The sequence below is a fragment of the Paenibacillus hemerocallicola genome, assembly GCF_006265175.1.
GTDB classification, from domain to species: Bacteria; Bacillota; Bacilli; order Paenibacillales; family NBRC-103111; genus Paenibacillus_AB; species Paenibacillus_AB hemerocallicola.
The window spans coordinates 57672-108931 of sequence record NZ_VDCQ01000027.1 but is presented as its reverse complement, the minus strand read 5'-3'; the positions used below and the strand labels follow the sequence as shown (position 1 = coordinate 108931).

The window sequence follows — 51260 nt, the reverse complement described above, 5'->3', positions numbered from 1 at the left end:
AGTGCCCATTTCAACCTTATCTCTTGCCCGGAACCGCGTTTCACACGGAGTTCAGCCGTTTGTGCGCAAGATAAGGTAAAATTGAGCACCGGCTGCGCCGTTTGTTTGCCACGATCAGGCCGTGCGTCCATCGGTCGCCCGGCATCCGCTTTCCCGGCCTCCATCACTCCATCATTCCATCATTCCATCATTCCGTCACTCCATCATTCCATCACTCCATCACTCCGTCACTCCATCACTTCGTCATCTCCAAAAACTGCGTTACGTCTTCGATAGCCAGATCGACGGCGCTTTGCCAAAAGTCCGGCTTCGTCAAATCGACGCCGAGATGCTTCCGGGCGAGCTCCTCTACCGTCATGCTGCCGGTATCGCGCAGCAGTGCGATATATTTGTCCTCGAAGCCGGAGCCTTCCCGCTGCGCCACCGCATAAATGCCCGAGCTGAACAAATAGCCGAACGTGTACGGGAAATTATAAAACGGGACGCCGGTTATGTAGAAATGCAGCTTAGATGCCCAGAAATGAGGATGGTATTCCCCGAGGGCATCCTTGTATGCACGCTTCTGGGCGTTCGTCATCAGCTCGTTCAGCTCGTCGGCGCCGACAAGTCCCTTTTTGCGTCGCTCGTAAAATTCCGTCTCGAACAAAAACCGCGCGTGGATGTTCATGAAAAACGCCACGGACCGCTGGATTTTATCCTCGACAAGCGTAAGCCGCTCCTCATCGGACGATGCCTGCTTGACCGCCGCGTCGGCTACGATCATCTCCGCGAACGTCGACGCCGTCTCGGCGACGTTCATCGCATACTCCTGCGCCAATGCCGGCATGTCGTTCATCACATGCTGGTGGTAAGCGTGACCAAGCTCATGCGCCAGCGTAGCTACGTTGGAAGCGGTATTCGCGTAGGTCATGAATATGCGGGTCTGCCCCTTGATCGGAAAAGACGTGCAAAATCCTCCAGGCCGTTTGCCCGGACGGTCTTCCGCCTCGATCCAGCGGTTCTCGAACGCCATCTCGGCGAAATCGGCCATCTTCGGGCTAAACTTGCGGAACTGCTCCACGATCATGCCCGCGGCTTCGTCGAACGTTACTTCCTTGACCGCTTGCCCGACCGGTGCGTCTACGTCGTGCCACGACAGCGCATCGAGTCCGAACATGTCCGCTTTGCGCTGCAAGTAGGCGACGAACGGCGCCTTGTTCCGATCGATGACGTCCCACATGACCTGCAGCGTTTTCTCCGACATCCGGTTTATATCGAGCGGCTCCTTGAGGATCGAATCCCAGCCTCTGTGCTTATGGGTCTGGATGCGGAAGCCGGCAAGCCGGTTCAGCGCATCGGCCGCATAATCGGCCGAATCGCCCCAAGCTTTCTCCCATTCCGCGAACAGCCGCATACGCACATCGCGGTTCGGGCTGTGCAGCTTGTTGGCCGCTTGCCCCGCGGACAATTGGACGGTTTCGCCATTGTCCTCGAAGGCGATGCTGAATTTGCCGACTGCCGTATTGTAGGCTTCGCCCCAACCGTGGTAGCCGTCCACGGCCAAATCGCCGATCAGCGATTCCTGCTCCGGCGACAGCTTCTCCTTGGCCAACTGGCGACGTTCGTCGAGCGGGAAGGCGATGGAACGGAACGACTCCGATTCGAGCAGCGCGGACCAGACCGAATCCGGAATTTGCCGGAGCAACTGGTCGAACCGGGTCAGGACCGAAGCGAACGCGGCGCCGACCGAAGCGATTTGACCGTTCAGCTGAACCGCTTTTTTGTCGTGCTGATTTTCCGCGGCGAGACAGCCTGCGAACGAATCGGCTTCCCTCAGCATCAATGTAATGCTCTGCATCAGTCCGACCAGTCCGGACAGCGCGTCGGCTCCCGGAGCTTCTCCCCGATCGGCTGCCGTCTGCACCGCTTGGCGAAGCCGCTCGACCTCCGTTTCGGTCCGTTCGAGAAATAACGCGAACTCGGCCGACGAGCTGCCCCCCGGAAAAAAGACATCCAAATCCCAAACTAGGCTGAATGGCTGTGGCATGGCGTTCTCACCCTCCTGTATATGGATATGACAACATTAAACCATATTTTCGGCCAAGAAAGAAACAGACGTTATTCGTGAAGCGGGCGTTCTGATGTATAATGGGTTAAGTGCCGCATAAGGCGCATAACGTAAACCTGGAGGAACGAATCTATGAGACCGTTGCAAATATCGCCCGAAACCGCCATCAAGCTCGCCGAAGCGCTGAACGTGCCGATCGAGCGGCTCATGCATATGCCCCAACATATTTTGATCCAAAAGCTGGCGGAGCTGGCGCAGACCGAGACAACCGGAAATGCGGACAAATCTGCCGAGCGGAAAGAATAAGACCGCCATGATTCCTTTCGAAAATACGCTGCCGTACGAAACGATCGGGAAAGACGTATATTTGACCGAATGTCCCTATTGCGGCGAAAGAAACGTGCTGCTGCCGCTTCGCACGACCGATCTGACTCCGATTCGCGAAGGACGCAAGCGGTTGATCGTCTTTCCTTGCTGCAAGGAGAAAATGACGGCGGTCGATGCGGACCGCGACTACTTGCTTGGCGATCGCCCGATCCGGCGTCGCTAACCCACGCTGCCCGTGGATGGTCCTGACGGAAAAAGAGGATTCCCGGCAGTCGATATCGAATACTACACTTTTCGACGGAACCGCATGCAGCCCTTTCAGGAGCGATAAGCAATGAACGAATACCTCATACCGGTAACAACCTCCTGCACCCTGGTTACTTTAAGCTATATCGCATTGAAGCTGCAGAGCCGCGTTACGGGCGGCGCAAACGAAATGGTGCTCGTCCCTTTATTCACCGGACTCGCCTCCATTCTGATGATGCTGCTGCCGATTCCGACCGATTCGATCCCGCAGGATCTTCGGTACATCCCGATCATTATGGCGGGGCTGAGGCTCGGCTTGCCCGTCGCTCTGTTGTCGGCCGTTCCCCCGGCCGCCTTCGAGCTGTTATGGCTAAACCAGCCCTATATGCTGTACGAGCTGCTGCACGGACTGCTCTTCCCTGCCTTGATCAGCTCGCTGGTGCACCACAAGGAATATCGCTCGGGCTTCGAGCCGATCCGGGTGACCGACGGGCTCGTCATCGCATTCCTGTTGTTCTCCGTAAAGGCTGCTGCCGGCTATTTCATCATGCCCGCGCCTTGGTCCGCCTACTTGCAGATGAACGTATATATGTTTGCGATTACATCGCTCTGCCTGCTCGTGCTCATCGCCATGCACAACGACGAGAACAAAAGCTGGCTGCGCAAGCGCCAGCTGGAGCTGGAGGCGAACCAGGACCGGCTCACCGGCCTGCCGAACATCCGCAGCTTTCTGGACATCGCCGACAGTACGTTAAAGAAGCGCCGTATCAGCATCCTTATGATCGATATCGACAATTTCAAAAACTTCAACGATACGCTCGGCCATTTGCAAGGCGACCATCTGCTGCGCGAAGCGGGACGGCTGCTGCGGACCACGATCGGCGAGAAGGACTACATCGCCCGGTACGGCGGAGAAGAATTCATCGTCATGTGCGATTCGGTCGACCGGAACCTGCTTGCTTTTCTGGCGCACAAGCTGTGCAATACGGTTGCCGCCCATCCCTTCGCCGGGCGCGAAATCCAGCCGGGCAAGGCAGTCTCCGTCTCGATCGGCATCACGATCGCCCTTTTGCCGGGAGACGACCTGTACCGCCTGATGGCGGAAGCCGACCAAGCGTTGTACGACTCCAAGCGCAGCGGCAAAAACCGTTACTCGTTTTACGAACATGCCGACAATACGCTCGCTCTCTCCTAGCCCCTTTCGGAAAAACCGATGGGGTGTTTGCGCTAAATGGCAAAAAGCCCCACCATGTGGAGCCTTCACTTCGAGATCGCAATCCGGGCAGCCTGTACGCGAGCCCGATCCGCGCCCGCCATTTCCCCGTGCTTCGTCACTCGCCTGCAGCCTGTATTCGGAAGATCCCGCCGGACGGCTTCCTGAACCGAATCGGCTTCAGGAACCGCCTTCCTTCATTTCGTCGGGCAGCTCCATTCTCGCCGCCAGCATATCCTCCCGGGTCTGCACCCACTGCTCGCGGCATGCGCGGATCATCGCCGAATCCATAATTTTCTTGTCGTTGATCACCCGTCCGAACCAGAGCACCGCCTTCTGGTAGTTGCCCAGTCTGCGATGGATCTCGCCGATCAAATACATGAGCCGGGCATTGTTCACGTCCGCCCCTTCGGTTTCGAATACTTTCACGTAAGCATCCATGGCGAACTGGAGAAAGCGGTCTTCCTGCTCCTTATTTTCCTTATACCGGTACAGCCAGGCTATATGATGAAGGAGCCCCGCGATGACGCGGTCCTTCTCTTCCTTGATCTGCGCGCATAGCAGCGCCAGCTTGTAAGTCTGCATCGCTTCATTCCAATCCCGTTCTCCCGTCAAATCGAGTCCGTTCCAGTTTTTGCCCAGCTTGTCGAAATACAAATGCTTGTGCTTGGGCGTCAGCCGATCGGAAAAGTTTTCCGAGAACGAAAACCCGCAGAACGGACAAACCCTGACGACGTAGTAGTCCGGATTTACCGTTTTGTAGTGAATGCAAAAATCGCTGTCCGTCTTGGCCGTCTTCTTGAAGCTTGTCCTGACCCGCGACGTTTGAAACGATTGCTCGCAGCACATGCACGTTACTTTGATCAAATAGAGGGGTTCCAGTTCCGCCACTAAAATGTCTTCCTTTCCGCAACAGGCCTATATGCGCCGGCTATTCGTCCGTATTGACGAAATGATGGGCAGGTCCCTTCAAGCGCTCCAGCACGGCATACTGCAGCTGCTGATCGAGGCCGACTTCCGCAAGCGCCCTCTTCATGCAGGAAAGCCACGCTTCGGCCCGTTCCGGAGTAATCGGAAAAGGCAAATGCCTTGCGCGCATCATCGGATGACCGTACCGATCCGAATAGAGCGGGGGACCCCCGAAAAATTGGGTAAGGAACAACGTCTGCTTCTCCATGACCGGATCGATGTCCTCCGGAAAAAGCGGACCGATGCTCGGATCGGCCTGCACTTTCGGATAAAAGGCTTGAACAAGCCTGGAGACCGTATCCGCACCGCCTATAGCTTCATATAGGGAATTAGAACCATTTTTCTGCCCATCCATATCCGTCACCTGTCCTAGTTATGTCACCCACATTATACACCACAACAACAAAATGGTGCCAACTTTTTTCAAGGAGGCACCATACGTATGCTTGTTAACCGGAAAAAAGACCGGATTCGTCAATTTTCGATATCTTCCTCGGAGGAACCCATGAGCGTTTCCCGGATGACAAAAACGAAGGCGCATACAATTAGCCCTGTGACTACACTCATCATTTAGCATCACTCCGTCTTCACTTTTTTTCAGTTTACCATATTCGGCGAAAAATATCAGCCTTTTCAAAAGAAAAATGTATCCGGTTTCAATGCCGGACGAACCTGCATGTCCGCGGACGCCCGAACATACTATGTAAGAATACTAGCATGATCGGGGTGTTTGTATGCTCGCTGCCCGCGCTTGGAAAACGGCACTGACGGCCGCGGGGCTGATCGCCGTCGCCGCCTTGATGATCGCCTTTCCCGCTCCGTCGCTAACCGCGGCGCTGCGCGGCTTATCCATTTGGTGGGACATTTTGTTTCCCGCTCTCGTCCCGTTTTTCGTAATCGCGGAATTGATGCTCGGCTTCGGCATCGTTCATTTTTTCGGTACGATGCTCGATCCGATGATGCGCCCTTTGTTCCGAGTGCCCGGCATCGGCGGATTCGTCATGGCGATGGGCTTCGCCTCGGGCTATCCGGTCGGCGCCCGGCTGACCGCCCAATTATGGGAGCAGCGGCTCGTAAGCCGGGACGAAGGGGAACGGCTGGTCGCCTTTACGACGACGTCCGACCCGATTTTTCTGATCGGCGCCGTATCCGTAGGTTTTTTTCACGACGTCGGATTGGCGGTCGTCTTGGCGGCGGCCCATTACGGGACCAGCGTAGTGATCGGGCTGATGATGAGGTTTCACGGGAGTCGGCCTCGATTGGAAGCCGCTCCGAAAACGTCAGGACGCTCCCTGCTGTGGCGGGCGATGCAGGCCATGCATCAGGCTAGGCTGCGCGACAGCCGGACGTTCGGCGAGATGCTTCGCGACTCTCTCCAAACCTCGTTGAAGCTCATAATGGTCGTCGGCGGCCTTGTCGTATTTTTTTGCGTCGTGCTGGAGGTGCTGACGCTGTCCCATGTCATGAACGGCTTGTACGCGGCCATTAATGCCGTATTGCACGGAGTGGGCGTTCCGCCCGCACTGTCGCAGGCCGTCGTGAACGGGCTGTTCGAGGTGACGCTCGGAGCCAAATCGGCTGCCGGGGCGGGGGCCGACCTGACGCTTGTAAGCAAGGTGGCTATCGCCGCCTTCATCTTGTCGTGGAGCGGGCTGTCCGTCCACGCCCAAATCGTAAGCCTGCTCAACCGTACCGACATCCGGTACGCTCCGCTCGGCATCGCGCGGCTTGTGCACGGCATTATGGCCGCCGCCGCCGTGTTCGTCCTATGGGAGCCCCTTTCCCCCGCGGCTTCGGCATTCTCGAATGCCGTACCGGCCATCTCGGCGGAGAACGGCCTGCACTCCGCACTGCCGATACTTTACTCGTTCTCCGGCTTGCTGTTTATCGGATCGATCGCGCTCATCTGCGCTTTGTATGCGGTCTATTCGTGCCTCCGCCCTTTGATGCGGCGCAGACATCTGTAACGCCACAGGCGCGAAACGCCTATTCCGCCATTGTTTTGCGCCCGAATATTGATTATGATGGTGAATAGAGAAAATGTCTGTCCAACGCCTGCTTCGAGGGGGATACCGTGTGAAGTACAACGTAGTGAACCGGGGCGACGATACGTCCGTCCGGCTAAAGGATCGCTTTCACGAGCTGGCTGCGCAATGCGGGCTGACGCTTGATCCGGAATGTCCCGACATCGTCGTATCGATCGGCGGCGACGGCACGATGCTGCACGCGTTTCATCTATATGCCGACCGGCTCGATCAGACCTCGTTCGTCGGCATCCATACCGGCCACCTCGGCTTTTACGCCGATTGGAAGCCCAAAGAACTGGACATGCTTATCGGCCATATGGCGGCCGACTCCGCCGAGCCGATTCGCGTCGTGAAATATCCGATTATCGAAATCCAAATCGTAACCGATCAAGGCACCGAAACGTATTTGGCGCTTAACGAGTGTACGCTTAAGGGTGTAGAGGGGACGCTTGTCGCAGAGCTTCGCATCAATGACGAACGGTTCGAAATGTTCCGCGGCGACGGCATTTGTATCTCCACGCCGACCGGCAGTACCGGCTACAACCGGAGTCTGAACGGCGCGATTTTGCATCCGTCGCTCGATGCGGTGCAAATTGCCGAGATGGCTTCGCTCAACAACCGGGTATACCGCTCGCTGGGCTCCTCGATCGTGCTGCCGAAGCACCACCACTGCGACATTTACCCGAAAAAGGGGCAAAAAATATTGCTTACGCTCGATCACCTGAACATGCAGCTGTCGGATTTGATCTCGATCCGCTGTATGGTGGCGGACCGCAAAGTTTCTTTCGTGCGGTATCGCCCGTTTCCGTTCTGGAACCGGGTACGCGAAGCGTTCATCGGGGATATCGTGGAATAAGCGCGAAGCTTCGTTTGCAAGCCGGCAACAAGACGGACTTCCGTGCGCGAATGCGCAACGGAGTCCGTCTTTGTTTTTCCCGCCTCCGCCAAGCAGCGGCACGGCACCACTTGCTTCCTCCCCTTCCCCTCCCTGCACGATTCCGGCCTTACTAGGCATGACCAAGCCCGCATCTGCTCCGATGTACATAATCCATATTGACACTATATTGCGATTTCCCTATTGTTGTTATTAAGCGGTTACATACAGCCCGTTTACCGGAAACATACGCAAGCCGCTTTTATTTGTGCATTGGTTTATACATCGGAGCGCGTGAAGGGGAGCCACGAATCAGCTCGCATGGAGAGCGGTTGGAGGTGTGTGAGAACGCTTACTTGGACATTTCGGCGGCCGGCACGCCAGTCTGGATGCAGGAGGACGATGGACTATGAAGGGCAGACCGACGCAGCGGCAATTCCATGAACGTCTGGAGGAAGTCGTACAAACGCTGCGTGACGAAATTCTCGACGGACGCTACCGTGTCGGCAGCTTCCTGCCTTCCGAATCCGTCTTGGCGGAAAGATTTCAGATCAGCAACAAGTCGCTTAGAATCGGATTGGTCACCTTGGTCAAAGAAGGTCTTATAGAGAAAATTCCAAGCGTGGGCAATCGCGTTGTTACGAGGCGTACCCGTGTTACTTTGACTTTGATGTGCCCGCCTTCCATGCTTCGGGACATCAATCTGCGGAAGCTTCTCGACGAATTCCACGCCCTGCATCCTTGGATCCGCGTCGATACGATCTTCGGGAGCGCAATCAACGAATGCGAGAAGAGCAACCCCGCCGACGTCATGGTGTTGAACCAGCTTCAATTTCAGGAATTGGTCGAGACGAAGCAGAGCGATAAGCTGGAGCCGCTTCGGGAAACCGGATCGCCTTACCCTTTCCTGACCGAGGCCTTTACGTTCAAAGGGCTTTTATACGCCCAGCCTATCATTTTTTCGCCTATCGTGCTTTGCTACAACAAGGATCATTTTCGCGAACGGAACGTTCCCGAGCCGGACGGAAGCTGGACATGGGAGCATTTGATTCGGGCGGCGACCGCCTTGTCCGGCGGAGGCGATCGATTCGGGCTGTGCTTCCACCTTCCTTCGGAAAACCGCTGGCCCGTGTTTTTACTGCAAAGCGGAGAGAAGTTCGAATGGGAGGAAGGCAATCTGAAGTCGATCCGGGACACCCGTCTGCTGGAGAGCATCAAGCTGTGCAAACGGATCATCCATAATCGGGACATCTTCCCCCTTTATTTATCCGAGAACAGCGATGACGTGCAAAACTTGTTCGCCGAAGGAAAAGTATCGATGATTATGAACAACTATATGAGCATGAACGAGTTGGCGCACACCGGCATTCATTATGACGTTTCTGCGCTTCCCTTTATCGGAGAACCTCGAACGCTGTCCGTCATATGCGGTATCGCCATCCATAAGCAATCCTTGAAGAAGGAAGCGGCGACCGTTTTGGCCGACTATTTCGCCTCGGTGCACGGTCAGGAGTTCATACGCAAGACGACGACCAGCATTCCCGCGTGCAAGCGGGTGGCCGAAGCCCCTTATGAAATGCCGGGAATCAATAGTCCGAGCCGGTACGGCATGTTCCGGGATATATTGTTTTCGCTGCGCAAGCATAGCGACCTGAATTTGTCGGTAGTCGCATTCGGTCAGCTGATCAAGCATCTCAAGGCGTACTGGTCCGATCTCATTCAAGAGGAGCAGCTGTGCGACAGGCTGCAACAATCTTTGTCCGGCAATACGCCGGCGTTCACCTTGCAAGACGAGGCGGCTGCCATTCAGAAGTAATCCCATCTTTGGAAACGATGCTTCCGCTGACTGAGCCTGCTGAAGAGGCTTTGCCGGAACCGTTTCGCCCAAATAATGTAAATATTTTACTTTAAATGATTATAATTACAATAAAGCATTCTGTTTGACCGGCTTCATGCCGCAAAATGCCACAACTAACCGGGAGGAATACCGATGGCTACTAGGACACGAAATATGCGGAAACGAAACCGCCCCACGATTGGCATCAAATCCAAATGGACGATGCTGTCTGTCGTCGCTCTGGCAGCGGTCGCCCTGTCCGCCTGCGGCGGCAAAGAAGCTCCGTCCCAGTCGGCCGAAGCGCCGGCGGCAGCGGCGCCACCGCAACCGGTCACATTGACCATCGCCGGGCCGGCCGTTGTATGGACCGATGCTGAATTCACCAAATATGTCGACGAGCCTATCCGCAAAAAGTACCCGCATATTACGTTGAAACGGATCGACACGACGGCCAAAGGACAGACGATCCAAGATTTGGTCGCCGCCAATCAAACTCCCGACATCTATGCCGTCCAGCAAGGAAATATGGGGCCTCTTCTCGATTTGCAGCTTGTATACGACGCCACCGAGTTGATCAAAAAGCATAAGATCGATTTGGCCCGAATTCAACCGGAGCTGCTGGAAGCGCCCAAGCCCCAATTCGGTCTCGCTTATTTGCCGGGTCTTCCCGTCTATCAGTCGACTTGGGTGATGGCATACAACAAGAGCGTCTTCAACCGGTTCGGCGTTCCGTTCCCGAAGGACGGCATGACCTGGAATGAGACGGCGGAGATCGCCAAGAAGCTGACGAGGAGCGATCAAGGCATTCAGTATTACGGCTTGAGCTTGGCCCGCACATACACCGATGCTTACAAGCAGGTCAGCGTTCCTTTCGCCGATTTCGCGACGAACCAGCCGATGTTCCAAGCTCAAGGCTGGAAAGATTTGCTGCAATTTTGGAGCGATTTTCACCGCTCCGTCGGCTCGCCGCCAAGCAGTACGGATTGGAACAAAGCGTGGACGCAGGAGAAGCGGATCGGGATGAGAACGATCCAAACCGCCGTCTTCCAAGAGCTGCTCGCCGACAAAGATCTGGAATTCGACGTCGTCACGTTCCCGCAGAACGCCAAGGTACCGGGAATGGGTGCGGAAATGAACGCCCACTGGTGGACGATTACGAAGCAAAGCCCGAACAAGGACGCGGCGATCCAGGCGCTTTCCGTCCTCTTGTCGGATGAGGTGCAAACCGCCATGACCCGGGGCATGCGGCTTACCGTGCTGAAGGATGCGAGTATCCAGAGCCAGACGGGCGCCGACATTACGGGTACCCAAGGGAAAAACGTGACCGCCTTCACGAAGCTGAAAAACCCGACGCCGATCCGGTTCGGCAACTTGACGACTCCATTCCTCGCCAATATGAACAAAGCGTTCAACTCCGTCATGTTCGAGAGCAAGGATATCAATACGGCATTGCGAGAAGCCGATGAGCAAATGGGCAAAGACATTCAGGCGGATTTAAAAAAATAACCCGCGCTAAGCGGACGAAGGGAACGGTGCTGCAAACCGTTCCCTTCGTTATTTACGCCGATCCGTACGGCTCCCTCGGCTCAAACAACCGATCAGCCGGTTTCGGTCGCAGTCGCGCACGGCGATCTAGGAAGCCGTCGGAAACCGCATCATGACGTCGGCCCCGCCCGCGGATCGGTTGCGTGCCGATATGTTGCCCCCGCACCGTTCCACGATCGCCCGGGAAATCGCCAGCCCGAGTCCGGTCTCCCCGTCCTTCCCTTTCACGAAACGGTGAAACAGATGAGGCAGCAAATTGTCGGGAATACCTTCCCCGTCATCGGCGATGGAAATTTCGATCTGGTTTTTGTCGATGCCGGCGCGGATGCGGATTTGCTTGCGCGCATAACGCGCCGCATTCGATACTACATTCAGCAATGCCTGCAGCAGCTTGTCCCGGTCCGCCTGCACGACCAATTCGCGATCGCAGTCGTCGTCATAGCTCGTATGGACCGTCAACCCGTTCTTGACGAGCAGCGGATTGATGCGTTCGACGGTCTCGGTGACGATCTCGGCTATGCTGACAGGCGCAAGCCGGAAAATATCTTCCTCCCCGTCCAGCTTCGCCAGCAGCGTCATTTCGGTAACGATATTTTTCAGCCGCCCGCTCTCGCTAATAATGATGTCCAGCCCTTTGTGCACCCCTTCACCTTCGAACACCCCGTCGCGTATCCCTTCCGCATATCCGGCGATCGACATTAACGGCGTCTTCAGCTCGTGCGAGGCGTTCTGGATAAACTGCTTCTGGATGCGGTTGTATTTCTCCAGCTCCTCGGCCATCTCGTATACGGTATGCGCGACGTCGCCGATCTCCCCGCCGGCCTTGACCAGCTTCACCTCGGAAAACCGCCGGTTCTCCACCTTGCGCAGTTCTCCCCGCAATTTCATCAACGGCTTGATCAGCCTTCTCGTAATGATCAGGCTCAGCAGGAAAACGAGCACGCCGCCGATGCACAGTACGATCAGCAGCCGGCCGAGCAGCGTTTGCTCGATCGCCTTGATTTTGCTCATAGGCATAAAGAGAGTCAGCGTACCGTCGTTGATTTCATTGCTTGCGACAAGAAAGCTGTCGTTCTTGCCTTCCTGCACGATCGTGACATTGGAGGCGACAGCCGCTTTCGTTTGCTCGAGCCTGATGGGAACCGACTGGACCGATGCGGCCGAAAGCGTACTGAAGATCACATTGGCCTGGCTGTCGGTAACGACGGCTTCCACGCCCGCTACCGCTACGGGGGAAACAGTGAGCGTAGGGACGGCGAGCGGCGCCGCAGCCGTAGCCGCGGCTGCGGCTTCCTCCGGTGTAAAGATAGTTCCCTGCTGCGCCATAGTAACCGCCGGTAACGCCTGAATTTGCATCGAGATGCTCGTACTCATCTGCTGCATATCCTTCTTTTGGACTTGAATGAAATGGTCCAGCAGCACATAGTGAAAAATAACGGCGGTAACCGACAGCACGAGCACGAGCAGCACGCCGAACGCCACATTAATTTGAACGAACAGCTTCATCCGAAGACTCCCCTCCCTCTTCCGTGCGCAGTCTGTATCCGTGCCCCCATACGGCTTCCACCGGCAAATGCTCGATTTTTTTGCGCAGCCGCTTCAACAAATGGTCGACGGCGCGATCGCTGCCGAAATAGTCGTCTCCCCATACGAGCGTAAGCAGCTCGTCTCGCGTGAAAGCCCGGTTCGGACGCTCGGCGAAAGCTTTCAGCAGCGCGAATTCCTTGGACGTCATATCCACCTCTTCCCCGCACCAGAATACGCGCCGCTCCTCGAGCAACAGCTGCAGTTGCCCGTTCACGACCTGCAGGACGGGCGACGCATCCGGCCTGCTCTCGTCCAACACTTTCAGTCTGTACCACCGGTGAAGCTGCCGCTTGATCCGGGCGACCAGCTCGCGCGGGCTGAACGGCTTGACCAAATAATCGTCGCTGCCGAGCTCGATGCCCAATATTTTGTCCACCTCGTTATCTCTTGCCGAAATCATAATGATCGGAACCTCCGCCTCGTAGCGGATCCGCTTGCAAAATTCGTAGCCGTCCATCCCGGGAAGCATAATGTCGAGCACCCACATGTCCGGCGGCGTCGTTTTCCATAGCTCCCACGCTTCCTCCGCGGTCGCAAGCCCGACCGTGCGAAAGTTTTCTTTATGCAAATAAGCCTGTACAAGCTCGCGTATATGCTGATCGTCGTCCACGACGGCAATGCAATAGTCGTTCGTCATTATCGGACCTCCGCATTCAAGTTCCCCTCTATTGTAACAGAGCGGCCGGGAAAGAGGGGCCGTGCCATCGTTTTTCCACATTCCATTACATGGATTGCCACAGATCGCCTATACACTGGGAATTGTAAAACAAATCAAACCGAACCCAAAAGGAGTGCTGTACAATGAAACGTTATCTGCTGATCCGAAAAATCGCCCTTTCCACTCTGCTGCTATCCGCCATCGCGAGTCCTTCCGCTTTTGCCGACGCGACGCCCGAGCTTCCGACAAATCCGATCAAAGCCGTGCCGTTCCTCACCATATCGGCCGCTTCCGTCATGGACCCGCTGAAGCTGGCCGAGACATACGCACCTGAAACGGTTGACGATTGGAAGCAAACGCTGGCGGAGTATGAAGAAGCGATCGCATCGCGGGTGAAAGTAACTGCCGGCAACATCGCCACACTCGTAAAAACCGTGCAGGTCGACCAAGTTGCGCCGATTCAAATCCAGCCTGGGGCGGAGCCGGTCGTGTTCGGCACCGTTACGACATTTAGCGGGGGAGAGTCGATCTCCGTGAATGCCGTCGAGAAGGCGGAATCGGCAGTGCTGACGGAGGCAGACATTGCGGCGCCGGTCAAGCTGGAAGCCGTGCCGGGGGCCGTACTGACCGCGGTCGGTACGAACGAGAACGTCTCCTTCACCATCGCCGTCTCGCCTAATGCGGAGGGGCAGCCGATCAACGACTTCATGCAGGGGTGGTCGGATCTGAGCAAAGCGGTAGAGTCCAAGGACGGCAATGCGATCAAACAAGCGCTGGCCCATCAGCTGACGCTGTACAAGCAGAAAATTGTTTTAATTAAAAACGACGATCAAACGATTGCGCAAGCATCGGTCCAGGCGATACCCGCGACGCCGGCCGAACAAAGCAACGACTGATCCGGGAAAGCCGCGAGGAGCATATAGAGGAGAAAAAACCGCCGGAGAACGAGCTCCGGCGGTTTCTATGGATTAATCTATACAATCGGTTCTCGACCTCATTCAGCACGTTGGAACGAATCTTGCTTCCGCGCTTTTCGACAAATCGTTCCCAGTGCTTATTCTCATCGAAGAATATCCGTTTCAGAACATTAGGCTCCATGTCCACAGCTTATCAGAAAACGAAAAAAGGATGAAGTGAATATTCCGGCGTATATTGGGTCATCGTTCCGGTGAGTGGGAGCCATGTTTCCGATATTTTTGAGCCGCCTATCCGATAGAGAGAGCCACCGTCATCTTGAGCGGCTCTTTGGCTATAATCTTGAGCTATCGTCTCCGTTAGCTCAAGGCGGTGCAGCGCGGTGTTGCAGCCCAAAAACCGAAGCGATGGAACGATCACTGCCATGCTTGCACTTTTGTATACTTTAATATTCTCCTTTAATGACAAAAAACGAACCCCGAATAGTTCCAGCGAGTTTAGACTTTTGTCTGGCAAACTTAAACTTCTTTTCTGCTAACTCCTTGGGCACCTCCATCCCCTCGGAAAGCTTGAACCCAACGGCCCTTTTCTTAGGGTCATCAATCGTATACAAGACATTGATCGCTAGTCCATCCTCATAAAAGACGAAGGCCCAATTGATATTTTCCACTTGCAAACGCGACGTTTGTAAAGGTTTAGCCGAAAACTCAAGACCACGTTCATCATTCAAAATTCGGTTCACGTAATCCAGGGTCTCCTGGCTCTCACTGGCTGGCGCTACCGTAAATTCATGTTTGTATTTATTCATGAAGTAACGCGCTTCATTAGCACGTAAACCTGCAAGCGCTTCTGCAACGGGTGAAGACTCTAGACCGATCGTAGACACATTTTTGAAATCAACGATATAGGACATTTCCATTCTCCTCGTATCCATTTATTTTCTGTTAACCGGAATCCACATTTAATCCAAACTAAGCCATTCGAATGGTGTTGATTCGAGTCAATTAAGATTCTAAGACAATCGGTGCGGCTCGTCCACTTCCAGCACTTCGCAATCGACGATGCCGTCCCTCTCTTCGACCGGTTCCCTTCGGAACCGAAAACGGTGGCCGACAATCGATTGAAATCGTTGTCCATGACCCATTTTGCCAGCTTATCGGAGTTGGCCAAGGCGTCTCACATCTGCTTGATCGAGCTTTTGAACTGAAAATCGAGCGACGGATCTTGCTTCATTCCTGTTCCTCTCTAAGAAGTTGATCCAGACGAACCATATTTTGTTTCCAAAATTTCTCGTAGTACGACAACCAGTCCTGGAGTTCCTTCAGCGGTGCGGGATTGAGACGGTTTCGCGTCTCACGGCCGACTTTACGCTCGGTCACGAGGCCGGCTTCCTTCAAAATCATCAAATGCCCGGAAACAGCGGTGCGACCCATCGCAAAATGCGGAGTCAACCGATGGAGCGGCAATTCATCTGCATCCGCCAGCAGTCGAATGATTTCGCGCCGGGTCGGATCGGCCACGGCATAATAGACATCACGTGTCTGTGCAATTGCGCTCATCATCACCGACTCCCTCGCATGAAATTAAAAAGATTAGTGCTTTGATTATAGGACAGTAAATAGTGTCTAGTCAATAGACCCACCTTCTTTCCACAGAAAATCAATGGATTCATGTGAGGATGAAAACCAACTGTTGGCAAGACAGTAAATGGCGTCCTATAGTTGTATACGACAGTAAATGGTGTCTAATTAGACTTTGAGGAGGAAACAAATGAGCAAGATTGTCGATGCGGTAACAACCTCACAAGAAACCCGGTATATATTTACATCAAAATGATCGGAATGATGTTCATGTAAAGCGAATCGAGCACCGTAGCCTCCATGGAATAAAGTACTCGATTGGCTGTTGATTAGTCCATTCAAACTATACCGGAGATGTAGCTCATTTTTTCCGGAGGGGCGGCTCACTACTTACCGGAATGACGGCTCTATCGGACCGAAATATTCTTGAAGTCCCTCTCCACCCAAAAGTTATAAATTCTTATTATGTAGAAAAAACCGCCGGAGAACGCGCTCCCGCGGTTTCTATGAATTAATCTATACAATCAGTTCTCGATTACGATACCGTTCAATTTGAGATTGACAGGATTGGCAATCGTATCTCCCACCGGGCATGTCCGCTCCAAAAATTCGATGAACGCTTCCACTTGCTCCCGAGGGGCATCGGTTTTAATATGAAACGTATACCGGATATCGGAATATCCTTTGCGGACATCCGATTTGTTAAAGAAGCCGTCCAAATCGAGGTCGCCTTCCAGCTCCACCCAGAAATCGTCGAGACGAACGTTAAATTTTCTCGCGTACACTCTGGCCACGATCGATTGGCAAGCGCCCAGGGCGCCGAGAACCGCTTCGACCGGATTCATGCCGGTATCCGTCCCGCCCAAGCTTTTCGGTTCGTCGATCGTCAGCTCGAAGTTTCTGGAGCGCACTTTCACGACGACCCCTTCTTGCAAATGCGCGGTTGCTTTAAAAGTTTCAACAGCCATTTCAAACACCTCTTGTTGTTTATAATATTTTTCAATAAATCGATATAGTCGGTATAATACCACACTTTTCCTATAATGTTAATATGAATTATTCGAACTTGTCCAATATCCGAGCAAGCAATAAGGCGTCCCGCCATCACGGAACGCCTCCTCCTATTACCCTGCTACGTATACAGCAGCGTAATGGCCAGCAAATTGTAGAGCACCAGCGGCAAAATGACGTCATTGTACGCATACGCCGAAGCAAGCGGATTGAAGAAGCCCCGGGTCTGGTCGTGAACGGTGACCCTGATGTACAGATGATCATCGTCCACGTGGACGATGACGCCTTCGTGCACATGCCCGGCCATCGTATGGACCCGAACCGGACGGTTGAGGCAATGGCGGGCCACGTCGTGAACGCGATCCCGCGCGCTTTTCACCGACTGCACCATAGCGGGGTCCGCCTGGTACAACGGCTGCAGCTGCTGTTGAATAGGTTCGTTCATCATGAAACATTCCCTCCGTTTCATTGCTTACGCTCCTATCCTATGCATATGCCTAACCGAGTGTGCGAACCGCTTCCCTATTCGCGTTGAAACACTTTGAGCGATTGTCTCAATTCCTTCGCCAGCTGCTCCAGCTCTTCTCCCGTCCGTACCAGCTCCCCGCCGGATTCATGCTGATCGCGGACGAGGCCGGCCACGTTTTCCGTCGTCGCCGTCGATTCCTCCGAAACAGCGCTTACTTGCATCATCATGCCGGACAGCTCGGACTGGGCTTCCATGGAAAATTGCAGCGAGTTCCATACTTGCTGGACGCTCTCCATAAAGGGTCCCATCGAAGATTCCACATGCCGGAAAATGTCTTGGGACGACCGCGATATGTCGCTTTGCCGTTGGAAAATGGGGAGCGAATCGGCGACAAGTCGGCTTGTCTCGGTCATTTCCTTCTGGATGTTTTCGATAACCGCTTCCACGGAAGCGATCGAATCTTTGGATTGGTTCGCCAGGCTGCGAATTTCACCGGCTACGACCATAAAGCCTTTGCCCGCTTCTCCCGCGGAAGCGGCTACGATGGAAGCGTTCAACGATAGAATGTTGATTTGCTTGGAGATGTTCCCTACGATATCGAGAACGACGGAAATCGATTCCGTGCCCGCTTGAAGACGCTCCATCCGTTGGCTAAGCGACGATACGACTCCTTCCGCCTCCTGATTATGCTTCGTCAGCTCCTCGATGGCGGTCGCCCCGCTTCGGCCCGAATCCTCCACCTGCACCGCGATATCCTTCATCGAGCGGTTAAGCTCCAACACGCCCTCCAGCCGGTTGGTCATCTCCCCGGTAAGCAGGGTGCTCTTCTCGGCATCCCGCGACAGGCTGTCGGCCCCGGAGGAAACCTCGTTCATCGCGACGGCGATTTCCCCGGAGGCGGCCCGGGATCGTTGAACGAGACCGTTGATCTTGTCCGTCGCCTGCATGAGCCGGTCCGCCGTCTGCCCGGTCTGGGATACGATGCTGCCGATGCGTTCCATCATGCTGTCGAAGCTTCCGCCTACCGATCCGATTTCGTCGTGGCGCTTCATCTCCAGCCGTACGTTCAGATCGCCGTTCTCCGCCTGTCGCATCTTGCTGACCGCCAGCATCAGCGGCCGCCCGATCGTCCGATATCCCCACAAGCCGAGCAGCAGCGCAAGAACGACTCCTCCGAGAATGAGCACGGCGAGCCCGTTGCGGATCGTCTTCGCGTCTTCCAGCAGCTTGTCCTCCGGAATCGCGCCGACGAGCGTCCAATCGATATTGGAAAGCGTCTTCGAGGAGACGAGATAGTTCGACTTGTCGTCATCCGTGACGATAGAGGTCTGCTCGACCGGCTTGACAAGCGCAGTTCCGCCGAATGCGGCGCCTTCGCGGTTCGAGAACAGGCTGTCGCCGGCGCTTCCGAGCAGGTGAATGTCTCCCATACCGCCGAAGTTGATCGGTCTCAGCAAATCCTCGAAAAATTTCAGCTTGAACTCCACGATCAGCACATCGGCCCATTTCTGGTCCTCCGGGCTCCAGAACGACTTGGCGATGGCGAATATGGGCGTCTCGGTGTCGTTCATCATAAAGGAACCGCGCTGCGGCGGAAGATAGACGTTTCTCCCTTTTCCTTTGACCGCCTCTTCCGCCCACGGCAAGCTGTACAGGTTGGCGGTTTTCGCCTTTCCGTTAATGCTCGTCAGCTGATTTTCCCCGTTGAACCGGACGAGTCCGATGGAGTAGATCATGTCGGCATTTGTCAACGAATAGGCGGATATGTAGTTGTTGATCGAGCCGTCGAGCGTATTTTTCGGCAAGTTCAGTTCGTTGAACCTGGGAAGGATGGCCGATTTCCCTTGGGAAGCCCGGGCGATATCCTCGGTAATTTTAATCCGGTCCTTGGACTCCGTCGTCTTGCCCGCTTGCTCGGTCTTCAAGGCGATTTCGTCGTCGAACGCTTTGATTTGCGCCATCAGCCGCTTGTATTCGCTCGCTTCCGGCTCTTGCATCGGCTCATAATTCCGCCTGTCCTTCGTCGTAAATTGATTTTTGTCCGCATAGACGGCCAACTGGTTGTACGTGCCCTCCATCACCTTGTACCAGCGGTCCGTATTGCTCGCGGCATCCTGGACGACCTGCTGCATGTTGTCGCCTACTTTTTCCTTCAGCGCATCGGAAGAAATTCGATACGCAATCACTCCCGCCGTGGCGCACGTCAGAACGATGCTGGCGAGAAATGCGGCAAAAAGCTTGAACCCGATAGACCGGTGCCACCCCCAGTTCAGGCGAAATTTCCGGGTCGCAGCTTGCTTCTTCCCAATCATTCCATATCCCCCTTCTTGGTCAATTCGGTAAAATAGGCATATCGGTTCCCGATTGCGTGCCTCGCAATCGAGTAAACCCTTTCAAGGAATTATTTTACTGGAAATTCTATGAATTTGGTATGATCTTTTCGACAAAAAAAGACGAAGTTCTCCTAAAGTAGGGAACTTCGTCCAGTTCTATTCGAACCATTCAGTTGTTCAATATAATTTGCTGCCCGGCTTTCAGCCCTTTGCGGATTTCGACTTCGGTAGCCGTTTCCAGCCCTTTCTCCACGTCGACTTCCTTGCGGCTCGCTCCATCCTTCAGATGGACGAAGCTGCGGCCCTGATAGGAGCGCAGTCCTACGCGGGGAATGATCAGCACGTTTTCCTTGAGATCGGTCACGATCGTCAAGTCGCCTTGTGCGCCCAACGCCGCATCGGGAGGGACGGTATCGAGCGAGATGAGCAGCGATCTCGTATTCCGGTCGTTCTGCTGCTGGTTGTCGGTGAACGGCGCGGTTCGCGGCGTTTGGATCACTTTGCCTTTGTACGTCGTTCCATTGAAGGAAACTTCGGCCTCCACGTCCCGTTCGACCGTCGTCAAGTCTGCGCCGATTGAAACCGTATACAGAAACAGCAGATTTTGCGGATCGGATAGTCCGACAACATCTTTATATGCGGCGATCGTATCTCCAGGCTTGATGAAGTCCAGAAACGTAACGACGCCGCTCCGGTCGGCGACCAGCTTCGTCTTCTCCAGACTCGCTTCCAAGCCTTCCAGCTTCAGCTGCTCTACCTCGCGGTTCAGGCCGGAGAGCCGGAGCTTCTCCGGATCGCCGGCGCGCTTCGACTCCGCGAGAGCATCCTCGGCCTTAGCCAGCACGAGCTTCTGCTGGGAAATTTTCATGTTCAAATCGCGCGGATCGAGCTGCAGCAGCACATCGCCCTTGTTCACCTTGTCGCCCGCCTTGACGTACATCGCGTGGAGCTGACCTCCGACGGTATACTGGTAAAACTTGGTGGAGGAAGGAACGAATACGCCCGTGCCGCGAATTTGCTTGGCGATCGTACCGCTCTTGACTTCGTACACGTCTTCCTCCCGTTTGACCGGCTTGAGCAAAGTCGGCTTCTCCTGGGGCGCCGCATTGGCGTACGTGCAGCCGGTTTGGACCGCGGCCAGCGCGCCTAGCAGCAGCAAGCCGACCCACCGTCTTTTTGCTACATTCAACAACCTTGTCGCCTCCCGACCGATCGTTCGTATTCGATAACGAATGCTTTACATGAAGCTGTTACTTCGTCGGCTGCTGACGCTCCTGGCGTGCGGGCCGTTCGTGGCGCTCATGACGTTCCGGTCGTGGATGCGGTTGCTGCTGGGGCGTGCCCGGGCTCGTCTGCTTCGGACCCGCCGCGTTCGGCTGCTGCTGAGACTCGGACGGAGCTTGCTGCGCTCCCGGCTCCGTCTGCGGCTTGGCGCCGTTCACCTTGCGCAGAATGAAATAAGCGCAGCCGAAATTGCAATATTCGTTCAAATAATCGTGAATGCCGGAAACGCACGTATCCTTGTTGCCGTTTTTGTTGCTTTCCTTGAAAAAGCCTTTCAACCGCAGCTGACTGTAGCCCCAATCGCCCACGATGTAGTCGTAACGCTCGAGCACTTCGCTGAAACGGTCCCGGAAAGCTTCGAAATTGTATCCGTTTTTGTTCTCCTGCACGAGCTCATACGTTTTGCCGCCGATATGAATCAAAGGAATTCCCTCCTTGCGCCCGGTTTGCGGAAATGTCGATCAGGAATGCGCATGCGCCGACTTCACTTGTTCGTGAGCATGGTAGGAGCTACGCACGAGAGGTCCGGATTCGACATGGCGGAAGCCCCGCTTCATGCCTTCTTCCTTCAACAGGGCGAACTGCTCCGGCGTATAATACTCCACCACCCGCAGATGCTGCTTGGTCGGCTGCAAATATTGGCCGATTGTCATAATGTCGCAATCGACGGCGCGCAAATCGTCCATTGTCCGCAAAATTTCGTCCCATGTCTCGCCCACGCCCAGCATAATGCTGGACTTCGTCGGGATGGACGGATTCATCCGTTTGGAACGGGCAAGAAGCTCCAAGGAGCGATCGTATTTCGCTTTCGAGCGAACCCGGTCGGACAAACGTTCGACCGTCTCCATATTGTGGTTCAAAATGTCCGGCTTCGCGTCCATCACGATGCGAAGGGAATCCTCGTTCCCGAGAAAATCCGGGATGAGCACCTCGACCGAGCAGAACGGCAGCCGTCTGCGGATCGCATGGATCGTCTCGGCAAATATCGTCGCGCCTCCGTCCGCCAAATCGTCTCTCGCCACCGAGGTGACGACGCAATGGCGCAGCCCCATCTGCTCCGCGGCTTCCGCTACCCGTTCCGGCTCTTGCAGGTCGAGCTCGGTCGGCAGACCGGACTTGACCGCGCAGAAACGGCACGCCCGCGTGCAAATATCGCCCAATATCATGAACGTAGCCGTACGGTTGGCCCAGCACTCGTGAATGTTCGGGCATTTCGCCTCTTCGCAGACGGTATGTAGCGTCCGGGAACGCATCGTATCCTTCAATTCCTTGACATTATCGTAATCGTCGCCGGCCGGCAGCTTGATTTTGAGCCACTCCGGCTTGCGAAGCACAGGTTTGGTCGACATGTAGTTTCCCGCTTTCTGATGGAATTCCTTCTATTATATCACGAAAGAGGCAACAATCCATGCCTGACCGCTGCTTATGCTCTCATTGTAGCGAAGGCGGGGGCGGAAAAGAAGGTTCGAACTTGTTGGAAAAGGTGTCGATTTGTTCGGTTGCGAGCGGTATGCTCCGGGAAAGCCGACGCGGCAAACGGGCTCGGCGCGAATCGGCCGTTGACTTGTATACTTGTATACACGTATACTCAGGGTATATTCGGAAAAGCGGTGAATGAGGAATGCGCTTCACATCTGCGGTTTCCAGCGGAAAATCGCTGGGCGAGCAAGCCTACGAAACGATCCGGGATGCGATTATTACGTTGCGGCTCGAGCCCGGGCAAACGATTTACGAGAACGAGTTGGCCGACTCCCTGCATATTAGCCGCACCCCGATTCGCGACGCTTTGCAACTGCTCGTCTCCGAGCGGCTGGTCGACATTCTCCCCCAGCGCAACAAGCAGGTAGCCTACATTTCCGAGCTCAAGGTAAAGGAGAGCAGCTTCGTGCGTCTGAGCTTGGAGAGCAGCGCCTTCCGGCTTGCGGCGGGAGATTGGCGGGAAACCGAGCGCTACGCCAAAGCGGAGAAGCAGATCGGCAGACTGCTGCGGGAGCAGGGCGAAGCGGCCGAGCAGCAGGATGTCGTCGAATTTCTTCGGCTGGACGAGGAATTTCACAGGTGCATCCTTCAATTGGCGGGCAACGAAACGCTGCTCGAGGTCGTGTACCATATGCGGGGCCATCTGAACCGGTTCAGATATTTGGCGATGAAGGAGCTGGTCTTGACCGAGAGTCTGGTCCATGAACACGAGGAGCTGTTCGAACGGTTAAAAAAACGGGACGAGAACGGCGTCGTCAAGCTGCTCGAGCATCATTTGGGCAAGCTGGACTCGGAGTTCCCCCGGCTGCGCGAGCAGTTTCCGGGCTATTTCAAGGATTGACCTTGTGACGCGGCCGTTTTTTTCATCCGATCTTCATTTGCGGCGCTGTTTCGGGAGTCACGCCGGTATGTTACACTAATAGATGCGGGTAAACATCAGGACTTTCGTCCGTAGAAACGAACCGCTTGCAGGCGATTGATGGCCCAAGCGGCGTCCGGGAGGGGACTTCATGGAAACCGGAATGACGCTTCAACAAAAGGATGAGCGGCTTGGCTCCATCCTTCGAGATATGGGCCGCGTCCTGATCGCGTTCTCCGGAGGCGTGGACAGCACGTTCGTGCTGAAGCGCGCTTACCAGGAGCTTGGCGATCAGGTATTGGCCGTAACGGCCGCTTCGGAGACGTTTCCGACGCGCGAGTTTAATGCCGCGGTGCAAATCGCCGAGGAAATGGGCGTACAGCTGCACAAGACGGAAGTGAAGGAATTCGAGAATGCATCGTTCGTGGCCAACAATCCGGACCGGTGCTACCATTGCAAGACCGGCCTATACTCGCACCTGCAGTCGATGGCCAAGGAGCTCGGCTATCCGTTTATCGTAGACGGCTCGAACGTGGACGATCTCGGCGATTACCGTCCCGGCCTCCAGGCCAAGACGGAGCAGGGCGTCCGCAGTCCGCTGCAGGAAGCGGGCTTCCTCAAAGCGGAAATCCGCGAGCTGTCCAAGGAGCTCGGCCTGAAGACGTGGAACAAGCCTTCGTTCGCCTGCTTGTCCTCGCGGATTCCGTACGGCACGAAAATCGAGAAATACAAGATCGACCAGCTCGACGAAGCGGAAGACTATTTGTACGCGCTCGGATTTTGGCAAGTCCGCGTCCGTCATCACGACAAAATCGCGCGCATCGAAGTGATGCCCGACGAATTGGCGAAGGTGATCGAATTGAACGAGCAAATCCATCAAAAATTCACATCGCTCGGCTTTACGTACGTCACGCTCGATCTGGCCGGCTACCGGACCGGCAGCATGAATGCCGTGCTGAAGAAGGAGCTGCCCGTCGTCGTGAAGGAAGAAGCGGCAACATGATGCATTTGGAGCACGTACTGAAGCTTTTGCAGGCCGGCGATCTCGACGTCGAGGAAGCGAAGCGGCAAATCGAGGAAATCGCGCAGGCCGAGACGAACGGCAAAGTCGACGACCTCGGCTTCGCCCAGCTCGACGTCGAACGGGAGAAGCGGACCGGCTTTCCGGAGGTCATTTACGGCGAGGGCAAGACGTCCGAGCAGATCGTCGCCATCTTCAAGCGGCTGACCGAGCATTCCGACCGGGTGCTGGCCACCCGGGTGGATACGGACAAAGCCGAGGCGGTGCTCGCCGCCGTCGCGGGCGCGACGTACCATGCTTCCGCGCGCGCTCTCACCTGGTTCAAGAAGCCGATTCTGAAAGTGCATGAAGGGTACGTCGCGGTCGTATGCGCAGGCACATCCGATATGCCCGTCGCCGAAGAAGCGGCGATCACGATCGAATGCATGGGCAGCCATGTGGAGAAAGTATACGACGTCGGGGTGGCCGGCATACACCGGCTGTTCCGGAGGCTGCCCGTTATCCGCGGCGCCAACGTCATCGTCGTAGTCGCCGGGATGGAAGGCGCGCTGGCAAGCGTCGTCGGCGGATTGGTGTCCAAGCCCGTCATAGCGGTACCGACCAGCATCGGCTACGGAGCCAGCTTCCACGGCGTGTCGGCGCTGCTGACGATGCTGAACTCGTGCGCGACGGGCGTCACGGTCGTCAATATCGATAACGGCTTCGGAGCGGGCTACAGCGCCGGAATCATTAACAAAAATATGTCGAAAAGGTCGTGAATGTTGCGTGCGAGTCGTATATTTCGATTGCTTCTCCGGCATTAGCGGCGATATGACGCTGGCCGCGCTCGTAGACGCCGGCGCCGATCGGGCGTATGTCGAGAGCGAGCTGCAAAAAATTCGCATCGAGCCGTTCGAGCTGCAGTGGAAGCGTGTAAACAAAAAAGGGATTTCCGCGCTCAAGATGGACGTAGCGCTCGATCCGAACAAACGGCCTACCCTTCACAGGCATTACTCGGATATCGTCAAAATGATCCGGGCGGCCGGCTTTAACGAGCGGGTCACCGCGTACAGCCTCGCCATATTCGAAAAAATCGGAATCGCCGAGGGCAAGATCCATGGCATTCCGCTCGAGAAGGTGCATTTCCACGAGGTAGGCGCGATCGATTCGATCGTCGACGTGATCGGCGTCGCGCTGGCGCTCGATTCGCTGCAGGCCGAGACGATTTACTGCTCTCCCGTCCCGCTCGGCTCCGGAACGGTCAGATGCGACCATGGCTTGTATCCGGTACCCGCACCGGCTACGCTCGAAATGATGCGCGGACTTCCGATCGCCCCGACCGACTATGCGATGGAGATGACGACTCCGACCGGTGCGGGGATCGTAGCCGCCGTCGTGAACGATTTCTCCAAAGGGCTTCCGCCGATGGTCGTCGAGACGATCGGCTACGGCGCCGGAACGCGCGACTTGCCGAACCAGCCGAACGTGCTGCGCGTCGTCGTCGGTACGGCCGACGCCTATATCCCGAAATGGACGGCCACTCAGCATATACATGCTGAACAAGCCCATGTCCATGAGCACCATCACCATCATCATCATGATCACGAGCATGACCATCATCATGACCACGACCATCATGAGCATGGACATCACCACGATCATGAGCATGATCATCACCATCACGACCATAAGCATGTTCATGACGATCATAAGCATGGGCATCAGCACGACAAGCACGATCACAAGCACGATCACAAGCACGCGAATGAGCATGAACATCTTCACCGTCACGATCATGACGACGATAACCGGGGCGGAGCGAATACGCACAAGCATTAAGACCGGCCGATCACGCCAAACAGGCTTTCCCTGCAGCAGAGCAACCTGCGCGGGAAAAGCCTGTTTCGGTTATGCCGGCGGTCTACCGCCTCACTGCTTCAGCGTTTTCACGAGCCGGTTCGCCTCGCCGTTCGGCGTGTCGATCGACTCGTACAGCTTGACTACCAGCGGATATTGGTAGTTATCCGTATAGATGTTGGAGAACGAAATCGTCTGCTCCCCGCTAATAAGCTTATTCGTTCCGGTAAACGGAACCGATTGCGATCCGATAACGCGGCCCAATGTGTCGGTCAGCTCGATTTTCAGCTTCGAGAAGCCGGCGTCGGCCACTACGTTATCGACCTGCTCCACGTCCAGGTCCAGCTTCATCCGGTACGAGTAGCCCGTCGCCGCGTTGTACATGCCGTTCACGGTCCAATAATCGATCTTTAGGTTGAACGGGTAAAAGGACAACGCGGAACCTTCGGCTTCCTCCCCTACCTCGGCACGGATCGAAGCGATCGTGCTGCTGTAAGGCGCCGCCGACTGGCTGTCCAGCAGACGGACCGCGAGCCGCTCGCCATTCTCCGTCGCCGGCACCATAAACGAATAGCTGACGACGTAGCTCAGATTCGGCATCATAACGGCCGGCGTTTGCGCCTGGCGGCTGCCCGCGTAAGCGGCTCCGTCCGTACCGACGATTTCCGCTCCGAAGGCGGGAAGCGCGGAAGTCGAACTGCCTTTATTATAAAGCTTGAACTTGGCTACGACGCTTTTGAAGCCCGCTCCTTCGTTATCGTGCATATGAAGCTCGACGAGCGACACTTCCGTATCGGCGGCGATCAGACGGTTGAGCGGGTCGAAGGCGATCGGTGTCCCCGTCGCATAGGACTCGTTCGTATTTACCGGCTCGGTTCGGACGGACGGGACGGCTATTTTTTGCGCACCCGCCTCGAACGTCACCGCAGGCTGTCCGGCCGCGGCGAACGTTCCGTTCGTCATCAGCAGCAGGCTGTCCAGAACGGTTCCCGACTCGGCAGGGATACTAAAACGAACGTACTTCTTCTCCCCGGCTGCCAGCGTTACCGGTTCTTTCTCTATACGCTGGCCGGCGTACGTTTTATCGGCCGCTTTGCCGTCCAATCGGAACTCTTCGACCGTTTCGCCGATGCCGCCTTTATTTTCCGCAAGCAATGTAACGACGTAAGCACGCGCCTCCGAACCGTTGTCTTCCGTATAACCGACCGGGGTGTAGACGATCGGGGAATCCGAGCCGGGGACCGTGAATGGCGCTCCCCATGCGATCGGCTCCGCGGGCTGCTCGAAATCGGATTTCGCCGAATTCCACACGCGCGTCATCGGGATTGTCAGCATAGTCGTCTCCAGCTTCGGATAGACGTATTCGTCCACTTCTACGAATTTCAGTCCGGTCAGCCCGAGCTCGTCCTGCCGGTCCACGGTGACGAGATAAGTCAGGTCGGCGCTCTCCTTCCCCATCAAGGAGCGCGCGTTCGTCGAGCTTGCCGTCAGCGCGTATTCGATGCCGTCGGCCGAAGTCGCCCGCAGCTCGAAGTCGGGTACCCGGGAACGGGCGGCGCCGTCGTTGCGCAAGCGGATCACCGCCGCTATTTTTGTCCCGTCGGCCCCTTTGTTGACGGCGATCGTTTTCAGCTCGGCACCGATCGAATTCGAGAGCGCATAGACGGTGCCAGGCGTGCCGGACACGGCAGAGCTCCAGGGGGCGTCTGCATAAACCGGCAGCGAAGCGGCCAGGAGCGAGGCGGACAGGACAACGGTCGCGAACGTCGTGTTCCAACGTTTTGCACTTTTCATAGGTGAGCCTCCTTCAAGTTCGGTGTAAGCTTCATTGTTTCACTTCCACTTTTTGGCCGTCCTTCAGCTGATGCTGACCGGAGACGACCAGCTGCTCGTCCGCACTCGCTCCTTCCAGCACTTCCTGGTAGGAGCCGTGCAACCGGCCGAGCTTCACCTTGCGCTTCTCCGCTTGGTCGCCCTTCAGCAGAAACAGAAACGTATCCCCGCCTTCCCTCACGATGCTCATCGTCGGCACGGCAACGACGGTCTCCTCCTCGGGTGTCGTCAGCTGCACTTGGACCCGAGAACCGGGCTTCCACGCGCCGTCCGGGTTGTCGGCTGTAAGCTCCAGCGCGAACGTTTTCGTCTGGGCATTGATCAGCTCGGACAAATATGTTATGTCGGCCTTCTGCTTGCCGGACGGATTGTCTGCGGAATAGAAGACGAGCTCCTGCTTGCCCCGGGCCAGTTTGGCCGCGCCTTCCGTCAGATCGGCTTTGATTTTCACCTTGTCGAGGCTTTGTACGACTCCGATCTTGGTCCCTCGCGACACGGTCATGCCCGCTTCCGCGATCATGTCCGTCAAAATGCCTGCCGTAGGAGCTTTGATCTCGTAATCGCCCAGCGTTTCCTCGGCATCCCGCAGCGTCAGCTGCGCAGCCTCGACCTGTGCCTGAAGCGCGGCCAGCGAGTTCGTCTTATCCAGCGCAGCCAGCTTCTGCCGAGCGGCGTCAAGCTCCCTTCGCGCATTGTCCAGCTGGTTGGCCATCTGCTCGACCTGCCGCTTGGCGACGGCTCCGGCGTCGTAATCGTTTCGCAATTTGTTGTAATCCTTCTCCAGCTCCTGCAGCTGCTGCTCGCCTTTCACGATCGAGTTCTGCATATCGGTTCGATTCGTTTTCAAATCCTCGGACGATTTGGCGAGCGATTGCTGCGCGCTGCCGAGCGAAGAGACCGCCCGTTCCTTCTGCAGGATCGCGTCTTTGGCATCGAGCCGCAAGATCGTCTCGCCCGCCTCGACCCGCTGGCCGTTCTTCTTCAGCACCTCCAGCACCTTTCCTTCGGCCATTATCGATACGTCCAGCTGCGTCGCTGCCGTCACATTCGCTACCTGCTCGCGGGGCTCGCCCATGCTTTGCTTGCCGATTTTCTCGATGCTGACCCGGCTTGACGCCGAGGCGGCTGCCGGGGCGGCTGTCGGGTCGGCTCCGCCGGGCGCAGAGCATCCCGCCGCCAATACCGCGGCCAGCATTAGCACGCCTGCGGCCCGCAAGCCGCCGCGGCTGCCGCCGTTTCGTACGAGATCCCATGATTTCATCGCTGATCCCCCTATATTCCCATATTTGTACCGGATTCGACCGCCGGTTTACGCTGATAGCGACCGGCCAATCTGGATTTGAACGCTTCGATCAGCTCGTAGACGACCGGAACGACGACAAGCGTCAACAGCGTGGACGTCGTCAAACCGCCGATTACGACGACAGCCAATCCTTTGGAAATGAGCGTCCCGTGCGAAAACCCGAGTGCCAGCGGCAGCATCGCGACAATAGTGGCCCCCGCCGTCATAATAATCGGTCTCAATCTGACCAAACCGGCCTCGATCAGGGCATGGCGCACCGTATACCCTTCCTTGCGGAGCTGCTGCGCCCGGTCGATCAGCACGATCGCATTCGTCACGACGATTCCGATCAACATCATGAATCCGATCAGCGACGTAATATTGAGCGATTCCCCGGACACGACCAGACCGAGCAATCCGCCTATAACGGCCAGCGGCAACGAGAACAAAATCGCGAACGGCGCGCTCGCATTGCCGAACGCCAGCACCATAATCAAGTAAACGATCATGACCGCCACGGCCATCGCGACGAACAGCTGCGTAAAGCTTTCCTCAATATCCGCGCTTACGCCCTTCACCTCGCGGGAGACCCCTTCCGGCAGCTCGACGCCGGCCAAGGCGAGCGACACTCTGCTGCTTACCGTCCCTTTGTCCGCGGAGTCGATGCCTGCCGTAATTTTGACAACTTGCGAACGGTCTTCGCGCGACAGAGCGGCCGGCGCCTGCACCTCCTGGAGCTTTGCGATTTCGTTCAAATATATGATCGATCCGTTCGATGCCTGAAGAGGCATTTTGCCGAGCTGCTCCAACGAGTTTTTGTCCGATTTGGCCAATTGCACCGTCGTCGTGTACAAAACGTTGTCGAATTTGAGATCGCCGAGCTCTTCTTTTTGAATCCATGCCCTTGCCGATTCCCTTACGGTAGCCGCGCTAAGCCCAAACGACCTTGCCTTCGCCTGATCCACCGTAATTTTCACTTCGGTCTTCGAGTCGCTCAGACTGTCCTTTACGTCGGTCAGCTCCGGAAACTCCTTCAGCTTCTCCTTCACGACAGCCGCCGACCGTACGAGCGCCTCCTGATCGTCTCCCTTGAGCGAATAAGAGAAATCGGTGGAGCTGAACCCGCCGCCTCCCCCCGCAAGCGAACCCGGAGTCACTTCCGAACCCGAGGGCAATCCGGCTAAAATCATATCGCCGAACTGCTTCTTCACCTGATCCGGTTCGGCATTCGCGTTCACTTCCGTATAAATTTGCGCGATATAGGCTACCTGTTCGTCATCGTTGTTGTAACCGACCAACGATTCGACGAAGGTGAATAGCGGCTCTCCCGAGGCGTCCTTTGCCTCGCGAAGCATCGATTCGATTTGGCTCGTCTGCTGATCCGTGCTCTCGAGCGACGTCTCGTACGGAAGCTTGATCGTATAGCTCATCTGCCGCTCCGCGCTGCTGTCCGGGATAAAGGCGACCTTCAGCATCGGAACGGTTACCGCGACGGTCACGACGAACAGCAGCCCCGAGACGAGCAGCGTCTTGATGCGGTGGGAAAGGGACCAGGTAAGCGCCCGTTCGTAAAGCGTCGTCAGCTTGCTTTTTGCGTTCTCGTCGTGATGGCCGATTTTCCCGCTGCGCAGCACGAGCAGCTTCGCCATCATCGGGATAACGGTCAGCGCCACGAGCAGCGACGCCAGCAGGGCGCAAGCGACCGTTACCGCGAACGGACGGAAGAAGCCTCCGACGATGCCGCTTACCATGCCGATCGGAGCGAATACGCCGACGGTCGCCAAAGTGGACGAGGTGATGGCCATCGCCACTTGGCGCGTCGCGTTCAGGATGACCGATTCGTTGCGCTCCTGCGCCTTCTGCAGGTTCGTGAACGTATTCTCGATGACGACGATGCTGTCGTCGACGATGCGCCCGATCGCGATGAACATGCCGCCGAGCGACATGATGTTGAGCGTAATGCCGAAATAGGACATCAGGAGAAGCGTAATAAGCACGGACAACGGGATGGATACGAGCACGATCAGCGTCATCCGCACGTTGCGCAAAAACAGCAAAATCATCAAGGAGGCGAGCACCGCTCCGATAATGCCTTCCTTCAACAGCCCGCTGATCGATTCCCGCACGTCGTCGGCGCTGTCGTATACTTTCTTGAAGGTGACGTTGGGCAGCTGCTGCTCCCATTTGGCGATCAGCTCGTTTGCGGCGTCGGAGAAATCGACCGCGTTGGCGTCGCTCGTTTTGTACAAATGAATGCCGACGGCCGGCTTGCCGTCGATGCGGGCGATGAACTCCGATTCGGAAACGGCTTTGATTTGAGCCAGTTCCTTCAACAGCAGCGTCTGTCCCTTGGGCGACGCGATTTCCAGGTTTTCCAGGCTGTACAGGCTGTCCAAATCGCCCGTTACGCGAGCCATCTTCGCGTTGCCGTCGAACTCAACCGAGCCGATCGCTCCGTTCGACAGGGCGGACTTGATCGCGCCAGATACTTGCGACGGGGTAAGTCCATAGGAGGATAGCGTGTCGGCCGAGAGCTGAATGTCCACCGACGTTTCTCTTTCTCCGACGGAATCGATATGATCGACGCCTTTGATCGATTCGAAGCCCGGCCCGATCTCGTCTTTATATAGTTTGTCGAGCTCGGTCTGACTCATGCCGTCGCCGGCGTACACCGCCAAGTACATGGCCGGGATCGAAGCGAAGCCGAACGTGGCCGCTTTCGGACGCGCTGCGGTTCCCGGCAGCCTTACATCCTGCAGCAGGCTGTCGATTTCCTGCTTCTTCTCGTCCACATCGACGCTTTGCTCGAACTGGGCGATAATCATCGACATGTTGTCGCTGGACGTGGACGATAAAAGGTCCAGCCCTTCCACGTTGGCGAGCTTGTCCTCGATCGGCTTCGTCACCTCGTCCATGACGTCCTTCGGCGGCGCCGGATACGATGTCGTGATCATGACGATGGGAAACGATACGTCCGGCATGTTCTCCACCTTCAGCGTAGTGGCCGCGTAGATGCCGCCGCTGAACAGCAGCGCGATGGCGATAATGACGGCCGATACGTTTTTCATGGAAAAGCCGATAATGCCCTTCATCCGGTACCCCTCCTTTGTTCGTTTCGTTGTCATTCAGCATACCGACGCCGTATGAACGGAGCATGAACCAAGATGAACGGAGCATGAATAAAATTTGGACATTTTGTGACAAAAACGAAACCTCCATACCCGCTCAGCGGTTTTGGAGGTTATGCTCCTTCCTATTCGTAAATGCGGTCCGAGCAAGGCAAATAGCCGCCTCCGGGCTCTCGGCGACTGCAGAAGCAGTTCGCCCTGGCTCGCGAAGACAGCCTAAGCCTATCTGCCGCCCGTTTCCTTCTTCTGAGGGGGCACGCTCGGCAGCTCCACTGTAAATATCGTTCCACGTCCCGGCTCGCTGGCCACGCGAATGGTCCCTCCGTGCAGGGTGACGATTTTTTTTACGATCGCGAGTCCGAGACCGCTACCGCTTTGCCGTTTCTGGTGCGAACGGTCCGCTTTGAAGAACCGTTCGAACACCCGCCCGCTATCCTCGGCGGATATCCCGATCCCGCTATCGGCGATGTCGACCTCGATCCGGTCTGTTCCGTGCCGGATCGCTACTGTAATTTTTCCGCCCTCCGGCGTAAATTTGATCGCATTGCCGAGCAGATTGATCCACACTTGACTCAGCTGGTCTTCGTCGGCGCATAGCTTGGCTCGGGGAAGATCCAGATCGAGCTCGATCTTCTTGGACGACCATAACGGCTCGCAGGCGACGGCGACCATGCGGATTTGTTCGTCCAAATCGAAGGTGCGCGGCTCAAACGGATGGTGCTCCGAGTCGAGCGAGGCCAGCTTCAGCAAATCCTCGCTCAGCCGGGAAAGTCTCTCGCTTTCCGTCTGGATAATATCGAGGTAGCGGTTGCGCTCCTCCTCGGGGATCGAGTTGCGCTTCAGCGCCTTGGAGAAGCCGGATATCGACGTTAGCGGCGATTGGATCTCGTGAGATACGTTGGATACGAAATCTTGCCGCATTTGCTCCATCCGCTTGATGTCTCGCGTCATTTCATCGAAGCTTTGGACAAGCTCGCCGAGCTCGTCCTTCCGCTTCTTCCACTCGAAGGCGAAATCGTAATCGCCTTTGGCGATTCTTACGGTCGCTTCTTTCATCGCTCTCAGCGGCTTTACCAAATACCGCGCGGCAATGATGATGAACAGGCTGCCTATGAGAAGGACGATTCCGAGCGAGAACAGCACAATCCATCGCAGCACCTTTTCTTCGAACGCCTGGGACGGCTGGATGAATAGAGCGTAGCTGACGGAGTCGATGCTTAAAGGAAGACCGACAACCATTTTATTGCGGTTGTCCACATTGCTGCGGTAACGTTCCCCGCCCATTACGCCGCCTACTTCCCCGCTCGACACCTCCAGGGAAAAATCGTTTCTCTGCAATCCGAACGTTCCGGCCAAGCCTTCCCGGTTATACAGCTTGATTTCGTAATCATCGATCGATTCGACCTTTCGGATAAGCGCTTCTCCGAGATCGAGACCGTTTTCTTCAACAATCCGGCCGACTTGCTCGCCCTTTTTCTCCAAGGTAGAGAAGCTGGCCTCCACGATCTGTTCCTTGAGCAGAGCAAACGTCCCCATCGTGATGAAAAACGAGCTGACCAATCCGAGCAATACGGCGGCGATAAACGTAAGCACGACGCGGACGTACAGCGTCTTGATCATTCCTTTGCCTCGAGCTTGTACCCGAGCCCCCGGATCGTGATGATCGCAAAGCCGGACTGCTCCTCGGGAAACCGCTCCCGCAGCCGCTTAATATGGACGTCCACCGTCCGTTCGTCCCCGTCGAAATCGCCGCCCCATATTTGATCGATCAGCTGGTTTCTCGTAAAAATGTGGCCGGGCTGGCTCGCCAGCTTGAACAGCAGCTCGAACTCCTTGAGCGGAAGCGTCACGCGTTCTCCTGCGCGGTATACTTCGAAGCTTTGCCGGTTCAGCTCCACATGGCCCGCCTGCACTTTGTGCGAGGCTTGAATCCGGTACCGCTTCAACAGCGCCTTCACGCGGACGATAAGCTCCGGAGGGTCGAACGGCTTGACGAGATAATCGTCCGTGCCAAGCTGGAAGCCTTTTACCTTCTGGGCCGTCTCGCCTTTTGCCGTCAGCATGAGCAGCGGAATGTCGGGGAACTCGGCGGCCAGACGCCGGCACAGCTCCCAGCCGTCCATCTCCGGCATCATAATATCGAGCACGACGATATCGGCGAGCGTCTTGTTCAGCATCTCCAGCGCTTCGATCCCGTTGTTTGCCTCCATCACGTCGAAGCCTTCTCCCCGCAAATAAAATCGGACGAGCTCGCGGATATACGGATCGTCGTCCACGACTAATACTTTGGCCATCGGGTTCCTCTCCTTTCTTCGGAAGGCCGTGGTAAGCCGATGGCGATCACGGTATAGGCCCGCCCGCTATGGCATCACAACAGCGGATGCAATCGGGACCGCAGCGGGTCAGCTCCGGCTCCGCACGAATCGTATCCAGCGCTTTACCGGCCAAATCGCGCGCTCGCCCTATCGTCCATACGCTCTCCCCTACCCGGCTCCGGCGAGTCAGCGGCAGCAGCACCGGCTCGAAGCGGGTGAAGCCTGAGGAGCACGAGCCCACGGGGGATCGCACCTTGTTGCCTTCCCCGTCGTTCACCCAGCGGATGAACGAGCGCCTGCCTGCCTGCAGCTCGGCCAAATGCAGCAGCGTCATCCGGTCGAATCCGACTCCGATCAGCACGACCCAGCCGTCCTGTTCGACGAGCTGCTCCAATGCTCCATATATGCGTTCGCGGGATTGCGTGGCGGTCAAGCTGACGGCAGACGGTCCGACAGCCGTGAAGGAATGGGTCGGATGGTTGCCCCTTGCCCGCCCCGAGCGGGCAAGGAGCGCCGCCGGAATCGCCCCCATCGTTTCCCGGTCGATCGTATTCGTCTGCGAATGGAATACGCGGCCGTGCGCCTCATAGGCAGCCGATCCATAATCGATGCCGTTGCGCCCCGGCCTGCCGTCCGACGGCGGCGGCACGAGGAACGAGTTGGAAAATGTCGGAGTCATCACCGTATTGCCTTCGGCTAAAAAAGCGTCGAGAACCGCATCCGGGCCTCCTTCGACTTTTCCCAACGACTTATAGGACGAGTGAATGCAGACGATCGCGTCTACGATTCCGTGCTGCCGCAAAGCGGTCCGGATCTGTTGTCCGTTTAATGGCATGTTTCCCGAGTCCCCCGCCTTTTATTTGTCTTCCGCATAGTTTCGCCGAACCTGCTCGTAAACACGCTTGAGCGGTACTCCGTGCCGCTTCGCCGCCGCTTCGCATTCCTTGAATTCCGGCGCCATCTGCACGAGCTCGCCATTGTGGAACCCGAGCTTGACCGTGATCGGCCCCCACTCCGTCTCGACTTTGGCGAATTGTCTGCCGAGGCGGTGAACGTCGGCCTTCAGGTAGCGAAGCCCGAGCGTGGTCGTTTCCGCGAACACGATGGCCTCCATCCGTTCCAGCTTGTCCGCCGCAGCGAGGACATTCAGCATCATTCCCGGCCGGCCCCTCTTCATAATAATAGGTATCCAGTAGACGTCGTTGGCGCCCGCCTCGAACAGCCTGTCCATCACATAAGAGCTGAATTCCGGGTTCATATCGTCCAAATTGGCTTGCAGCAGCACCATCTGCCCGTCGACGTGCTCGTTCCGGTGATCGAACAATCGCTTTCTTCCTTTCCGCTACTTTTTGGTCTAATCGTATCAAACAGATCCCCCCCATGTAAACGAATGGTACGAGCATTTCGCGAAACGTCGGAATAGCAAAAAGCGGGAATGCGTATCCTAACCGCATATACGATGGACATGATGGCGAAAAGGAGGCTAGGCGAACTTGAAACGTGCAGGCCGATTATGGCGAACGTCTGTCATGGCCTTATGCTGCATGATGCTCGCGTCACTCGCGATCGCTGACGGGGGAGCGTCGGCAGAACAAGCCGCCAAGGTTGAAACGAAGGATATCAAAACCGAGTTCGCCGAGCGTAAGCAGCTATTCGATGAAGTGAGCGAGGTCACCGGCATACCGTGGAACTATTTGGCTGCCGTCGATCAGTACGAGCGCACGCTGAGTATTGCAAATCCGAAGAAAAGGCCGCGCTCCGCGGGGCTTATCGGCATTTATTATTCGGAGCTCGATTGGGCCGGCATCGCCAATCCGGATCAGACCGATACGAATCCGGCATCGATAGCCTTGTTCGGGGGCAGAGGCAAGGATGGCTCCGGGGACGGCGTGGCCGACCGCGCAAACGATCTCGACGTTTTATCCACGATGGCCTCTTACTTGCTGACCTACGGCACGGGAGAAGATCAATTCAAGCTGGCGCTGTGGAACTATTACCATAACCAGAGAAGCGTGGAGCGGATCCAACAGTTTTACCGCATATACGCCGAATTCGGACGGATCGATCTTCACGAGCACGCATTTCCATTGCCGCTCGGCGCCGAATATTCGTACCGCAGCACATGGGGGGCGAGCAGAGGCTGGGGAGGTCACCGGATGCACGAGGGCACCGATCTTTTCGCGGGGCACGGCGTTCCCGTCCGAAGCACCTGCTACGGCATAGTCGAAATCAAAGGCTGGAACCCGTATGGCGGATGGCGCGTGGGCTTGCGCGATCTGAACAACGTCTACCATTACTATGCCCATCTGTCGGGCTTCGAGAAAAAATTGAAGCAAGGCGATATCGTCAAGCCCGGTCAGGTGCTTGGCTGGGTCGGAAGCTCCGGCTATGGCAAGCCGGGGACCCAAGGGAAATTCCCGCCCCATCTCCATTTCGGCTTGTACCGGGACAACGGCAAGACCGAATGGTCGTTCGATCCGTTTGCATATTTGAAAAAGTGGGAGCGCGAGGAACGGCTGCGCGGCCAAAAGAAAAGCGGGTCCTGAATGAACGATTCGGAAGTGGGAAGGCTTGGGTAAAAAAAAGCCTGTTCCGCACGGGGTTCGTCGATGGCCGCGCCATGCATGAGGAGTGACCGGCTCCGGCTATTCAGCGGGCAGTCCGGAGACGGGGTGAGGAAGGATAACGGAACTCCGTTACGCTATTTCGCCAAGGTTGAAAAATCTTGATCAAGTAAAGGAACTCTGATCCGTTATCGGGCCCAAATGGGCGTGCTCGTTGGGAAAACCGGGCGAATAACGGAAAGGGGTTCCTTTATTTACGGGCAAGCCGGGGAATATCCAAAATAGCGGAACCATGTTCCGTTACGCAGTATTAGCCTGCGGAAGAAAACTTTTGCCACTTCAGCCAACACAGGTAAACAGTCGAAATACTTCGCTGCCCCCCGGAATTAGCACACCAAAGCGGGAAATCCGCACGCGCTCCGCCGATTCTCCCTCCCTTTACTTCTTCTTTAACTAGCTATTGCGCATTCGCCGTTTTTTTGCAACGATTAGGTCGAAGAAATTCGAAGAATCGTGGTGCGCGCATATCCTATGAAACCGAACGAACCCATGTACAAATTCGGCATGCGAATGGGTCCCGAAGTATGGCGCAATGCCAAAATCGACTTCGGCTCGGCCGGCCTGGTCAGTCTGTTCAATGTCGTGCTCAACCAGTTTTTTATCGTCTTCGCGCTCCAGCAGGGAGCCTCCAATCTTCAGGTTGGCCTGCTATCGGCAGCCGCCCCGATCGGTCTGCTGTTCTCGCCGCTCTGGACGAGCTGGATCGAGAAGACGAACAACCCGAAGCCGTTCGTCGTCTTTCCGAGCTTGTTCGGAAGGCTGCTGCTGTTCCTCCCCGCCTTCATTCCGAATCCCGGCGGGTATGTCGCCACGGCGATCGTATTTCAAATGCTGATGGCCATTCAGGCCCCGGCATACGCGATGCTGATCTCGCGGATTTATCCACCGGACCTTCGCGGCCGATTAATGGGCTATGTAAGGGTACCGATGGGCTTGCTCATGATTCCGCTCGCCTACATTATCGGCAACTGGACGGACATGAGCGGTCCGTCCGGTCCGCTCATTGCCGCAGCCGTTGCGGGCGTCGTCTCCATCCTGCTGTTCAGCAACGTGAGGCTGCCGAAGACCGATGCGCCTCCGGCGATATCCCGGCCGCAGTTCTCGTTTCGCGATCAGTGGAATCTCGTTAAGGGCAACCGGACGCTGGCCATTTTTCTGACCGCCACGATGCTTTCCGGCTTCGGCAACATGCTGGCCGGTCCGTTGTATCAAATGATCCAGGTAGACGTCCTGCAGCTCCGCAATGTGGAAATCGGCTATGCCCGCGTAGCTTATTTCACCGGGCTGCTGCTGACTTATTTGATCGGCGGCAGGATGATCGACCGGTTCGACATCAAGCATACGCTGCTGTGCGGAATCGGGGCTTACGCCATCGTGCCGATGCTGTACGGATTATGGGGAAGCTACTCCGGGGTTATCATAGGCAATTTTGTGCAAGGCATCGGCGAAGCGATATGGGATATCGGCATTCTCGCCTTCATCTTTCGCCTGTCTCCCGGACGGGAGGCGGCGATGTTCGGGCTGCACCTGATGCTGTTCGGCATCCGCGGCACGCTGGGACCGATTTTGAGCTCGCTGCTGGCCGACAGCGTTCCTTTAGCTATGCTTCTCATCGCCGCTTCTTTGTGCGCCTGGTCCGGTACGGCGCTGTTCTGGCTCGGCAATCGAAAACGGTCGGAGCCTGCGGCGTCCATTTCGAGCGGGGGCTGACGGGCGGCAGCAGGCGCAGCCTACTTGGCGGCGCCTGCCTTCGTAGCCTCTTCCGTCTTCGCCGCGGCCTCCGTCTTCGCCGTATCCGGATTGATTTGCGGGATCGCGATGCTTGGCGGAGCGGACGACGTTTTCCCACTCGGATTGCCTTTGCTGTCGTAGTAATACATCGGCACGTCGCCGACTACAAGCACGTACGAAATCGGGATCTCCGTCTCCACCACTTCCGGCTTCGAATCGAACGGGATAATGATCGCGACCTCGGCCGTAATGCGAATGTATACCTCCACCAAAATCATGTTGATGCCCGCATCCTGCTGCCTCGTGCTCAAATCGACCTTGACCGCCCCGATGGGCGTAAATTTGATCGGGATTTTCGGCCCGAACGAAGCGATAATGGCGCTGTCCATCGCCTGGCCGACGGGAATATGCTCCGGGATGTCCTTCAGCCCGTTCAACACGTTCTGCACGGTGCTTACGGTTTCCGACGTTATTTTCATATGCTCCCCGTAGTTGAGCATGAAGCCGGTTATTTTGCCGTTTTTGTCCGTCCGCCAATCGATCAGCTTGTCGAAGCTTTGCGCCCGCGATATTTGCTCGGTAATGGCCGTATTGATCGACTGCGTGGCGATTTGCTTGACGCGGAGCATGGCGACGTGCATGAGCGGGGGGCGCAAATTTTTCTCGATAAATATAAACGATTGGAGCGAGAACAGGAAGAAAATGAGCATCGCGATGAAAAAAGCTTTCCGTTTCCCTTTCTTGGTCGGCCGGCTCCGCCATCCGCGTCTCAACATGCAGCGTGTTCCCCCGATCCGTTGGCATCCTTGACCGTACCAGTGTATGCGGCTGTCCGGCAAAAAAGACGAGATCCGCCTCCCGCCGGACTGGCCGGCAAGAAGCGGATCTCTGGATCAGGCGGCTGCTCAAGCCTTCGATTTCGCGAGCAAATACAGAAAATAAGGAGCGCCGATAATCGCGACGACGATACCGGTCGGAATTTCCGACGGCTGCATGACCCAACGGCCGAGCGTATCGGCGACGATAAGCAGCAATCCGCCGGCGAGCGCCGATGCGGGAAGCAGCACCTGATAGCTCGGGCCGACAAGGCGCCGGGCCAGATGCGGGCCGATCAAGCCGACGAAGCCGATGCCTCCGCCTACGGCGACGCATGAGGCCGCGAGCGCGACGGCCGCCGCCAGCATCTTCAGCCGTTCCCGCTCGACCGGAGTACCGAGCCCGACCGCCGCATGGTCGCCGAGCTGCAGCACGTTGAAGATGCGAGCCTTATAGAATACGTAAGGGAGCAGCACGACGATCCAGGGCAGCAGCGCGAGCACGTATTTCCACGTCGTCCCCCACACGCTTCCCGCCAGCCACACCTGCACGAATTGGAACTGCTGCGGATCGAGCTTGATCGTCAGCACGATCATCGCCGCCGAGATCCCTGCGGCAACCGCGATCCCGACCAGAATAAGCCGGATCGGCATCAGCCCTTGATTTTTCTTGTAGGCAAGAGAAAAGATGAGCGCGGCCGTCAGACCGGCTCCGACCAAAGAAAGAAAAGGCAGCAAAAATACGGATGTGACGCCCGCCTTCTTCATAAACGTGACGAACAGGACTACAGCCAGACCCGCTCCCGCATTAATGCCGAGTATTCCCGGATCGGCAAGCGCATTTCGCGACACGCCTTGCAGAATGCAGCCGGAGACGGCCAGTCCCGCTCCCACCAGCACGGAGATGACGATGCGCGGCAGCCGGAACTCGAACAGGACGAGATGCTGCTTGGGCGTACCGGCACCGAACAGCGTCTTCATCACCTCGACCGGCGTAAGCCGCATATAGCCGGTGTTCATGCTGATAATAAACGCGGTAATGATAAGCAGTCCGAGAACGGTCAATACGATCGTGTAACGCGCCGTCTTTCGTCTCCGTTCGTTTTCCAGAAAAGCGATGTCCATTACAGATTCCTCCCCTCTCTGCGCGCCAAATACAGAAAGAACGGCACGCCGATCAGCGCGATAAGCGCCCCGATCGGGGTTTCATATGGAGGGTTGATCATCCGTGCAGCCGTGTCGGCCATGACGGTCAACAAGCTGCCGAGCACCGCCGAGCACGGAATGATCCAGCGGTAATCGACACCGACCAAATAACGGGCAACGTGCGGAATGACGAGTCCGATAAAACCGATCGAGCCGACCGCCGAGACGGCCGCACCGGCCAGCACGAGCACGAGCACGGATCCGGCCAGCTTGACCCAGCCCGTCCGCTGGCCGAGGCCGCTCGCCACCTCGTCGCCGAGGCTGAGCAGCGTAATCGAACGCGACAGCATCATCGCTCCGAGCAAGCCGCCGGCCACCCACGGAGCCATGATTTTGAGCTGCAGCCACTTCGTACCGGCCACGCCCCCGGCGTACCAGAACGCCAAATCTTGTCCGATATGAAAGTAAATCGCGATGCCTTCGCTGAACGCCACCAGCAGCGCCCCGACCGCGGAGCCGGCCAGCGCGAGACGGACCGGGCTCAAGCCCCCCTTCGAGATGGCCGCGATGCCGTAGACGAGAAACATGCCCAGCGCCGCTCCCGCAAACGAATACAAAATGAGGAAGTAAAACGGCAAACCGGGAAAAAAAGCAAAGATGAGCGCCAAAACGAAGCCGGCTCCGGCGTTGATGCCGAGCAGCCCCGAATCGGCCAGCGGATTGCGCGTCATTCCTTGCATGATCGCCCCGGCCACGGCGAAGCATGCTCCAACCAGTGCGCCAGCCAGCGCCCTCGGAAGGCGGAGCTCCTGAATGATCTGATGCTGGGTCAAGTCCGGATTAAACTTGAAAACCGCCTCCCATACGGTGGACAGCTTAATATCCGCTGCTCCGACGGAGATCGACAATGCGAGCCCCAGTACCAATAAAGCGATGCCGCCAAACAAAATAACCGTCGCAAAAAACGGTCTCGAGCGCATCGGAACCGCCGGTTCGGCGGCTTGTTGCAATCGCGAAGACATCGGATCACCCTGTCTGTTTATGATAACGATTCTCATTTTCATCCTATATGGTATATCCGGCATCCTAAAAAGTCAATTCATTTCTGCGGCGCAAACATTTATTTTTGGAATTCCTTCAAATGGAGTACAATGGTAAAGAAGCAGTATAACGGCCTGATTTATCCGGCCTGCATATTCGTATACACAGGGGCTGAACGACAAGTGAAACGAAATACGAGACATATGGCCACCATATCGCTCGCGGTGATGGCGGCCGGCTTTTTGATTACGATACCGTTCGATTCGATTGCCTGGGTCCGGTTTATCCGCAGCGGCTTCGAAGCCGGTCTCGTCGGCGGACTGGCCGACTGGTTCGCGGTGACGGCGCTGTTCCGCCATCCGCTCGGCATTCCGATCCCCCATACGGCGATCCTGCCGAACAACCGCGAAAAAGTAACGAAAGCGCTCGTATCGACCGTCCAAAACGACCTGCTCAGCAAGCAGAGCATCCGCGACAAGATGAAGCAGTTCGCGATCGTCGCGCGGATGTTGGACGGCGTGGAGGCGCGTCTGCGCACCGAAGAAGGAGCGAGAGCGATTACGGGCATAAGCGACTTTGCCGTACGCTCTTTTCCGTGGGAGCGGTTAGGTCCCGTCTTGGAGCGGGAAATCGGCAAGCGGCTGGAAGAGGTCGATACCGCCGCGCTCGTTTCCGGGCTTGTCGAATACGGCTTCGCCAAAAATTGGGACGGCAAGGCGTTCGATTTCGTGCTCGATTTCGCCGAGGATTACATCAATCGGGAATCGACGATCCGGCAGCTCGGCACCATGGCGGCCGAAGGCATCAGCCGCATTCAGACGAGCGGGCTCATGTCGTTCGCCCTGAACGCCTTCGCCGGCTTCATGAGCGAGGAACGGCTTGGCGAGACGATCCGGCAGCTGCTGCAAGCGCAAATTTCGGAGCTGCGCAAAGAAACCAACCCGACGCGCGCCGGTCTGGCGGAGACCGTACGCGTCAAGCTGGAATCCGTACTATCCAAGCCGGAGACGAAGCAAGCGCTGGAGCAATGGAAGCGGGATCTGGTGGACAGGCTGAACTTGTCCGACAACTTGAACGCCTTTCTGCTGCAAACGCGGGAACGGCTGCTTGCCTATATTCATACGGAGACGTATCCGACGGAAGTGATCGCCCCCGTGCTCGAGCAAGCGATCGCGCGGCTGCGGGAGGACGAAGCGCAGATCGAACGCATCGAGACGTTCGTGCAGGACAGGCTGGCCGGCTGGATCGAGAGCAACCACCACAAGATCGGCACGCTGATCGAAGAGAACATCCGCAAGTACGACAACGAGACGCTTATCGCGCTGCTCGAGGACAAAATCGGCTCGGACCTGCAATGGATCCGGGTCAACGGAGCGATCTGCGGCTTCTTCATCGGACTCGTGCTGGCCGGCATCCATCTGCTTTTTGCTTGATAGGTATGCCGGACTCGCAAGTCATAGTATTTCAAACAGGGCCGCCCCGTATTGCCGGGACGGCCCTTATGTGGTTGCTAACTTCCTTTCCCCCGACTCCGCTGTTCGACTCTTCCACTATCAACACGGGAGCAAGCGCCCGATCCCGTGCAGTTTGCGCGCGCACCTCTCGTCGACCACAGACGCGCCGTTCCTTCTGTGCCCTGCCTCTGGAATCCGCTCCTTATCAACTCGGCCGCACCGCTTGCAGCAGCACGGATTCGCCGCTGAAGCCGAGCAAGGCGCCGGCGTCGTCGGTCTGGATCGAGAAAAAGTGCCGGAGGTCGTCCGGGGCACCGAGCAGCTTGCTCTCCAGCCGGTCGGCTTCCTCCTTCGGCAGCCCCGCCCTGTCGCACCAATCGCGGTAGCGGAACGGTTTGGGGAAGCGCGTCATCGACTCGACGCGAAAGCCCGTCGTTTCCAGCAGACGGACCCACTCGGACTTTTTCCATGCCCGGACATGGCTCGGATCCCGCCGCTTCTCCACCTCGTTATAGAAACGATCGTATCGGTCGTCCTCCGGGGCGACGTTATCGATCAGCAGCAGCTTGCCCCCGGGCTTGACGACACGGAACGCTTCGGCAGCGAAGGAAGGAACGTCGGGGAAATGGTGTGCCGCTATCCGGCAAGAGACGAGGTCGAAGGAGCCGTCCGGAAACGGAAGCCGTTCCGCATCGCCCTCGACAAAATCGACGTTCGTATGCCCGTTTCCCCGGATAAAGGCGGCTGCCGCCGCCAGCATGTCCTTGGTCAAATCGAAGGCCGTTACGCGACGGACAAGGGGAGCCAGCGCATTCGCCACATGACCGCCCCCGGTCGCGATGTCCAGCGCCTCCATGCTGCCGTCGGCCTCCGCCGCGGACACCAGCCTGAATAAATCTCCGCCCTGCGCATGCAAAGGGCTGACCACATAGTGCTGCGCGTTTTTGGAAAATTGCTGCCGTACATGCTCTTTAATCGAATCGCTCACCTTGTCGTCCTCCATTCGTTTAGTTGTTCCATCCAATGAAACTTCATCCCGACAATTGAAACTAACTACATAGTACTATACTTATCGAACGTTGTATACGGTCCTTTTGCACGCTGCACCGCCCGCAACTGCGCACAGGGGCCGGGCAAACGCCAATCGCGTTTGCCCGGCCCCTCGTTCCATACGGTTACGACTAAGAATAAGCGCGAACTTCCGCCAACTCCGCGCGGGGACAGCCGTTCGTCCGCTCGACGACGATGCGCAGCCGTCCGGCGACTACCGGATCGAACCGGTGCGTCTTCTTGCGCTTGCGGTTGTCCGTTTCCCGGTGGAGCACCTTCCAATGCCCGTCTACCCAAGCCTCCACCCTGTAATCGGCGGCGAGCTCCGGCATAATGTCGAACGGCGTGCGGATATAGTGCAGATTGATCAAATATTCGTTGACGTCGTCGTTCCAGACGAGCTCCACCTCGGACAGCGCGACCGCCTCCGGCCATTGCAGCTCCAGCCACTCCTCCCGGCCGCCCATCGGCTCCGACACCCACATATGCGGACCGCCGTAGGGACGCGCATAACCGTCAACCGCGCGGTCCGCTCCATAGGCCGACGTTTTGTCCGCCAGCCGGAAGCAGAACGGCTTTCGCACCGTCTTCCGCATGCTCCATTCGACGATCGGCTGCGACGGCTGCTTCTCCTCCAGCTTCGGATCGACGATCGGCTTCTTCCCGCGGACGAACGAGAGCGCCCCGTTCAAAGGCAGGTGCGACAGCCACAGAGAGACGGCGTCGTTCGACCTGACGATTACGAAGGCGTTACGCGGCTCAGCCGGACGCCACGGCAAGCTTACCGGCACCCATTGACGCTCCCCGGGCTCTACGGCGACGGCGTCGCGCACGATGAGCCGATGCGGAATGTAGTTCTCCTCCCGTCCCGTGTCCCACAGCTCGACTTCGAGCACGGTCCCGGCCGCTACGTCCGCCAGCAGCTCCAGCCGCCCGATTGCGGGATCGACGGGGAACAATAACGCGACGTCGGAGGTAAGCCGAATCGATTCGTCCGGTTGTTCCACGGCAATCGCCTCAAGCGCGCTGGAAGCGGACGCTTCCGCCCTCCGCGCAAGATCGAGCGGATCGCGGTTGGCGATTCCGATCAAGGCGGCATCCTGACGCAGCAAGGTCTGCTGCAGTTCCTCCATATGGTCCCGGTACACGGCGCGGGGCGTGACGCCTTTCCCGGCGCATAGGGATGCCGCCGTTCCCGCGGCTTCCCCCATGATCGCGCACGTCGCCATGACCCGCGTCGTGCCGAACGCGACGTGCGAGGCGCTGATGTTGCGGCCGGCCATCAGCATGTTCGATACGTTCGCCGAGTAGAGCGACCGGTACGGGATATGATAAATGCCGTCGGAATACATGTGCTTCGAGCCGCTTGCCTCGGCGTACATCCCTTTCGGCGGGTGCAGGTCGATCGACCAGCCGCCGAAGGCGACCCGGTCGTCGAACGGTTCCTGGCGAAGAATGTCGTGCTGGGTCAGCATATAATCGCCGACAAAGCGGCGGTATTCCCGTTTGCCCGGCACCGAGCCGACCCATTCGAGCGTCAGCGTATCGGCCTCGAACCGCCCCGAATTTTTGATATAGTCCCATATGCCGTAGATCGCCGCCCACAGCTCGTCGCGGATGCGCTCGTTCTCGTGGACCGTGTCGAGCTCTCCGCCCCATTCGATCCACCAATAATAACATCCGGACTCGCCGGTTTTGATGATGCGGCGCTCCGGAATCGTCGTTTTCGCAATGTCCTTCGCGAACGAGGGCGGCACGTATTTGACCGGATGGCCGACATCCTTCGTGTAGAACAGCATTGTGCTGCCGAGCGTAATGTCGTCCGCAACGTCCGGCGCCCACGACTCCCCGAACTCGGCTTGCGCTTCCCGACCGATCCTGTAGCCCGCGCCCGCCAGGAAACCGATGAGACCGTCCCCCGTACAGTCGACGAACACCGGGCTTTCGAAACGGATTTTGCGCTCGGAGCCCATCATCCAACCCGTAGCTGCAACGATGCGCCGGTCATCCTCCGGCCCCTCGGCTTCTACCTCGTGTACGTCCGTGTTCAAGAACAATTGAATGTTCGGTTCGGCCAGCACGGTCTCCAGTACGACCATATCCCAATAATACGGATTTCCGTCCGGATTGCGGTATTGATTCTCGACGAACATTTCGCCCATAATTCCGGTTTCTCTGGCATAGCGATGAGTACCCGTAGCCGAAGCTCCGCTAACCCATACGCGCACTTCGCTGCTCGCATTGCCTCCCAGAACCGGACGGTTCTGCACGAGTGCCACGGCATGCCCCAATCGGGCTGCCGCTACGGCCGCGCATACGCCCGCCAATCCGCCGCCGATGACGGCGATATCCGTTGCGATCGTTTCCAGCTTCACTTCTCTCACCCTTTATCATGAACTTTATATCTAATTTCATGATAGAGGAAACTATTTTCTTTTGACATTCAATAAGTTATCATCGATTTATACTTTATTTCAAAACAAGCAAGGAGGACGGCGGATGGGCCCCCTATCGCCGGAACAGCTCGTTCCATCCCTCCATACGGTCCGCTATTGGCGGCATAAAGAGCAATTTCTGATGGACACCGACACGCATAACACATGGATGATGTTCGCCGTCGAGTCGGGCTCGTTCCGCTACGACATTGACGGCGAGACGGGAACGGCCGAACGGGGGGACCTCGTCTTCTGCCCCCCCTTCATCCCGTTCCGCAGGGAAATCATCAAGCCGCTTACGTTTTTCGTCTTCACCTTTACGTTGCCGATCGCGCAGGTGGATGGCCGGGCAGCGGCAGACGTTCAGGATGCATGGACGCAAGAGAAGACGCGCAGCGGCTGTCCCTCCGGAAAGGTGACGATCCGGGACGTGCAGAGACTGGCCTCCGATTTCGACTATTTGCGGGCGGTATGGGAGCAAGAGGAGGAAGAGGCGGGGGACCGCAAGCAATATTTGCTGCGGGACATATGGCGGCTGTACGGCTGGGAGACGGAGGCGGTGCGCCGGTTCGCAAGCGTTCGAGAGGATCCTCTCATGGAACGGGCGGAGCGGCTCATCCGGGAGCGCGCGCACGAGCCGTTCAGCATGCAGGAGCTGGCCGGAGAGCTCTCGCTCAGCCCGGTCCAGCTGACGCGGAGATTTACGGCGGCGTACGGCAAGACGCCCGGGGCTTACGGGGCCGCGCTGAGGTTGAACAAAGCACGCGCGCTGCTCGTGGAGACGGACTGGACGCTTGACGACATCGCCCGGCGCTGCGGCTATGACAACGGCTTTTATTTCAGCCGGGCTTTCTCGTCCAAAATGGGCATGCCGCCATCGCGCTACCGCGATGCGAATCGGCTGTAAGGAGGGCAAGCGACAGGCCATACCCGCCCCAGCCCTCTTGGCGGGCAACCCGTCTACGCTACCCCGATATATCGTGCCTGTACGAGCCGGTCCTCTCTCTCCATTCCTGCACGACGACATGAAGCAGCAGCAGCGCCGGGCCGGCCGTCAGCGCCAAATCCGCGGCGTTCAAAATCCCTTCCCCCATCACGAGAAAATCGGTCACTTTGCCGTACAGCATCCGGTCCAGCGTATTGCCCGCGGCTCCGCCGACGAGCAGGGCCGTGCCGCTTTCCGCCAGGAACCCCTTAATATGGCCTTTGCGCCGGGCGATCAGCAAGCCGACGATCACGACGATCCCCACGACCATGAACAAGCGGCCGTAGCCCTGAAAGGAGCTTCGTGCCGCCCCGCTGTTCTCGTAATAGGTCAGCAGGATGCGACCGTTCCACAGAGATGCGGATTCGCCCACCTCCATATAAACCCTCACCGCTATTTTCAACATTTGATCGATGGCGGCGACAACAAGCGCGATCGCATAAAACAACATTCGTACAGCCTCTCCTTTCGTATGCAAATAAACCCTGCACATTGGGGGAGGTTGTTGAGCAAGCGTGCAAAAAGAGGAAGCGATGAAGGCAAGGAGTCGTGGAATGCACTCCGCTTCCGTAAAATCAGGTTATTTTTATGAAGTTCTTTTCTCTTTTTGACTTTCTCAACAACCGCCCCACAAAGGGGCTTTTGCTCCGATGCATGTCCAGGTACTTTGCGGGGACACCGAAACTTATAAACCATTATTAAAAAAAAGACGGCAAACCCGGGACGCGTCCCCGATTCGCCGTCTTAACTAGTTGCTTTACGCTTGCTTGGCTCCCTCGATTTCGAGCGAAATTTTGATATCGTCGCCGATCAGGACGCCGCCCGCTTCCAATACGGCGTTATAAGTCAGACCGAAATCGCTGCGCTTGATTTTGCCTTTCGCGCTAAATCCGGCTTTCTCGTTGCCCCATGGATCTTTGCCCGCTCCCTCGAACGTCACCGAGAACGTCTCCGTGCGGGTAATGCCGCGAATCGACACGTCGCCGGTTACGTCATATTCGCCGTCGCCCTTGGAGGCGATGCTCTTCGATACGAATTGGATGCTCGGATATTTCTCCGTCTCGAAAAAGTCCGCCGAACGCAGGTGAGCGTCGCGGTCGCTATTGCGGGTATCGATGCTGTTCACGTCGATATTGAATTCGATGCTCGCTGTAGTCAAATCTTCCGGATCGGCTTCGACCTTCGCCTCGAATGTATGGAAAGTGCCCTTCACGTTCGCGATCATCATGTGTTTTACCGAGAAGTCGATGCTGCTGTGCGTAGGATCGATTGCCCAAACTGTTTTTGCCATTGTCCTGTTCCTCCTTATAATAACTTACATTTGATAATTAACTTACGTTTAGTAACAATAAACTTATTGTATGGGATGATTCGCTTGTTGTCAATCTTAAATTTGAGATTTTTAAATTTTTGTTACTTTTCGTAAGTTAGTGTATAATAGTAATTATCTTATGTCAAGTTAATTAAGTGCAAAGGGGTGATCCGCGTGAAAAAGTCGTCATCGTTAAATCCCCGGTTCGAGAAAGGAATGAACATCGTCAATAAGCGTTGGACCGGTCTGATCGTGCACCAGCTTTTATCCGGTGCCCAGCGGTTCTGCACGATCGAAGCGGCTATCCCGATCAGCGGGAGGCTGCTGTCCGAACGGCTGAAGGATATGGAAACCGAAGGCATCGTCAACCGCGGGGTGTACCCGGAGACGCCGGTCCGCATCGAATATTCGTTGACCGAGAAAGGCCTTGCCCTCGAACCGGTCATCCGGGCAATCGAGGAGTGGTCCGTCAAGTGGGTCGAGCCCGATGAACGCGAACGGTGACGGCGCCCCATTATGCCGGCTCCCTTTTTCTGCGGATTACGGCTACGATCAGGATAAGCAGCGGGAACACGACGGCGTACGGAATAGCGTACGGAAAATATATTTTCGTGCCGAAGTTCATAAAATAAGTAACGTCCGGATAGGCGACGATCGAGAACACGATCATGATCATCCCGAAGGGCAAATAAAGCTGTCTCGCATCCTTCAGCCGGAACAGCTCGGCAAATGTCATCGTCGACGCATAAAAGCTTATCGAGAGCTTAAAATAAATCGTAATGAACCAAATGCCGGCCATCACGACCTCCAGTCTTTCCAAAAACGTGCCGATCGTAATTTTTTTGGCCAAGCTGTAGCTGGGGTACATGTGCCTTGCCGTCAAATCCTCGCCCAGCACCAAGATCGATAGCAGCACGATGACGATCAGCATCCCCCCTCCGATCAAAGTACCGACCAGAAACGCATGCCTCGCCTTCCGCGAATGATTCACATAAGGAAACAGCATGAATACGGTGACGAGCTCCATAAAAGGGGTGCCGAGCACGGGGAGGGCCGCCCGCATAACCGGCTTCGCCCCGTATCCGAGCACAGGCGTCAAATGGCCGGGTTCAAATTGCGGCGGAAGCAAAACGATCATGACGAAAAAAAAGAACAAAACCCACGGCATAAAAATTTCCGCCGTCCGGGTACATGTCTCCAGGCCGTTGCGGATTCCCATAATAATGACGATCAGGAAAAAAATATGGATGAAGTGGATCGGGGTATTGTTCAAGATCTGGGTCGTTATGAAGTCGCCGATATTGCGCAGCACGAGCGCCGCGAGCACAAAAAAATAGCAAAAGTAAAGAAAAGAGACGATCCGGCCCGGCCATATGCCGAGAATCTCCTGGGTGTAATGGACGAACGTCGTCGTAGGGTACCGTTCCGCAATTTTATTGTAAAGCACGACCAGCAGCAGTCCCGCCAGCAGCCCGACGCCCGCGGCGATCCAGGCGTCCTGCTTGGCTTCCTGGGCAAGTCCGGACGGAGCTATCAGGATGGAGCTTCCCACGGTGAACAGAATCGTCAGAATCGTAAACTGGTGGACTCCGATTTTGCCTTTCTCGATCATCATGGTGCCTCCCCTACTCGACTGTGCCAAATATAAAATCGCTGACCGGTTTATACACGGCCGTAATCCAATCCAGAGGATTCGGCAGCGGAATCCGCAGCGCATGCAAGACCGATATCGCGACCGCGATCGCCAACACGACCGCAAAGATCCAAAGCTCCCTCGTCATCTTGTTCCTGACCAGAGCGGGAGCCTCGATCGACGCAATAATCCCGCCGACCAATACAATCGCCGAAGCCATCCACACGAGCGCCTCACTTCCTTTTTTCCAATAAAGAATTGTTCGTCGTTCCGAGTCTCCTGATCTCCACGTCCGTACGGACCGATACGTCTAATTCGGCGAAGCGGGAGCCCCAATCTCGCTTCATGTCGAGCCACGC

General features: G+C 56.6%; 46 protein-coding genes and 1 pseudogene (1 of these 47 only partly in view). 17 read left to right on the top strand and 30 right to left on the bottom strand.

Annotated features, from left to right (window positions below; genetic code table 11):
• Positions 1-235: 235 nt before the first annotated feature.
• On the bottom strand, positions 236-2026 hold the full coding sequence (locus FE784_RS19645; RefSeq protein ID WP_139603919.1) for a M3 family oligoendopeptidase: 1791 nt from the start codon (positions 2024-2026) through the stop codon (positions 236-238).
• A 153-nt stretch (positions 2027-2179) separates the two neighbouring features.
• Here FE784_RS19645 and FE784_RS19640 point away from each other — a divergent pair, with 153 nt between their 5' ends.
• The 3 genes from FE784_RS19640 (at position 2180) to FE784_RS19630 (ending at position 3815) form a co-directional block, all read left to right on the top strand.
• Positions 2180-2353, top strand: coding sequence for a YycC family protein (locus FE784_RS19640; protein WP_139603918.1), 174 nt, complete (start codon positions 2180-2182; stop codon positions 2351-2353).
• Positions 2354-2360: 7 nt separating this feature from the next.
• Entirely contained in the window at positions 2361-2597 is a 237-nt protein-coding gene (locus FE784_RS19635) for a hypothetical protein (protein WP_139603917.1), read from the top strand.
• Between the two features lie 111 nt (positions 2598-2708).
• Positions 2709-3815, top strand: coding sequence for a GGDEF domain-containing protein (locus tag FE784_RS19630; protein WP_139603916.1), 1107 nt, complete (start codon positions 2709-2711; stop codon positions 3813-3815).
• Between the two features lie 198 nt (positions 3816-4013).
• Here the strand turns inward: FE784_RS19630 and FE784_RS19625 are convergent, their stop codons facing one another.
• Positions 4014-4724: a DUF2225 domain-containing protein gene (locus FE784_RS19625; protein WP_281287130.1), complete on the bottom strand. Its 711-nt coding sequence runs from the start codon at positions 4722-4724 to the stop codon at positions 4014-4016.
• 40 nt (positions 4725-4764) lie between these two features.
• Positions 4765-5157: a globin domain-containing protein gene (locus FE784_RS19620; protein WP_139603915.1), complete on the bottom strand. Its 393-nt coding sequence runs from the start codon at positions 5155-5157 to the stop codon at positions 4765-4767.
• A 379-nt stretch (positions 5158-5536) separates the two neighbouring features.
• On the opposite strand from FE784_RS19620, the gene ylbJ reads away from it, so the two are divergent.
• The 4 genes from ylbJ (at position 5537) to FE784_RS19600 (ending at position 11046) form a co-directional block, all read left to right on the top strand.
• Entirely contained in the window at positions 5537-6769 is a 1233-nt protein-coding gene (gene ylbJ, locus FE784_RS19615; protein WP_139603914.1) for a sporulation integral membrane protein YlbJ, read from the top strand.
• 109 nt (positions 6770-6878) lie between these two features.
• Complete coding sequence (locus FE784_RS19610) at positions 6879-7685, top strand: NAD kinase (protein ID WP_139603913.1); 807 nt, start codon at positions 6879-6881, stop codon at positions 7683-7685.
• Between the two features lie 427 nt (positions 7686-8112).
• Entirely contained in the window at positions 8113-9519 is a 1407-nt protein-coding gene (locus FE784_RS19605) for an extracellular solute-binding protein (protein WP_139603912.1), read from the top strand.
• 174 nt (positions 9520-9693) lie between these two features.
• Positions 9694-11046: an ABC transporter substrate-binding protein gene (locus tag FE784_RS19600; protein WP_139603911.1), complete on the top strand. Its 1353-nt coding sequence runs from the start codon at positions 9694-9696 to the stop codon at positions 11044-11046.
• 126 nt (positions 11047-11172) lie between these two features.
• On the opposite strand, the gene FE784_RS19595 is transcribed toward FE784_RS19600, so the two are convergent.
• Positions 11173-12591 carry a sensor histidine kinase gene (locus FE784_RS19595; RefSeq protein ID WP_139603910.1) on the bottom strand — a complete coding sequence of 473 codons (1419 nt, stop codon included), beginning with the start codon at positions 12589-12591 and terminating at the stop codon, positions 11173-11175.
• Positions 12569-13309, bottom strand: coding sequence for a response regulator transcription factor (locus FE784_RS19590; RefSeq protein ID WP_139603909.1), 741 nt, complete (start codon positions 13307-13309; stop codon positions 12569-12571). The genes FE784_RS19595 and FE784_RS19590 overlap by 23 nt, the downstream gene beginning before the upstream one ends.
• Positions 13310-13473: 164 nt before the next feature.
• On the opposite strand from FE784_RS19590, the gene FE784_RS19585 reads away from it, so the two are divergent.
• Positions 13474-14226, top strand: a complete 753-nt coding sequence (locus FE784_RS19585; RefSeq protein ID WP_139603908.1) for a hypothetical protein — start codon at positions 13474-13476, stop codon at positions 14224-14226.
• 464 nt (positions 14227-14690) lie between these two features.
• On the opposite strand, the gene FE784_RS19580 is transcribed toward FE784_RS19585, so the two are convergent.
• From FE784_RS19580 to lipA, 8 genes and pseudogenes are all read right to left on the bottom strand, one after another.
• Complete coding sequence (locus FE784_RS19580) at positions 14691-15158, bottom strand: phage tail protein (RefSeq protein ID WP_139603907.1); 468 nt, start codon at positions 15156-15158, stop codon at positions 14691-14693.
• 316 nt (positions 15159-15474) lie between these two features.
• A complete protein-coding gene (locus FE784_RS41995) occupies positions 15475-15804 on the bottom strand; it encodes an ArsR/SmtB family transcription factor (protein ID WP_139603931.1) in 330 nt (109 codons plus the stop codon).
• Between the two features lie 545 nt (positions 15805-16349).
• On the bottom strand, positions 16350-16793 hold the full coding sequence (locus tag FE784_RS19570) for an OsmC family protein (protein WP_139603906.1): 444 nt from the start codon (positions 16791-16793) through the stop codon (positions 16350-16352).
• Between the two features lie 164 nt (positions 16794-16957).
• On the bottom strand, positions 16958-17284 hold the full coding sequence (locus FE784_RS19565) for an acetyl-CoA acetyltransferase (RefSeq protein ID WP_139603905.1): 327 nt from the start codon (positions 17282-17284) through the stop codon (positions 16958-16960).
• Positions 17285-17358: 74 nt separating this feature from the next.
• Entirely contained in the window at positions 17359-19617 is a 2259-nt protein-coding gene (locus FE784_RS19560; RefSeq protein ID WP_139603904.1) for a methyl-accepting chemotaxis protein, read from the bottom strand.
• Between the two features lie 190 nt (positions 19618-19807).
• Positions 19808-20827 carry an efflux RND transporter periplasmic adaptor subunit gene (locus FE784_RS19555; protein WP_139603903.1) on the bottom strand — a complete coding sequence of 340 codons (1020 nt, stop codon included), beginning with the start codon at positions 20825-20827 and terminating at the stop codon, positions 19808-19810.
• A gap of 61 nt (positions 20828-20888) precedes the next feature.
• Entirely contained in the window at positions 20889-21344 is a 456-nt protein-coding gene (locus FE784_RS19550; protein ID WP_139603902.1) for a YutD family protein, read from the bottom strand.
• A gap of 39 nt (positions 21345-21383) precedes the next feature.
• Positions 21384-22277 (bottom strand): annotated as a pseudogene (lipA, locus tag FE784_RS19545) (lipoyl synthase); the annotation flags it as partial.
• A 266-nt stretch (positions 22278-22543) separates the two neighbouring features.
• Between lipA and FE784_RS19540 the strand changes: the two are divergent.
• The 4 genes from FE784_RS19540 (at position 22544) to larC (ending at position 26099) form a co-directional block, all read left to right on the top strand.
• Complete coding sequence (locus FE784_RS19540; protein ID WP_139603900.1) at positions 22544-23242, top strand: GntR family transcriptional regulator; 699 nt, start codon at positions 22544-22546, stop codon at positions 23240-23242.
• A gap of 169 nt (positions 23243-23411) precedes the next feature.
• Complete coding sequence (gene larE, locus FE784_RS19535) at positions 23412-24263, top strand: ATP-dependent sacrificial sulfur transferase LarE (protein WP_139603899.1); 852 nt, start codon at positions 23412-23414, stop codon at positions 24261-24263.
• A complete protein-coding gene (gene larB, locus FE784_RS19530) occupies positions 24260-25039 on the top strand; it encodes a nickel pincer cofactor biosynthesis protein LarB (protein ID WP_139603898.1) in 780 nt (259 codons plus the stop codon). The genes larE and larB overlap by 4 nt, the downstream gene beginning before the upstream one ends.
• Positions 25040-25046: 7 nt before the next feature.
• Complete coding sequence (gene larC, locus FE784_RS19525) at positions 25047-26099, top strand: nickel pincer cofactor biosynthesis protein LarC (protein WP_139603897.1); 1053 nt, start codon at positions 25047-25049, stop codon at positions 26097-26099.
• Positions 26100-26189: 90 nt separating this feature from the next.
• On the opposite strand, the gene FE784_RS19520 is transcribed toward larC, so the two are convergent.
• The 7 genes from FE784_RS19520 to larC2 all read right to left on the bottom strand — a co-directional run bounded on the left by FE784_RS19520 (position 26190) and on the right by larC2 (position 35999).
• A complete protein-coding gene (locus FE784_RS19520) occupies positions 26190-27911 on the bottom strand; it encodes a hypothetical protein (protein WP_139603896.1) in 1722 nt (573 codons plus the stop codon).
• A gap of 31 nt (positions 27912-27942) precedes the next feature.
• A complete protein-coding gene (locus FE784_RS19515; protein WP_139603895.1) occupies positions 27943-29211 on the bottom strand; it encodes an efflux RND transporter periplasmic adaptor subunit in 1269 nt (422 codons plus the stop codon).
• A gap of 11 nt (positions 29212-29222) precedes the next feature.
• On the bottom strand, positions 29223-32324 hold the full coding sequence (locus FE784_RS19510) for an efflux RND transporter permease subunit (RefSeq protein ID WP_139603894.1): 3102 nt from the start codon (positions 32322-32324) through the stop codon (positions 29223-29225).
• Positions 32325-32582: 258 nt separating this feature from the next.
• Positions 32583-33980 (bottom strand): sensor histidine kinase, encoded by a 1398-nt coding sequence (locus FE784_RS19505; RefSeq protein ID WP_139603893.1) that lies wholly within the window; start codon positions 33978-33980, stop codon positions 32583-32585.
• The gene (locus tag FE784_RS19500; RefSeq protein ID WP_139603892.1) at positions 33977-34654 is read right to left on the bottom strand and encodes a response regulator transcription factor; all 678 of its coding nucleotides are present in this window, start codon (positions 34652-34654) and stop codon (positions 33977-33979) included. Before FE784_RS19500 ends, FE784_RS19505 begins: the two co-directional genes overlap by 4 nt.
• A 46-nt stretch (positions 34655-34700) precedes the next feature.
• Positions 34701-35510, bottom strand: a complete 810-nt coding sequence (locus FE784_RS19495) for an AAC(3) family N-acetyltransferase (protein ID WP_139603891.1) — start codon at positions 35508-35510, stop codon at positions 34701-34703.
• A gap of 21 nt (positions 35511-35531) precedes the next feature.
• The gene (gene larC2, locus FE784_RS19490; protein WP_281287129.1) at positions 35532-35999 is read right to left on the bottom strand and encodes a nickel pincer cofactor biosynthesis protein LarC2; all 468 of its coding nucleotides are present in this window, start codon (positions 35997-35999) and stop codon (positions 35532-35534) included.
• Positions 36000-36204: 205 nt separating this feature from the next.
• Between larC2 and FE784_RS19485 the strand changes: the two genes are divergently transcribed.
• Positions 36205-37221: a M23 family metallopeptidase gene (locus FE784_RS19485; RefSeq protein WP_139603929.1), complete on the top strand. Its 1017-nt coding sequence runs from the start codon at positions 36205-36207 to the stop codon at positions 37219-37221.
• Between the two features lie 549 nt (positions 37222-37770).
• A complete protein-coding gene (locus FE784_RS19480; protein WP_139603890.1) occupies positions 37771-39009 on the top strand; it encodes an MFS transporter in 1239 nt (412 codons plus the stop codon).
• A gap of 20 nt (positions 39010-39029) precedes the next feature.
• Here FE784_RS19480 and yunB read toward each other — a convergent pair whose 3' ends face one another.
• From yunB to FE784_RS19465, 3 genes are all read right to left on the bottom strand, one after another.
• Positions 39030-39806 (bottom strand): sporulation protein YunB, encoded by a 777-nt coding sequence (yunB, locus tag FE784_RS19475; protein WP_139603889.1) that lies wholly within the window; start codon positions 39804-39806, stop codon positions 39030-39032.
• 129 nt (positions 39807-39935) lie between these two features.
• Positions 39936-40970, bottom strand: a complete 1035-nt coding sequence (locus FE784_RS19470) for a FecCD family ABC transporter permease (RefSeq protein ID WP_139603888.1) — start codon at positions 40968-40970, stop codon at positions 39936-39938.
• Complete coding sequence (locus FE784_RS19465; protein WP_139603887.1) at positions 40970-42013, bottom strand: FecCD family ABC transporter permease; 1044 nt, start codon at positions 42011-42013, stop codon at positions 40970-40972. The genes FE784_RS19470 and FE784_RS19465 overlap by 1 nt, the downstream gene beginning before the upstream one ends.
• Positions 42014-42214: 201 nt before the next feature.
• Between FE784_RS19465 and FE784_RS19460 the strand changes: the two genes are divergently transcribed.
• Complete coding sequence (locus FE784_RS19460) at positions 42215-43465, top strand: DUF445 domain-containing protein (RefSeq protein WP_176706368.1); 1251 nt, start codon at positions 42215-42217, stop codon at positions 43463-43465.
• Positions 43466-43691: 226 nt separating this feature from the next.
• Here FE784_RS19460 and FE784_RS19455 read toward each other — a convergent pair whose 3' ends face one another.
• Both FE784_RS19455 and FE784_RS19450 read right to left on the bottom strand, forming a co-directional pair.
• Positions 43692-44489 (bottom strand): class I SAM-dependent methyltransferase, encoded by a 798-nt coding sequence (locus tag FE784_RS19455; RefSeq protein ID WP_281287132.1) that lies wholly within the window; start codon positions 44487-44489, stop codon positions 43692-43694.
• Positions 44490-44667: 178 nt separating this feature from the next.
• Entirely contained in the window at positions 44668-46911 is a 2244-nt protein-coding gene (locus FE784_RS19450; RefSeq protein WP_139603884.1) for an FAD-dependent oxidoreductase, read from the bottom strand.
• A gap of 124 nt (positions 46912-47035) precedes the next feature.
• On the opposite strand from FE784_RS19450, the gene FE784_RS19445 reads away from it, so the two are divergent.
• Complete coding sequence (locus FE784_RS19445; protein WP_139603883.1) at positions 47036-47878, top strand: helix-turn-helix domain-containing protein; 843 nt, start codon at positions 47036-47038, stop codon at positions 47876-47878.
• A gap of 58 nt (positions 47879-47936) precedes the next feature.
• Here the strand turns inward: FE784_RS19445 and FE784_RS19440 are convergent, their stop codons facing one another.
• Together FE784_RS19440 and FE784_RS19435 are read right to left on the bottom strand one after the other, a co-directional pair.
• Positions 47937-48407: a signal peptidase II gene (locus FE784_RS19440; protein WP_139603882.1), complete on the bottom strand. Its 471-nt coding sequence runs from the start codon at positions 48405-48407 to the stop codon at positions 47937-47939.
• Between the two features lie 306 nt (positions 48408-48713).
• Complete coding sequence (locus FE784_RS19435; RefSeq protein WP_139603881.1) at positions 48714-49247, bottom strand: YceI family protein; 534 nt, start codon at positions 49245-49247, stop codon at positions 48714-48716.
• A 237-nt stretch (positions 49248-49484) separates the two neighbouring features.
• Between FE784_RS19435 and FE784_RS19430 the strand changes: the two genes are divergently transcribed.
• Positions 49485-49772: a winged helix-turn-helix transcriptional regulator gene (locus FE784_RS19430; protein ID WP_139603928.1), complete on the top strand. Its 288-nt coding sequence runs from the start codon at positions 49485-49487 to the stop codon at positions 49770-49772.
• 10 nt (positions 49773-49782) lie between these two features.
• Here the strand turns inward: FE784_RS19430 and FE784_RS19425 are convergent, their stop codons facing one another.
• The 3 genes in view from FE784_RS19425 to FE784_RS19415 are tightly spaced (at most 13 nt apart) and all read right to left on the bottom strand, a layout consistent with a single transcriptional unit that may run on beyond the window.
• Positions 49783-50883: a GerAB/ArcD/ProY family transporter gene (locus tag FE784_RS19425; RefSeq protein ID WP_176706367.1), complete on the bottom strand. Its 1101-nt coding sequence runs from the start codon at positions 50881-50883 to the stop codon at positions 49783-49785.
• A 10-nt stretch (positions 50884-50893) separates the two neighbouring features.
• Positions 50894-51121: a hypothetical protein gene (locus tag FE784_RS19420; RefSeq protein ID WP_139603879.1), complete on the bottom strand. Its 228-nt coding sequence runs from the start codon at positions 51119-51121 to the stop codon at positions 50894-50896.
• Between the two features lie 13 nt (positions 51122-51134).
• Positions 51135-51260 carry the final stretch of a Ger(x)C family spore germination protein gene (locus tag FE784_RS19415; protein ID WP_246132103.1) on the bottom strand. 1071 nt of this gene lie beyond the right edge of the window, so 126 of the gene's 1197 nt are visible here — the last part of the coding sequence; the start codon falls outside the window, past its right edge; the stop codon is at positions 51135-51137.

Excerpts from the sequence above, each read along its gene's own strand:
- FE784_RS19645 (WP_139603919.1), bottom strand. The coding sequence starts at position 2,026 with ATGCCACAGCCATTCAGCCTAGTTTGGGATTTGGATGTCTTTTTTCCG.
- FE784_RS19640 (WP_139603918.1), top strand. The coding sequence starts at position 2,180 with ATGAGACCGTTGCAAATATCGCCCGAAACCGCCATCAAGCTCGCCGAA.
- FE784_RS19635 (WP_139603917.1), top strand. The coding sequence starts at position 2,361 with ATGATTCCTTTCGAAAATACGCTGCCGTACGAAACGATCGGGAAAGAC.
- FE784_RS19630 (WP_139603916.1), top strand. The coding sequence starts at position 2,709 with ATGAACGAATACCTCATACCGGTAACAACCTCCTGCACCCTGGTTACT.
- FE784_RS19620 (WP_139603915.1), bottom strand. The coding sequence starts at position 5,157 with ATGGATGGGCAGAAAAATGGTTCTAATTCCCTATATGAAGCTATAGGC.
- ylbJ (WP_139603914.1), top strand. The coding sequence starts at position 5,537 with ATGCTCGCTGCCCGCGCTTGGAAAACGGCACTGACGGCCGCGGGGCTG.
- FE784_RS19605 (WP_139603912.1), top strand. The coding sequence starts at position 8,113 with ATGAAGGGCAGACCGACGCAGCGGCAATTCCATGAACGTCTGGAGGAA.
- FE784_RS19600 (WP_139603911.1), top strand. The coding sequence starts at position 9,694 with ATGGCTACTAGGACACGAAATATGCGGAAACGAAACCGCCCCACGATT.
- FE784_RS19595 (WP_139603910.1), bottom strand. The coding sequence starts at position 12,591 with ATGAAGCTGTTCGTTCAAATTAATGTGGCGTTCGGCGTGCTGCTCGTG.
- FE784_RS19590 (WP_139603909.1), bottom strand. The coding sequence starts at position 13,309 with ATGACGAACGACTATTGCATTGCCGTCGTGGACGACGATCAGCATATA.
- FE784_RS19585 (WP_139603908.1), top strand. The coding sequence starts at position 13,474 with ATGAAACGTTATCTGCTGATCCGAAAAATCGCCCTTTCCACTCTGCTG.
- FE784_RS19580 (WP_139603907.1), bottom strand. The coding sequence starts at position 15,158 with ATGTCCTATATCGTTGATTTCAAAAATGTGTCTACGATCGGTCTAGAG.
- FE784_RS41995 (WP_139603931.1), bottom strand. The coding sequence starts at position 15,804 with ATGAGCGCAATTGCACAGACACGTGATGTCTATTATGCCGTGGCCGAT.
- FE784_RS19570 (WP_139603906.1), bottom strand. The coding sequence starts at position 16,793 with ATGGCTGTTGAAACTTTTAAAGCAACCGCGCATTTGCAAGAAGGGGTC.
- FE784_RS19565 (WP_139603905.1), bottom strand. The coding sequence starts at position 17,284 with ATGATGAACGAACCTATTCAACAGCAGCTGCAGCCGTTGTACCAGGCG.
- FE784_RS19560 (WP_139603904.1), bottom strand. The coding sequence starts at position 19,617 with ATGATTGGGAAGAAGCAAGCTGCGACCCGGAAATTTCGCCTGAACTGG.
- FE784_RS19540 (WP_139603900.1), top strand. The coding sequence starts at position 22,544 with ATGCGCTTCACATCTGCGGTTTCCAGCGGAAAATCGCTGGGCGAGCAA.
- larE (WP_139603899.1), top strand. The coding sequence starts at position 23,412 with ATGGAAACCGGAATGACGCTTCAACAAAAGGATGAGCGGCTTGGCTCC.
- larB (WP_139603898.1), top strand. The coding sequence starts at position 24,260 with ATGATGCATTTGGAGCACGTACTGAAGCTTTTGCAGGCCGGCGATCTC.
- FE784_RS19520 (WP_139603896.1), bottom strand. The coding sequence starts at position 27,911 with ATGAAAAGTGCAAAACGTTGGAACACGACGTTCGCGACCGTTGTCCTG.
- FE784_RS19515 (WP_139603895.1), bottom strand. The coding sequence starts at position 29,211 with ATGAAATCATGGGATCTCGTACGAAACGGCGGCAGCCGCGGCGGCTTG.
- FE784_RS19510 (WP_139603894.1), bottom strand. The coding sequence starts at position 32,324 with ATGAAGGGCATTATCGGCTTTTCCATGAAAAACGTATCGGCCGTCATT.
- FE784_RS19505 (WP_139603893.1), bottom strand. The coding sequence starts at position 33,980 with ATGATCAAGACGCTGTACGTCCGCGTCGTGCTTACGTTTATCGCCGCC.
- FE784_RS19500 (WP_139603892.1), bottom strand. The coding sequence starts at position 34,654 with ATGGCCAAAGTATTAGTCGTGGACGACGATCCGTATATCCGCGAGCTC.
- FE784_RS19495 (WP_139603891.1), bottom strand. The coding sequence starts at position 35,510 with ATGCCATTAAACGGACAACAGATCCGGACCGCTTTGCGGCAGCACGGA.
- FE784_RS19485 (WP_139603929.1), top strand. The coding sequence starts at position 36,205 with ATGGCCTTATGCTGCATGATGCTCGCGTCACTCGCGATCGCTGACGGG.
- FE784_RS19480 (WP_139603890.1), top strand. The coding sequence starts at position 37,771 with ATGAAACCGAACGAACCCATGTACAAATTCGGCATGCGAATGGGTCCC.
- yunB (WP_139603889.1), bottom strand. The coding sequence starts at position 39,806 with ATGTTGAGACGCGGATGGCGGAGCCGGCCGACCAAGAAAGGGAAACGG.
- FE784_RS19470 (WP_139603888.1), bottom strand. The coding sequence starts at position 40,970 with ATGGACATCGCTTTTCTGGAAAACGAACGGAGACGAAAGACGGCGCGT.
- FE784_RS19465 (WP_139603887.1), bottom strand. The coding sequence starts at position 42,013 with ATGTCTTCGCGATTGCAACAAGCCGCCGAACCGGCGGTTCCGATGCGC.
- FE784_RS19455 (WP_281287132.1), bottom strand. The coding sequence starts at position 44,489 with ATGGAGGACGACAAGGTGAGCGATTCGATTAAAGAGCATGTACGGCAG.
- FE784_RS19445 (WP_139603883.1), top strand. The coding sequence starts at position 47,036 with ATGGGCCCCCTATCGCCGGAACAGCTCGTTCCATCCCTCCATACGGTC.
- FE784_RS19440 (WP_139603882.1), bottom strand. The coding sequence starts at position 48,407 with ATGTTGTTTTATGCGATCGCGCTTGTTGTCGCCGCCATCGATCAAATG.
- FE784_RS19435 (WP_139603881.1), bottom strand. The coding sequence starts at position 49,247 with ATGGCAAAAACAGTTTGGGCAATCGATCCTACGCACAGCAGCATCGAC.
- FE784_RS19430 (WP_139603928.1), top strand. The coding sequence starts at position 49,485 with ATGAACATCGTCAATAAGCGTTGGACCGGTCTGATCGTGCACCAGCTT.
- FE784_RS19425 (WP_176706367.1), bottom strand. The coding sequence starts at position 50,883 with ATGATGATCGAGAAAGGCAAAATCGGAGTCCACCAGTTTACGATTCTG.
- FE784_RS19420 (WP_139603879.1), bottom strand. The coding sequence starts at position 51,121 with ATGGCTTCGGCGATTGTATTGGTCGGCGGGATTATTGCGTCGATCGAG.